Genomic DNA, 57,671 nt, shown 5'->3' with positions numbered 1-57,671 from the left:
GCTCCTGTTTTAACAGCGTTAACGGCTAGTATGTCGCGAAAGACATTATTAATGTGGATTATGGTTATTTTCATTATTGGTAATGGCATTGCGGCGGTAGCAACAAGCTTCACTGTATTAATTATTGCAAGAATTGTATCTGCGTTTGCACATGGTGTGTTTATGTCAATTGGATCTACAATTGCAGCTGCAATCGTACCAGAGAATAAACGTGCTAGCGCAATTGCGATTATGTTTACTGGATTAACAGTTGCGACTATTACTGGTGTGCCAATTGGAACATTTATCGGTCAACAATTTGGCTGGAGAGCGTCATTTATGGCGATTGTTGTAATTGGAATTATTGCTTTCATCGCAAACAGTATACTCGTCCCATCTAATTTAAAAAATGGTGTACCTGTATCGTTTCGTGATCAATTTAAATTAATTAAAAATGGAAGACTATTACTTGTTTTCATTATTACTGCACTTGGATACGGCGGTACATTCGTAACATTTACGTATTTATCTCCGTTATTACAAGAAGTAACAGGATTTGAAGCAAGTACTGTTACTATCATTTTATTAGTGTATGGAATCGCAATTGCGATAGGGAATATGGTCGGCGGAAAATTATCGAATCATAATCCGATTCGAGCGCTATTTTACATGTTCTTGATTCAAGCGATTATATTATTTGTTTTAACATTTACAGCGCCATTTAAAGTAGCTGGATTAATCACAATTATTTTCATGGGACTATTCGCATTTATGAATGTTCCGGGGCTACAAGTATATGTAGTTATATTGGCAGAGCGCTTTGTTCCGAGTGCGGTTGATGTTGCTTCAGCAATTAATATTGCCGCATTTAACGGAGGGATCGCTTTAGGTTCTTATATAGGTGGCCTTGTAACGAATTCATTAGGATTAATCCATACTGCTTGGGTAGGTGGCCTTATGGTAGTAGCCGCTGTTATTTTAACAGCGTGGAGCATGACATTAGAAAAAAGAGATCAAGTAAAATAAAAGGAGAGAAAATAAAATGAAAAACTTACAAAGTAAAGCAGTATTAAATAACGGTGTAGAAATGCCTTGGTTCGGTTTAGGTGTATTTAAAGTAGAAGAAGGACCAGAACTTGTAGAAGCTGTAAAATCAGCAATTAAAGCAGGATACCGCAGCATCGATACAGCTGCAATTTACGGAAATGAAAAAGCTGTAGGTGAAGGAATTCGTGCAGGTATTGAAGCGACTGGTATTGCAAGAGAAGAATTATTTATTACTTCAAAAGTATGGAACGCAGATCAAGGGTATGAAACAACAATCGCTGCATACGAAGAGAGTCTAAAAAAATTAGGACTAGATTATTTAGATTTATATCTTGTTCACTGGCCTTCAGAAGGAAAATATAAAGATACATGGAGAGCGCTAGAAACACTTTATAAAGAAAAGCGCGTACGTGCAATTGGTGTAAGTAACTTCCAAATCCATCACTTACAAGATGTAATGAAAGATGCAGAAATTAAACCAATGATTAACCAAGTAGAATACCACCCTCGTTTAACACAAAAAGAACTACAAGCTTTCTGTAAAGAACAAGGTATTCAAATGGAAGCATGGTCACCACTAATGCAAGGTCAATTATTAGATAACGAAACATTACAAGAGATTGCTGAGAAACACGGTAAAACAACAGCTCAAGTTATTTTACGTTGGGATCTTCAAAATGGAGTAATCACAATTCCAAAATCAACGAAAGAACACCGTATTATTGCAAACGCTGATGTATTTAACTTTGAATTAACGAAAGAAGATATGGAAAAAATCGATGCGTTAAATCAAAATCATCGCGTTGGTCCAGATCCTGATAACTTCGATTTCTAAGATTAAGGTAAGAAAAAAGAGTGCTTAAAAGCACTCTTTTTTTGTGCATAAAAATAGTTTCTAAATAAATACTACTTAGTATTAAGTTTGTTATTAAGGGGCTGTAAACATGAATATAAAGCAATCGTTCAAACTTTTAGCTATGTTTTTAAGTGTTTTATTTGTGTTATTCCCACTTCAAAAAGTATTCGCAGAAGTGATGGACCATACAAAGTATCAAATGGATTGGAGTTATAGTAAGTCCAAGAAGAAGCCAATTCGAACAGAGCTTATTAAAACGGCAGATGGCAAAATTGCTTTTTGCTTAAATGTAGATTTGAAATCTCCAAGCGGTCAAGATTTACCGGAAATGGGGAAAGTGGATATTAATGTGTACCGTGTACTATTGAATGGATATCCACAAAAGAGTCCACAAGAATTAGGGGTATCTGATTGGAGAGAGGCGCATTACGCAACGCAGCTTGCAGTGTGGAATGCGTTAAAACAAATCGATATTAATGATTTAGACTTCCGTAATAAAAATGTAGAAAAGGTAACGAAAGATATCGTTGCAAAAGCAAGTGCTAGTGAAGAACTACAAGAAATTACGATGAGTGTAACTCCTACAGAAGAACAAGAAGCAGTCTTAAAAAATGATTTCTTTGAAACAGGCTTATATACAGTAGAAACAAATGCAAAAAGCGGAACGTATAAAGTGCAAGCAACAGGTGCACCAGCGGGCGTGAAATTTGCAAATGAAAAAGGCGAAACAAAAACAGAATTTAATGTAGGAGAAAAGTTCCGCATTTTAATTCCGAAACAAACACCAGCTGGTGGATTTAGCTTTAAAGTATCAGGAAATTTAACGAAATTACAAGGGATTGCGCATAAAGGTACACCGACTATTCAAAATGCAGTAGTATTACTTGAGCGTAGTGAAGAAAAAACAAGTCCAGAGTTAGCGGTAAGTTGGAAAAAGGCTGAGGCTCCAAATAAACCAAATAAGCCATATACTCCAAATGAACCGCATAAACCGAATCAAAAGAGATAATGAAAAAGCATTGGTATATGCCAATGCTTTTTCATATGAATTCTTTAAAGATATATCAAGATAATAATTAATCGAGTGAAACACTATTTTAACGTTTGAAGAAGTATTTAAAAATAATAAAATATTGAAAAATCTAAACGTTACAATAAATGGATTTTATTCACGAAATTGTAACATTATTCTAATTAGAGAGGCTATCAAACAAAGTGTAAAGCGTGTACAATTCAGTTGGAAAAACTACCTATAGATGGTCATATATGAAGAAAATGTAAAAAATCTATTGTTGTTCACATTTTTAGATGTATAGATGACAATACTGAAAAATATCTTTTACTATTCTCTTTTTTATGTAGCAAGAGAACTCATCACAAATAGAGAGAAGTGAGGAGGGGATATTACATAAAAATTGTACAATGTAAGAAAGCGAATACATGGAGGGAAATGCGGTAGTAATAGATACAGGTGCGCGAGGTGTTAGTCTATTCATTAAATGTTTTTATAAAGATAATAGGATTTTTTATTAAATGGATATATAGGATGGTTTGTCTAAAAAAAGGACAGGGGACACAGATTATGTCAAAGAAGAAAAAGAGTAGGGTATTAGTAGCAGGTATATGTATATCTACATTATTATCACCAGTAGCTTTCGAAGCATCAAAAGGATATGCGGCGCCTTTGGAAGAGAATAAAGGTGGGAAATTAGAAGAGAATAAATTTGAGCAGAGAGTATTTCAGTTGCCGGGGAAAGGTAGCGTAGAAGAAGAAAATAATCGTTTAAGAGTTACTTGGAAACTTTCCGCTAATGAACCGACTGGAATTTATGCAGAGCCAAATGAAGAGATTACAATTGACATAAAAGGAACGCAGTCTATCCAAGCTTTTATTGGAACGAGATCTTATGATGAAAAGGACCCAGAGGAGTTTGATTTAAAACCAGGAAAAAATGTTATTTCATCTTCAAGAGGCGGTATTTTATATTTTTATAATATGAATAACGAAGGAGAAGTAACAGCTTCCGTTACAAATGGTGGTAGTCACTTTCCTTTATTTATTTTAGGTAAGCATACGAAAAAAGATTGGGATGAAATGTTAAAAAAATATAAGGATCCTTATGCAGTTGAATTAAAAGGTGAGAGAAGCTTAATTACTACTACTTACGATTCTGTGCAGAAATATATGAAGAATACGGATCCAACAGATTTAATGAAATTGCATGATAAGATTATCCGTTTAGAAAACGCAGTGGCAGGATTATCTGAGGACAGTGTTGGGGTTGCAAAATCTCCAACTCATTATGTTCAGTTTGTTGAAAAACGGAAGCCTGCTAAAGGGGACTTTATGTTTGCGAAACATTATCATACAGGATATATTCCAACTGCAATGAATAGAGTTTTAGATATAGAGGTACTTGAGAAGGATGGATGGGGACCGTGGCATGAAGTTGGTCATTTACATCAGCAAGAACCGTGGAAGTGGTCTAAAGTAAGGGAAGTAACAGTAAATATTTACTCATTAGCTGTTCAAAAGGCGTTAGGGAATCAATTAGAAATGGATGAGCACTATAAAAACTCATTTGAGTATTTAGAGAAGCCTAAAGCAGAAAGATTCATTGATGACATTAATCCTCTTACAATGTTTTGGCAATTAAATGTAGTGTATGGAGAACATTTTTATCCTAGGTTACATCAAGCTTATCGTTTGTTACCTCAGAGTGAAATGCCTCATTCTGATGAAGAGAAAAAGCAGCTATTTATTTATATGACATCAAAAGTGGCAGGGCAAAATTTAATTCCTTTCTTTGAGGAGTGGGGATTAACACCAAATGATGATATTAGAGAGAAAATAGAAAAATCAAAGTTACCTAAATTAGAAAAGGAAATCTGGAAAGCTACAGATAGTAATGATATTCGTGAGAAGCAAGTTGAACTGTATAAGGTTCCGTATGGTGAACCTGCTAATGAAGTACAAAATCTTTTAGTTGGTACAGATTCTGACGAGAATGAAGCAAGTAAGCTTGTTCGAAATTTAGGTGAGAATGTAAAAGTAACAGGAAAGATTGTATGGCCTAAATTAGAGAATGGGAAACAGGAAGTGTTAGTAGAAATTGGGGATGAGAAAGGAAATAAAAATTCAATTCCTGTCCAAGTTAACGGATTTTATGATGACAGTATAGTTTTTCAAGGACTTTCAGATGATGTAATGTCGACAGTGACACTTCACCACAATAAGAAGAAATTAAATGTAAACTTTACTAATAATGAAATACATTACCGTTTTGAAAAAGAAGAATATATGGGCTTAACGCTATATGATCGAAATGGGATTGAAAAGAAACGTGTATCAGCAGAAGGACAAGAAACGGGAAAAAGATTTGCGATGGAACTAAATGAATTGGATTTTGAATATGGTGATGTAATAAAAGTATTCCACGCAGAACCAAGCCGTTTGAAGTGGTTTAAAAATAACGAACTTGTAGATCAAGGAAAAGTTAAAAATAAAAAAGAGAAATTATTCCAAATAACTGAGCAAGGGTTCGAATTAAAAGATAGTTTACAAGAAGTGACGGCGAAACTGCAAAAAGTAGTAGTCGGAATGGATGTAGACAAACTAGATCCGAAAGAATTCGTACAAGTAAAAGATGGAGAAGTGGTTGGTTTTGTAGAAAAACCAAATACATCAAAAATTGGAGAACAAAAAGTAAAAATAGAGACGAAGGATGCTTTTGGAAATAAGAAGATAACAGAAGTGCCGCTTGAAGTAATTTATGGAGATAGTTTAGTATTTCATGCTAATGATAATGCAATACGTTCGGTTGTAACATTGCAACATGATAAAAAGGAACTGCACGCAACGTTTACAGGTAATCCTGTTCATTATCGTTATGTAAATGAAGAGTATATGGGGATTACGCTATATGATCAAAATGGGAACACAAAAAAGCGTGTAACAGCGGAAGGACAAGAAACTTCAAAGAAATTTGCGGAGCAAGTGAGTGGAATGCAGTTTGAATATGGTGATGTAGTAAAAGTATTCCATGCAGAACCGGACCGCTTGAAATGGTATCAAAATAATAGCCTTGCTGGCCAAGGTAAGGCGAAAGTAGAAAAAGAATTATTCTTCAAGGTAACTGAAAAAGGCTTTGAAAGAATGGAAACTTTACAAGAGGTAAAGGCAGTACCACAGAAGGTAGTAATCGGAACAGATGTAGAGAAAATAAATGCAAAAAACTTTGTTGAAGTAAAAGATGGAGAAGTAGTTGGATTTGTAGAAAAACCAAATACAACAAAAATCGGTGAACAAAAAGTAAAAGTAGAAACGAAAGATCGATTTGGAAATAAGAAAGTGACAGAAGTTCCTCTAACAGTAACATATGGAGATAGCCTACTTGTATATGGGCTGAGCTATAGAGATGGTGACTTGAAATCAATTGTAACTTTGCATCATGATACGAAAAAACTGAGTGCGACAGATACAAAGAACCTAATTCATGATTACTTTAAAGATGAAAAGTATTTTGAATTCACATTGTACGATAAAGAAGGAAGAGTGAAGAAAAATATAGCAGTAAAAGGTTTAGAGAATACGCAAGAATTTGCTAAGGAAGTAAATGGAATTGCATTTGAGTATGGAGATGTAGTGAAAGTATATCATGCGGAATCTTCTCGTTTACATTGGTATCAAAAAGATGTATATGTGGGCGAAGGAAAAAGTAAAGAGATAAAGGAATTAGTCTTCAAAATAACTGAAAATGGATTTGAAAGATTAGACGGTGAGCAAACAGTAAAAGCAAATCCGCAGCAAGTAGTAATCGGAACAAATAGCGAAACGCTAGACGCGAAGAACTTTGTTGAAGTACAGGGTGGAGAAGTAGTAGGTTTTGTAGGGGAAATAGATACGACAAAAATTGGTCAGCAAAAAGTGAAAGTAGAAACGAAAGATCGATTTGGAAATAAGAAGGTGACGGAAGTTCCTGTAGAAGTGACATATGGGGATAGTCTAGTCTATCAAGGTGTGTCCGATGTTACACGTTCAATTGTTACGTTAAACCACGCTGAAAAGAAATTACATGCAACATTTACAAATGAGGAGATTCATTATCGCTTTGTAAATGAGCAGTATATAGGCCTTACGATTTATGATCAAAATGGAAATAAGAAAAAGCATGTAACGGCAGAAGGACAAGAGACTTCAAAGAATTTTGCTGGGCAAGTAAATGGAACGGCATTTGAGTATGGAGATGTGCTGAAAGTATACCATGCGGAACCGAGTCGTTTGAATTGGTACAAAAAGAATGAGTTAGTTAAAAAAGAGGATGCGATGAAGGGGCAAGAAATTTCCTTTAAGATTACTCCAAATGGTTTAGAACAAGTGTAACAATAAAAAAATCTCGTAAAACATAATGTTTTACGAGATTTTTTTATTATTCAGCTTCAGATACTACTGTGAAGCGTTCGTTTACGTGTTTTGGATTTTCAATTTCATCAAGTGCTGCAACTGCGAAGTCTTCATAACTTACGTAGCTATCACCTTTTGAGTTTACAAGCAGGTTGTCTTTACCAGCTGTATAAGAACCAGTGCGTTTTCCTAATGCGAATAGTGCAGAAGGGCTGATGAATGTCCAAGTGATATCATTTGTTTGTTGTAAGATTTCTAAGTTTTTACCTTGGTTTTGAGCTGTTGCAAGGTATTCGCCTGGGAAACCTGGTGTCTCAAATACACGTGTTGTTTTCTCTTCGTCTACAAATAAGCTTCCAGCGCCACCAACTACAAGTAATTTTGTGTTAGGTGCACCTTTCATCGCTTCAATTAGTACGTTTCCTGCATCTACGTGAAGGTGTTCTTGTCCTGTTGGAGCACCGAATGCATTTACAACTACATCGAATGCTTGCAAGTCGTTAGATGTAAGAGAAAATACGTCTTTTTCTAAAACTTTTACGTTTTCTTCTGTAATTTTTGCAGCGTTTCTTACGATTGCAGTTACTTCATGTCCGCGATCCAATGCTTCTTTTAAAATACGACTTCCTGCTTTACCAGTTGCTCCGATAATTCCGATTTTCATAATAAATCCCTCCAAAGTGTTTTGTTAAAGTGTATATCTGAAAGTAAATGAATTTGTTGTAATTAGGTTTGTTACAACCTGTTGTAATCATTATAGTTACAGGTTGGTATTTTTGTCAATAGGGTTGTTTGTGAATTTATTTTTTGTTTTAGTATGCACAGTTAGAGGGAGGGTAGTCAGTCATAAGGACATTGTTCCTGTGAACCTGGCTAATATTTGGAAATTGCAAATTGTCGAAAAATGTTGATTTTTGAATGTTTTTTAAATATAATTCGTTTTATGGAGAAAAGGAGGGGTTAATTGTATGAATATTTTAGAGCAATTTATTTCATCAACAAATACAATTCTTTGGTCATATATTCTTATTGCGATGTTAATTGGTTTAGGTCTTTATTTTTCTATTAAATTGAAATTCGTACAAATTACTCATTTAGGGGAAATGGTTCGACTAATGAGTGATGGATTAACTGGAAAGACGCGTAAAAAAGGTAGTGTATCTTCTTTCCAAGCGTTTTGTATGAGTTCAGCAGCTCGTATTGGTATCGGTAACTTAGCTGGTGTAGCATTAGCTATATCTATGGGAGGACCTGGAGCTGTATTTTGGATGTGGGTTATTGCGATTATCGGGGCTTCTTCAAGTTTCGTAGAAAGTACGCTTGCCCAAATTTATAAAGTAAAAGATGGCAGTGGCTTCCGTGGTGGTCCTGCTTATTATATGGAAAAAGGTTTAAATAAACGTTGGATGGGAATTTGGTTTTCTATCCTTATTACAGTTAGTTACGGTTTAATTTTTAACTCAGTACAAGCGAATACAGTAACATTAGCGTTTGAAAATGCATTTGGTTTAGAGCGTTATATTGTTGGTATTGTATTAGCTGCATTAGTTGCGGTTATTATTTTTGGTGGTGTAAAAAGTATTGCACGTATGTCGGAAATGATTGTTCCGCCAATGGCGCTTGTTTATATTGCGGTAGCTATTTTTGTTGTCATTAAAAACTTCTATTTAATACCAGATGTGTTTACGGAAATCTTTAAAGGTGCATTCGGTTTAGATTCAGCTGTAGGTGGCGGTATCGGTGCTGCGATGAAATATGGTATTCAGCGCGGATTATTTGCGAACGAAGCAGGTATGGGTAGTGCGCCGAACGCGGCAGCAACAGCTGATGTAACGCATCCAGCAAAACAAGGTTTTATTCAAACGATCGGCGTTTTAGTAGATACATTCTTAGTATGTACATCAACAGCATTTATCGTACTATGTTCTGGTGCATATAAAGCAACAAATTTAGAAGGTATTGAATTAACGCAAAATGCATTAAGCTCACAAATCGGCCCATGGGCAAGTAGCTTCTTAGCGATTATTATTTTCTTATTTGCATTTAGTTCTCTTTTAGGAAACTACTATTATGGTGAAACAAATATTGAATTTATTAAGCAAAGCAAAACGTGGTTAACAATTTACCGTATTGCGGTAGTTGGAATGGTATTATTCGGTTCTGTTGCGACGCTTCAAGTTGTATGGAATATGGCAGACTTATTTATGGGTCTAATGGTAATCACGAACTTAATTGCGATTACACTTCTTGGCCGATTTGCGTACGCGGCATTAACAGACTATGTAAGACAAAAGAAACAAGGGAAAGATCCAGTCTTCAGTGCAGATTCTATTCCTGGTTTAACGAATACAGAGTGCTGGGATAAGCCAGTGGTAACAGATAAAGAAAAAGCAGTGTAATTGAAAAGGCGAGCATCGAGGTAAATTCGATGCTCGCCTTTTTTGTTGTAGTAAATGATGAAAAGGGTGAGGGGTAATTATTAATATAACTTTTTTGTTTGTTTCTCTCGTTATTTGTGGGGAACGTACTGTTTTAAAAGTATGGTTGGTCGAATAGGATAAGTTATTAAGTATTGGATAAATGCATGTAATGGCTATATTTTCATGTGAAAAAACACGTATGTTAAAAGAGTTAACGTACTCATGTTATAAAACCTAACATAAAGTTCTTGATTACTAAAAGTTTTTAGAATATAATTTTCTTATTGTTAGGAAGAGGGGGCAATGCAATTATGGATTTTTTAGCTAAGGTAATTGGGGATATAAATAATATCCTTTGGTCATATATCATTATTGCGATGTTAATTGGGTTAGGGCTCTATTTTTCATTTCGTGTGAAATTTGTCCAAGTTCGTTACTTCGGTGAAATGATTCGTTTGCTTGGGGATGGGGCAAGCTCGAAAACGAGGAAAGCGCAAAAAGAGAAGAGCGGCGTATCATCATTCCAAGCGTTTTGCATGAGTACAGCTTCTCGTGTAGGTACTGGTAACTTAGCTGGTGTAGCTATTGCGATCTCAGCAGGTGGTCCAGGAGCAGTATTTTGGATGTGGTTAATCGCGGTAATTGGGGGTGCTTCTGCATTTGTAGAGAGCACATTAGCGCAAATTTATAAAGTAAAAGATGGGAATGCATTCCGTGGGGGCCCAGCGTATTATATGGAAAAGGGTTTAAAGAAACGCTGGTTAGGTGTTGTGTTCTCTGTTCTAATAACAGTAAGTTTCGGATTGATTTTTAACGCTGTACAGTCTAATACTGTAGCGGCTGCCTTTGATGGGGCGTTCAAAACAGATAGTAGATTAGTAGGTCTTGTTATGGCTGGTTTACTTGCAGTTATTATTTTCGGTGGAGTAAAACGAATTGCTCGCGCGGTTGAAATGATTGTTCCAGTAATGGCAATTATTTATGTAGCAGTGGCATTATTCGTTGTTGTAACAAACATTACGGCAATTCCATATGTATTTAAAGAAATTTTCTTACATGCTTTCGGAATTAAAGAAGTAGTAGGCGGAGGATTAGGAGCTGCGATTTTATTAGGGGTAAAACGTGGGTTATTCTCAAATGAAGCAGGTATGGGTAGTGCGCCGAACGCAGCAGCGACTGCAAACGTAACGCACCCAGTTAAACAAGGTTTCATTCAAACTTTAGGGGTATTTACTGATACATTATTAATTTGTAGTTGTACAGCATTTATTATTCTTTTATCAGATGTGCATAATGCAGCTGATTTAAACGGAATTCAATTAACGCAGCAGGCGTTAAGTCAACATATCGGTCCATGGGCTTCTATATTTGTAGCAGTGGCAATCTTCTTGTTTGCGTTCAGTTCATTAGTAGGTAACTACTACTATGGTGAAACAAATATTGAATTCTTAAATGGAAGTAAAGTGTTATTAAATGCATACCGCATTGCTGTACTTGGTATGGTTATGCTAGGATCTGTAGCGACAATTCAAATCGTTTGGGATTTAGCAGATTTATTTATGGGAATTATGGCTGTTATTAACTTAGTAGCAATTGTATTCCTTTCTAAGTATGCTTTCGCAGCGTTATCAGATTATATTAAGCAAAAGAAACAAGGGAAAGATCCAGTCTTTTATGCGGAGTCTATTCCAGGTTTGAACAATACAGAGTGTTGGGGTGAGTCAGCGGTAGCTGATAAAGAAAAAGCGGTATAATGAAAAGGGCATCAAGTGAAACTTGATGCTCTTTTTTGTTTTATTCAACTATTTGCAGATAGTAAAAGACGAACATTCATAGACGTTTTATAATAAAATGTAATTTTTTAAAGAAAAGTGCGGATATGATTTGTGATTTGTGTTAGAATGGAAAATGCCTTTGAAATAAGAGGTTTTATGATCTTTCCTATCCGATTGAAGATTTTGGAGGAGAAATGGAAAGTTCGGATTATTTCTTGTTTTGAATGGTCAGACGTTCAACGTTAATGAAGAGTTAAATGGAGGATTTTATTAATGAAGTTTGTTATGTTCCTTGTAGGATTACTCGTTGTATTTGTACTCGGTTTTCTTATAAGTGCCGATCGAAAGAAGATTAAGTATAAACCAATCGCAATTATGCTTATTATTCAGCTAGCATTATCTTATTTCTTATTAAATACGCAAGTTGGTTATATTTTAGTAAAAGGAATTTCAGATGGATTTGGCGCACTTCTTGGATATGCGGAAGCTGGAATCGTTTTCGTATTTGGTGGTCTTGTTAATAAAGGAGAGGTTTCATTCTTCTTAACAGCGTTATTACCAATCGTATTCTTTGCGGTTTTAATCGGAATTCTGCAACACTTTAAAATTTTACCGATATTTATTCGTGCTATTGGTACGTTGTTAAGTAAAGTAAATGGTCTAGGAAAACTAGAATCATATAACGCAGTAGCAGCTGCCATTGTTGGACAAGCAGAAGTATTTATTACAGTAAAAGATCAATTAAGTAAAATCCCAAAACATCGTTTATATACATTATGTGCATCTTCTATGTCGACAGTGTCGATGTCAATCGTTGGTTCTTATATGAAAATGATCGAACCGAAATATGTAGTAACAGCACTTGTATTAAATTTATTTAGTGGTTTCATTATCATTCATATTATTAACCCGTACGATATTACAGAAGAAGAAGATACACTGAAATTAGAAAATAAGAAAAAACAATCATTCTTTGAAATGCTGAGCGAGTACATTATGCTTGGTTTCACGATTGCGATTACAGTAGCAGCTATGTTACTTGGTTTCGTAGCATTAATTACAGCAATCAATAGCTTGTTTGACTCAATGTTCGGTATTACATTCCAAGCTATTTTAGGATATATTTTCTCACCATTAGCATTCGTAATGGGTATCCCGCAAGCAGAAATGGTAACAGCGGGACAAATTATGGCAACAAAATTAGTATCAAACGAGTTTGTTGCGATGCTTGATCTTGGAAAAGTAGCTGGTGATTTATCGGCTCGTACAGTTGGTATTCTTTCTGTATTCCTTGTATCATTTGCGAACTTCTCATCTATCGGAATTATTGCAGGTGCAACAAAAGGTATCGATGAAAATCAATCAAATGTTGTATCATCATTCGGTCTACGCCTTGTGTACGGTGCGACATTAGTAAGTATTCTATCAGCGATTATCGTTGGTGTTATGTTATAAAAAAAGGATGGCTCTAGCTCATAGCTAGGGCTATTTTCATGGTAAATTTACATGAAAAAACCAATTAATTAGGAATATATTAACATATAAAAATCTTTTAAAATTTATATTGCATTTCGTCTAGATAACGCTTACAATTTGATTTGTAGGTGGTATCAATTTCAGACTTTCAAGTATGGTAGGAGAGAAGAAGCTACCTTTTATAAATTGCAATTTATGTAAACGCTTACTGATTTTAGATGACAGTTGAATAGTTTTAGGGGTTTTAAATTTTTTTAACAACAATGGTCAGACGTCATTCGTTATACGTTATACGACCAATAACTTGTGGGAGAAGTGGAGGATTCACATATGAAGTTCGTAATGTTTCTAGTCGGTTTACTTGTAGTGTTTGTACTAGGTTTCCTTATTAGTTCAGATCGTAAGAAAATTAAATATAAACCAATTGCACTTATGCTTGTTATTCAATTGGTACTTGCGTATTTCTTACTAAATACAAAGGTCGGATTTGTATTAGTAAAAGGGATCGCAGATGGATTTGGCGCTATTTTAAAATTTGCGGAAGCTGGGGTTAATTTCGTATTTGGTGGTCTAGCAAACGATGGACAAGCACCATTCTTCTTAACAGTATTATTACCGATTATTTTCTTAGCAGTATTAATCGGGATTCTGCAACATATTAAAGTTTTACCGATTATCATTCGTGCAGTCGGTTTCCTATTAAGTAAAGTTAACGGTTTAGGAAAACTAGAATCATATAATGCGGTAGCAGCTGCAATCGTTGGTCAAGGGGAAGTATTCATTACAGTAAAAGATCAACTAAGCAAATTACCGAAAAATCGTTTATACACACTTTGTGCATCTTCAATGTCTACAGTATCGATGTCAATTGTCGGTTCTTATATGAAAATGATTGATCCAAAATATGTAGTAACAGCACTTGTATTAAACTTATTCAGTGGATTCATTATCGTTCATATCATTAATCCATATGAAGTAAAAGAAGAAGACGATATTTTAGAATTACAAGAAGACAAGAAACAAACATTCTTTGAAATGTTAGGCGAATATATTATGCTTGGTTTCTCAATCGCTGTAACAGTAGCGGCGATGTTAATCGGTTTCGTGGCATTAATTACAGCAATTAATGGTGTATTCGATTCAATTTTCGGAATCACATTCCAAAGCATTTTAGGATATATCTTCTCACCATTAGCATTCGTAATGGGTATTCCAACATCAGAGATGTTACAAGCAGGACAAATTATGGCAACAAAATTAGTAACGAATGAATTCGTTGCAATGCTTGATCTTGGTAAAGTAGCTGGTGATTTATCAGCTCGTACAGTAGGTATTTTATCTATCTTCCTTGTATCATTTGCGAACTTCTCATCTATCGGAATTATCGCAGGTGCAACGAAGAGTATCGATGGCAAACAAGCAAACGTTGTATCATCATTCGGTTTAAAACTTGTATACGGTGCAACATTAGTAAGTATATTATCAGCGATTATCGTTGGGGTTATGCTTTAATAAATTAAGAAAAGCAATGAGCGTAGGCTCATTGCTTTTTTTGTTTAACTTGCTTTATCCAAGTCTCTTTTAAAACGTGGTTTCTCTAAATAAGTTCCCAGTCTCCACACATATTCCACTGGCCCCATTCGGTATTTCTGGAGCCAATAGGTGCTAACGAATAATTGAATTGTATAAATTCCGATGGTTAAAAGAATACCGAAGAAATAGCCGATTTTCCCGTATAAGCCAAATCCATATGCGTAAAAAATGGTTGTTGCGATAATAGATTGCGCTAAGTAATTACTAACGGACATTTTCCCCATGCTCGCCATGTATGTTAGTAGACGGGTTGCTTTTTTGTAATGGAATAATAAAATGATTGTGCTTCCGTAAAAGAAGGTCATAGTTACTGGTGTAAGACCATCTTGTAACATAATTAAAACCGGGTGTTTTATGAACATAGCTAAGATTTTAATTGTAAAAGAGAAGAGACCGGTGGCAAACCATATTTTTTTGACAGCAGGTATATGTTTACTGACCTCAAATAGCCAGCCTTTTTTCCCTACATACATTCCGAGTAGGAACAGTGGAGACATAAAAATTATTGCGAAAACTGATATGAAAAATAATCCGAATGCACCGTCAATTCCCATGTAATCAAAAGGATTTTCAGTCAATCTAAAGTTGACGTGATCCATATAGCTTCCAGTTTGATGGACTTTATGTTCTTTTTCAGTATAAGGTGCGAAATCATTTATATTTGTAGATGGATCAGTTTGATAAGACATAAGTGTAATAAGTGCGAGTAGAATAATCGCCCAAATAAGCAAAGTTTTCGGTTTTCGATTGATGAATATCATTAAAAAAATCCCGATTATTCCGTATGCAAATAAAATATCTCCCTCCCAAACAAAAGTGCCGTGAATGTAGCCGAGTAGTAAAAGAATGATAATACGTCTTATGTATGTGGGGAAGAATTTTTTTCCTTTTGCGATAATACTTTTTTGTAACAAAATAATGCTAAGCCCAAATAGAAAAGAAAATAGGGATATAAAGTTATGTGTGCCGAAAAATTGAATAAACCAATTAGCACCTTTATCAAGATCGCCAAATAGATAAGTTGGTTTTTCACTGGTGAAGAACCCAAATTGAATTAATGTCATATTGACTAGTAAAATGCCAAACAAAGCGAAACCACGAATTGCATCAACAGCTTCTACACGTTGATTCATTTTTCCTCTCCTCGTATATTCGTTTTTATATTGAAAATAATACCATTTTATATCTGGCACTATGTCAAATATGAGGAAATTTAAGGAGATTTTAAGATAGAGAGCAAACAAAAAAATCACCTTAATACATGTATTAAGGTGATTGAAATATTACTCAGCTGGAGGCGTAAATGTACGTTTCTCTAATTCAGCATCTAGCATAAACAGTGCGTTTGAATCGCTTGTAATACGTTTTAATTTTTGAATGATGCTATCGAATGAAGCTTCTTCTTCAACTTGTTCGTCAACGAACCATTTTAAGAATGTAATTGTTGCATGTTCACGCTCGTCCCAAGCGATATCAGATAAGTTGTAAATACGTTTCGTTACTTCACGCTCGTGCTCAAGTGCGACTTCAAAAGCGTTTAATACAGATTCGTATTCGTTATTCGGATTATCAAATCCAGTAATAATAGCGCGCTCTCCGCGGTCATTAATATAGTTGTAAAGCTTCATTGCGTGGAAACGTTCTTCTTCAGCTTGTACAAGGAAAAAGTTAGCGAATCCATCATAGCTCTCAGCTGTACAGTAAGCAGCCATTGCCATATAAGCATGGGCAGAGTAAAATTCAAAGTTCATTTGTTCATTTAATGCGTCGTGCAATTTTTTTGATAACATAAAATCCCCCTTAGTATTGTGACAAGAATATTATACCATAATTGATAATATTCTCATTTAGATACTTCGAACCTTTTTGAAAGCTTTGCGACGTGTGCGTCCATAATGTCTTGTAAGTCTAAATCATATTTTTGCGAAAGAATAATAAGGTTAGATAGTACATCGCCAAGTTCTTCTTTTAGTTCTTGTTTTAGCTCTTCTTCTGTTTTCGCATCTTCATCAGGGCGATCGCGGCCAATTTCAATAGCACGAACGACTCGTGAAACTTCCCCAACTTCCTCGGTTAAGAAATTTAAGCGAATAAAGGCATTATACTGTGACCAGCTTCGTTTTTCGTAAAATTCCTCAACCCATCTTTGAAATGCAACGATATCCATTTCTTCCTCATCTCCTCAATATGTTGTACAATGTCAATTGTATCATAACAATATATAGTTTCGGGGTGTAGGAATGAGAAAGATTTGTGTGTTTGCAGGTTCTAATTTAGGGGAGAGACCAGAATTCAAAGAGCAGGCAATTCAGTTAGGTAAAATGTTTGTTGAGAACGAGTATGAGCTTGTATACGGTGGTTCATGCGTTGGATTAATGGGAGAAGTAGCAAACGAAGTTCTTCGTTTAGGTGGACGTGTAACAGGTGTTATGCCGCGCGGTCTATTTCGAGGAGAAATTGTGCATACAGGATTAACAGAATTAATTGAAGTAGAGACGATGCATGAACGTAAAGCAAAAATGGCAGAGCTTGCGGATGCTTTTATCGCGCTTCCAGGCGGATACGGAACGTTTGAAGAACTATTTGAAGTTGTATGTTGGTCACAAATTGGTATACATAATAAGCCGGTTGGTTTATTAAACATAAAAGGTTTTTACGGACCAATTTTGCAAATGGTTGAACGTGCAGCAGAAGAAGGATTTATGAATTCATCAAATAAAGAATTGATCGTTTCAGCTGAGACAGCAGATAAACTAATTCATGCAATCCAAAATTATGAGCGTCCTGTTTTGGGAACGAAGTGGAAGCAACTATCATAGCAAATACGGAAACACATGTCGTTTTAATTTAAGATGGCATGTGTTTTTAATTTGGTTAAATATGTTAATTTTTAGATGTAATGTTTTGGGGAAAGGAGAGATAGATGGAGGAGTTCGTATATTTACGTCCGGTTTTTAAAAGTATTTTAGCAGCGTCTATTCTTGTTATGCTAATTGTTTTGAGACAGAAGAAAGAGTTGATTAATGAATTTTCGCTTTGGTTTATCTCGGTATTGTGTATCGGTGTTTCAGCGATAACGTTGTTTATGTCCGGATTTATCGTTGATGAGTATAATCTAGGTGGAGATCCACAATCGTTTTGTATGTTTATTGCGATTGGTTGTATTAGTGGTCTGAATTTCATTATTTATTACAGAAGGCAATAAAAGAGGCATTCCATATTACTTTGGAATGCCTTTATCATTTTGATTGCTTTGTTTTTTATACAGGTACCAGCCACCCCAGCCGCCACCAATTGCTACGACAACGAGGAAAGCATTCGACACGTATATTGAAAATATTAGCTATAAGTAAGAGAATCCCAACTGTTATTAACGCAAAAAATGCTCTAATTAAGTAGTCTTTCAACTGAACCACTCCCGTCATTTAAGTAGTAAATGATGAATTTGGAAAAGCTAAAGGGTGTTTCCTATATTTTAACATAGATGAGATTGTAATATATTGATAAAAGTAGGGGAGAGGGGCGCTGATATTGTCGTGATTTGTCGGCAAATTGATATCCTTTGTCAAATCGTTGATATATTGCGGGTAATGATCGATATAATGAAAAAATCGTTGATATATTGCGAGTTATGATCGATATATTTGAAAAATCGTTGATATAATTTCGTATACCGTTAAGTGCGACCATTACATAAAAAAGCGACTCTAAACGAGCCGCTTCCGCTTTTAATGATATCCAGCTCCAGCGGCTAGAACAGTCGGTTGTTTCACTCCTTCATTCGAGGCAAAAAGCGCCTCGTAATCAGGAGTTCCAACACCCTCCTGTTCTGAACGAGCCGCTTCCGCTTTAAAGTCTATTATTGATTCAAGAACGCACGTAGCATCCAAGCGTGTTTTTCTAGTTCTGTGTAGATGCCTAGTAGTAGGTCAGATGTCATTTCATCGTCAGAGTCTTGAGCGATTTCCATGCCTTTTTTCAGTTCGACTAGCATCATTTCGTAGTCTTTCATGATTGCTTCGACCATCCCTTCTGCAGTTTCTCCGTATGCTGCTTCTTGAATAGAAGATAGTTCTAAGTATTCTTTCATTGTTGCTACTGGTTTGCCACCAATTGCTAAAATACGTTCTGCAATTTCATCGATGTGAGTAGCTGATTCTGTGTAAAGTTCTTCGAATTTCTCGTGTAATGTGAAGAATTGAGGTCCTTTTACGTACCAATGGAAGTTGTGAAGTTTTGTGAATAAAACGCTCCAGTCTGCTACTTGTTTGTTTAATACTTCGATTACTTGTTTGTTCATTATGATCAATCTCCTTTTGAGTTGTTATGTGATATCAATTACTAATTTATAATCATTATAATCTAGTAATCTCTATAAATCAACCCTTTTGCTGGAATTAATTTGAACAAATTATGAACTGTTGTAAATAAAAGGCCCTATTACGGTGAAGTAATAGGGCCTTTGTTTGAGATATGGCTCTTGTTCTAAACGAGCCGCTTGTGCTTTTAGTGATATCCAGCTCCGGTGACTAGACCAGTCGGTCATTTCGCTCTCTCGCTCGAAGCAAAAAGCGCTTCAAGGTCGAGAGCTTGAAGTGTCCTGCGATTCTGAACGAGCCACTTCCGCTTTTATTTGTTAAACGGCCTTTTGTTTTTCTTCTACATCCTGCCCATCCCAGCACTCTGTATTTTTTAAGCCAGGGATAGAGTTTGCAACGAAGACAGGATCTTTTCCTTGTTTCTTTTGCTTCAAATAGTCTACTAATGCAGCGTAAGCAAATTTGCTAAGGAATGAGATGGCAATTAAGTTTGTGAATACCATTAGTCCCATGAATAAATCAGCTAAACTCCAAACTGTTTTAAGAGCAGCGATTGATCCGAAGAATACCATTCCGACAACTGCAACACGATAAATCATTAACCATGTTTTACTTTCTTTAATGAATGCGATATTTGTTTCACCATAATAGTAGTTTCCTAGAAGTGAACTGAAAGCGAATAGGAAAATAATAATCGCTAAGAAAGTGCTTGCCCACGGTCCAATTTGTGAACTTAATGCGTTTTGTGTTAATTCGATACCTTCTAAATTTGATCCTTTGTAAAGTCCAGAACATAATACGATAAATGCTGTTGATGTACATACTAAGAATGTATCTACGAAAACGCCTAATGCTTGAACAAGCCCTTGTTTTACAGGGTGAGATACATCAGATGTTGCGGCTGCATTAGGAGAGCTACCCATTCCTGCTTCCGTAGCGAATAAACCGCGCTGAATTCCGAACTTGATTGCTGCTCCAATACCACCAGCGATGGCTTGGTCTAAACCGAATGCACCGTTAAAGATTTCCATGAAAATGCTTGGTAACATACTGAAGTTGTTAATAACGACAAAAATAGCCACGCCGATATAAACGATTGCCATTGGCGGAACAATCATTTCTGTAATACGTGAAATGCTCTTAATGCCACCAAAAATAATAACTGCAACTAATAAGGCTAATAGAGCTCCTACGATTGTTCGCTCTAGTCCAAAAGCATTTTCAAACGCTATTGTTACTGTATTTGCTTGCACTGAATTGAAAATTAATCCGTACGCAACTGTAATAAGAAGTGAAAACCAGACGCCCATCCAGCGTTTGTTTAACCCTTTTTCCATGTAATATGCTGGTCCACCACGGAACCTACTTCCATCTTTTACTTTATAAATTTGCGCAAGTGTACATTCTACAAAACTAGTAGCTGCTCCGATAATTGCGATAAACCACATCCAAAATATTGCGCCAGGTCCACCCATTGAAATTGCTAATGCTACACCAGCTAAGTTTCCGATACCGATACGTGCTGCTGCACTTAAGCAAAATGCTTGGAATGGTGAGATGCTATCTTTCTTTTTTTCTTTTCGATTAAACCCTTTACTAATTAAGCTGACCATCTCACTGAAATGAGTAATTTGGACAAATTTTAATTTAAAAGAGAAGTAAAGACCGAAGCCGATTAGCATTGCAATAAGAATATATGACCATAAAATATTATTCGTTACCTCAAGGAATCTGCTAAAGATATCAACCATATAATACACTTCCTTTTTTTCGTAATAAGAAAATTATATGCAAAAAATATACGAGAATCAATTTTTCTAAAAAATTATGTTACTTAAATCATTTTTGTGTTATGATTATGTTACATCGTAATATTTTTAGAATTATTTACATTTTAAAAAACTAAATTTAAAGCGAGAAGGTGGGGATAATTTGAAAGAAGATTCTTTATGGAAAGTAAGTCTTGAGAGTTTGAAAATGAGAAGTAATATATTTTTTATCATTACATCTTTAAGTATCTTTTTAGGGTCCACTTATTATTACAATAAAAGATTTCCAAATCACAAATATCCTGAGTGGTTAGAATTTCTAAAGTTGATTGGATGAATAAAAGACAGAAAAACAGAAAATTAAAATAAACAAGTTATGGAGGAGCTAAAAATGAATATTAGAGAAAGTGAACTTCCAGGTATTGGTTATAAGTTTCAAATCGTTACGAAAGGTAACGAAAAGATGGTAATTGTCATTCATGATGATGGTCGTAGAGAAATGTATCATTTTGATTCAGATCATGAAGAAAGCATCTCAAGTATTTCACTACGTGACTCAGAGGCGAGACAAATCGCTGCAATATTAGGTGGAATGGTATATAAGCCTAGGGCGTTAGAAAATGTTGAGATGGTTTTTGAAGGTTTAGCGATTGAGTGGTTCAAAGTGGAGAATACAGCTCCAGCAATCGGAAAAACAATTGGCGATCTTGAAATAAGAAAAACATATAGCGTAACAATAATCGCGGTTATGAAGAAGAACATGAAGAAGCTATTTAATCCAGGACCAGAAACAGTAATTGAAGAAGGAGATATGCTTGTAGTTTCAGGTGAGAGAGAAGAAATTAAAAAAATCATTAATGAATTACTTTCAAATAGGGGGGACTGATTAGATGGATACGTTAATTTTTGAAGTTGGTACAGCTTTAGTTTTAGTGGCAATTGCAGCAGTAATTGCTGGAAAATTTAAATTCTCAGTAATTCCTTTTCTAATCGTTCTTGGAATGTTAGTAGGACCGCATGCACCGACAATAGGTGTTATCGATCTCAAATTTATTGAAAGTGCAAGTGTAATTTCCTTCCTTGGACGGATTGGGGTTCTATTCCTTCTATTCTATCTAGGATTAGAATTTTCAATGAAAAAACTAATTAAATCTGGACGCTCTATTGCGATTGGCGGAACGATTTATATTTTAATTAACTTTTCACTTGGTTTGTTATACGGATTTATAATGGGATTCCCATTACTAGAAATCTTAATTATTGCGGGTATTATTACGATTTCTTCTAGCGCTATCGTTGCTAAAGTGTTAGTGGACTTAAGAAGAACTGGTAATAATGAAACCGAATTAATTTTAGGAATTATTATGTTTGAAGATATATTCCTTGCTGTATATTTATCAGTTGTTTCTGGTTTAGTACTTGGAGATCACGCTTCCTTCTTAGGTGCTCTTACTTCAATTGGAATTGCTTTAGGATATATGCTTCTATTCTTTATAGTAGCTAGAAAGGCTACGCCGTTATTAAATAAATTGCTCAATATTAGCTCAGATGAAATCTTTATTATTGTAGTATTTGCTTCATTATTCTTCATTGCTGGTTTTTCAGAAACAATTCACGTTGCAGAAGCAATTGGAGCACTTCTTCTAGGATTAGTTTTCTCTGAGACAGAGCATAGTGACCGAATTGAACATCTTGTTGTTCCATTTAGAGACTTTTTCGGAGCTATTTTCTTCTTCAGCTTCGGGTTAAGTATTGATCCGTTCTCATTAGGCGGAGCGATATGGTTAACGTTAGGTGCTGTCCTTCTTACGATAATCGGTAACTTTGTAGCAGGAATGATTGCAGGAAGACAAGCTGGATTATCTCATAAAGCATCAACAAATATCGGATTAACAATCGTTTCAAGAGGAGAGTTCTCCATCATTATGGCTAATATCGGTATCGCTGGTGGTTTAATGTCAGTACTGAAACCATTCTCAGCACTATACGTGCTTATACTATCCATTTTAGGCCCACTTTTGACAAAAGAGTCGAAGAATGTATATAAATTCTTAAATAAAATCTTTAAGTGGGATACGAAGACTAACTAAACTAAATTTTAAAAAATAAAAGTACAAGATATTTCCTGCTTGTACTTTCATTTTTGTAATGAAAACAGTAAAGAGAGGTACATGATGTTAGGAGAGTTGATCCATTCGGTTTTAGTTTTTTTAGAAGGACTTGGTTATTGGGGAATTATGCTTGGATTAATGCTAGAGGTTATTCCAAGTGAAATCGTATTGTCTTATGCAGGTTATTTAGTATCAACAGGAAGCATTACATTTTGGGGCGCTGTCGCGTTCGGTACAATTGGTGGTGTAATTGCACAACTATTCATTTATTGGATTGGTCGATATGGAGGAAGACCTGTTCTTGAGCGATATGGAAAATATATTTTAATTCAGAAGAAACATATTGATTATGCTGAAGATTGGTTTAATCGTTATGGAACTGGCGTTATCTTTACCGCACGTTTTATTCCGGTTGTGCGTCATGCTATTTCGATACCAGCGGGTATTGCGAAAATGTCACATGCTAAGTTTATTACGCTAACTACATTAGCTGTTATTCCGTGGTCAATTGTGTTTGTATATTTAGGTTTTAAATTAGGAACAGAGTGGGAAAGTATTAATAAAGTTGCGGGGCCATATGTGAAATACTTTGCACTTGCTGCTATTGTTTGTGCAATTGGTTATTTTGTATTAAAAAAAATGATGAAAAAAAAGTGATTACAGAAAAGGAATTTATGTCGACGTAGATTCCTTTTTTATTGGCATTTTTTCAAGGATGAAAGAATACGTTTAATATTTACCATATTGTGGCATACATATAGAAAAAGGGTGCTTGGAAAGGGGAATAAAGAGAAATGGAACTCCAGTTTCAAAATGTATATCAACAGGTAGAGAATTGGTATGTGTTGGATTCGGAGCTTCCTTGGGATGTCAAAAAGTTGAGAGAGGATTTGTTTTCTCTTATTGGAGTATGTAAAACGCCCGTTATTTTTTGTGATACGTGTGATGCAAATGATGTGCTTCTATCATTAGGGGAAGAGGAAGAAGAGTTCCTATTCCCAGTAGGTGGTTTTTATCATAAAGAAAAGCAATTAATTTTCGTTTGTATGTGGGAAGAGTATGATCAAGTTCTCAAAACGCTACTGCATGAATTCCGCCATGCGATGCAGCATAAGAGAGATATATTATATGTGGGAAGTGAACGGTACGAAGAGCGGTGGATTGAAAAAGATGCGAGGAAGTTCGCGGAGAGGAAATTGGATGAATATAAGAGTAGAAAGTTAATGTAAAGCATAGTGGAGAAATAGCGCTGTGCTTTTTGTACTTATTAAAAATAAGTATTTGACTTTTATTAAGTTTAGTTCTAAACTAATGATATGAAACAAGCGAGGTGATGAAATGAAAACAGAAGATAGACTAGGGCTACTATTATGGTTTCGTTTGTCACGCTTTTATAATAAGAGTATTCGTGAGACGAATCAGCATTTGAAAAAATGGAATATATCTGCCGCCCAGTTTGATGTGTTAGCTCAAGTTGGAGGACATAATCGTTTAACGCAGCAAGAACTTGGAAATAAGCTATTTGTTACGAAAGGAAATGTAACGCAGCTTTTAAATAAAATGGAGCAGCTTGAGTGGATTTTGCGTGAACAAGAGGGTACTACGAAATATATTTCTTTAACAGAAAAGGGAAGAGCTTTATATGAGGAAATCGTCCCACCTCAAGAAACGTTCCAAGCAGAGAAGTTTCATAATTTAAATATAGAGGAACAAAAGCAGTTATTAACACTATTAAAAAAGTTACAGTAAGAAAAAATTTTAAAATAAATCTCGAATTCGAGATAGTATGAGGTGAAGGATATGTTTAGAAAAGTTGATCATAAAAATATGGGCAGAGCAAATCATGGTTGGTTAAATACACATTTTCATTTTTCTTTTGCCAATTACTACAATCCAAATAACATGAACTTCGGAGCGTTACGTGTTATTAATGATGATCTAGTAGCGGCGCAAACTGGTTTTGATATGCATCCGCACCGTGATATGGAGATTATTTCTTACGTTGTAGATGGTGCTTTAACACATGAAGACAGCATGGGAAATCGCGGAACAATTGAGCGTGGACATGTTCAATATATGAGTGCTGGCACGGGTGTATTTCATAGCGAGCATAATTTAGGCGATGAAACGCTGCGTTTATTACAAATTTGGATTTTACCAGACCGCGCAGATCATAAACCAAACTATGGTGAGTTTAAATTTGATTGGAGCAAGCGTGAAGATGAATGGTTCCATATGGTATCTTCAGTAGAAGGAAATGCACCAATTCAAATTCACCAAGATGCGAATTTATATTCTTTATCATTAGAGGCTGGAAAAGAAATTCATTTTCCAGTGAAAGAAGGCCGTCAATTGTACCTTGTACAAATTGAAGGAAGCAGTGTAATAAATGGTGAAACGTTTGTTATGCGGGATGCAGCAGAATCTGTAGAAGAAGATATTCACATTCAAGCGAAAGAGCAATCACACTATTTAGCAATTGAATTGAAAAAACAATAAAAGGTTTATAGAAAAGAGGACATCCGATAGATGTCCTCTTTTTTTGATTGGAATTGTCTGAAAAATGTTTCTCAAATTTTTGGTAGAGGTATCGGCTGGGAAAATAAGAATTGTATAAAAGTGTCAAAAATCTTTATGGGAATGGGGAATGTTATAGTGAAAAAGCAAGTCATTTCATCAGCATTAGCGTTAACTGTTATCGCCGGGGGATTTGGAGCGTTTGGGGCAACGACAACGAAAGCGGAAGAACAAAAAATTCAATATCATCAAGAATTTAAAACACCTGCATACATAGGTGAAGAATGGAAAGCACCGGAAGGACTAGATAAAAAAGAGACAGTCTTTCAATACTTAGAGAGTAAGAAAGATATGTTTAAATTAGCAGGAAATATTGAAAAGCATTTTAATATCGTTGGGGAAGAAAAAGACGCTGAATCTGATACGACACATGTGAAGCTAGTTGAGAAACATAATAACATTCCTGTGTACGGTTCTGATCAAACTGTTACACTTGATAAAGAGAATAATGTAAAAGCATTCTTCGGACAAGTTATTCCGAATTTAGATGATAAAAATATTCCTGCAGCTGCAAGCATTACTGCGGAACAAGCAGAAACAATTGCAAAGGCAGATATTGAGAAAGAAATTGGTAAAGTAAAGAGTTATGATGGTGTGAAAAAAGATTTATTTGTATATGAAAAAAACGGTAATTACTACCTTGCATACTTAGTTAAGGCATCGATTTCAAAACCAGCTCCAGGGTATTGGCATTATTTTGTTGATGCAACGAATGGAAATGTTATTGAGAAATATAACGCTGTAGATAACATTACTGGATTTGGTTACGGAGTATTAGGTGCTAGACAATCATTTGAAATTGCTCAAGATACGAAAACAGGACAATTCAACTTGTTTGATGGTAAACGAGGACAAGGTGTTCATACATTTGATGCAGAAAATATGGACGAGAACTGGTTTAATTTATTCTCACAATGGCTTGGATATACAGGAGAAGAAGTTGAAAGTAAATCTAAGTTCTTCGAAGATAAAGCTGCAGTTGATGCGCATGTAAATGCAGGAAAAGTATATGATTACTACAAAAAGACATTTAATCGTAACTCTTTCGATGATAAAGGTGCGAAGCTTATTTCAACTGTTCACGTAGGGGAGAGCTGGAATAACGCAGCTTGGAATGGTGTGCAAATGATGTATGGTGATGGCGATGGAAAAACATTCATTCCATTATCTGCTGGACTTGATGTTATCGGTCACGAATTAACGCATGCTGTAACTGAACATACAGCAAACCTTGTTTACAAAAATGAGTCAGGGGCGTTAAATGAATCGTTATCTGATATTATGGGTGTTATGGTTGAGAAGAAGAGCTGGGATTTAGGTGCTGATATTTATACACCTGATAAACCTGGTGATGCACTTCGCTCTCTTAAAGACCCAGCGTCTATTCCAAATCCATTAAAACCAAGTGAAGGTTACCCAGATCACTATAGTAAACGTTATACTGGAACAGCTGATAATGGCGGTGTTCATATTAACAGCAGTATTAACAATAAAGCTGCATATTTAGTATCTGAAGGCGGAGATCATTACGGCGTGAAAGTAACTGGAGTGGGCCGTGAAGCGACAGAAAAAATTTACTACCGTGCTCTTACGAAATATTTAACTGCAAACTCTGACTTCAAAATGATGCGTCAAGCTGCTCTTCAGTCAGCTGAAGATTTATATGGAAAAAACTCTAAAGCTGTACAAGCTGTAACGAAAGCTTATGATGCAGTAGGTGTAAAATAATAAGAGAAAAGACCTGACATCCTAGTCAGGTCTTTTCTTTATCCCGCTATCCGCAAATGATGAAATTTCCACTTTATTTAGTCGCGAATGCCTAATGCGATTTTCGCCATACGTGACATACGTTCTTTCGACCACGGTGGATTCCAAACGACATTTACTTCTATTTCATTAACTTCAGGTACGTTTGTTGATAATACTTTTTTAACGTCTGATACGATTTGCCCAGCCATTGGACAACCGATAGAAGTCATAGTCATCGTAATGACAGCATTATTATTTTCATCTGCTGTAACATCATAAACTAATCCAAGATTAACGATATCAACACCTAGTTCAGGGTCAATAACAGCCTCTAAATTGGCAAGTAATTTATTTTCAAATGCTTCTTGTGACATAAGCAGCCCCTCCTACACTTTAATGATATCGATTCTCATTATAACGGAAATGAGCATAATGTGCAGGAAATGAGCTCAAAAAAATATCCCTCTTTCAAAGAAGGGATATTTTTTGAACATCTATTCTGTTTTAAAATGAGATACGAGTTGATCTAACTCTTCAACTGTTTGTTTCATTTTTCCAGCAGTTACTGCCATTTCATTCATAACGATAACTTTTTTTTCAGCAGATTGTGCCGTTGCGGCAGTTTCGCTCGATACTTCAGTAGAGATAGAAGCGATGTTATTAAGTGAAGCGTTCATTTCTTCAGCACTTGCAGCCATTTCTTCAGCAGTTGCTGATATATCTTGCATTTGAGTAGATACTTTATTTACTTGTTCTACAATTGTTGAGAAAGAAGTACCAGCTTCACGAATAACATTAATGCCTTCAAATGCTTCAGAACGGCCTTGAGACATCATAGAGCTAGCAGTTTCTGTATCATTTTGAATTTGATGTAGTAATTGATTAATGTCTGTTGCAGCTGTTTTAGATTGTTCAGCAAGTTTTCGAACTTCGTCAGCTACGACAGCAAATCCTTTTCCTTGCTCGCCAGCACGAGCTGCCTCAATAGAAGCATTTAAAGCAAGTAAGTTTGTTTGCTCAGCAATATTAGAAATAGATTGTACAGCAGTATCAATATATTTCGTATGAGTGATTAGACGTTCAACCACTTCTGACGTAGCATTTACAGCTTCGTGTATCGTTGTCATTTGTGAAACAGATTTTTGGATAACGGTACTTCCATCGCTAGCATGTTCAGATGTGGCAACAGCAAGTTCCGCTACAGATGAAGCAGATTCAGCAATGCGCTGAACACTTACTGCCATATCATCCATTGCAGTTGAACTTTCTTCCATACTAGAAGTTTGTGATTGAATACTTGCATTTAAGTTGGACATCGAGCTTTGGACTCTTAATGTCGCCTCACGTGATGTATTCGTTTTTTCTAGCATATTTTCAGAAGCGGTTTGTACTTCCACTGATGTTTTTTGAACACGATTAATAATATGTTGTAGGTTTTCTAACATTTTATTAAATGATGCTGCGATGGCACCGATTTCATCGTTGCTATTTACTTGTAGACGTGCTGTTAAGTCACCTTCTTGAGAGGCTAATTCTTTTAGTTTCGTGTCAATTTGTTGAATTGGTTTCACAAGTTTACCAGAGAACCACCATGCAAGAATAATTGCAACGACAATACAAATAACAAGTGATAGAAATACTGCATATTCAATTCCTAGTGAAGATTGATCAATTTTTTCAATAGATTGTTCACGTAATTTAGCTTGTTCATTACTGTAATTTGTGAAATCACCAATTACTTTATAGACAGTGCCATTTTCTGAAGAAGCTACTTGTAAAGCTTCTTCCCATTTTTGTTCTTTTGCAAGAGTAAATACTTTTTCTTCAACGAACTTTCTCCAAGTAGACCCTAATTCCATTGTGCTTTTCACGGACGAAGAAACATTTGGATTAGAAAGAAGTTTATCTTTTGAATCCTCAAGACGTTTACTCATCTCATTAAACTTGTCTAATTCGACTTGATCATGTTGTAGTAAATAACCTCTTAAAGCAGAGAGCTGTACTTGATAAGCGTCTCCACGCTCTTTCAATTCTGTTGCCAGTGGAGAAATTTCTTTTTGTAATGTTTCAGCTTTACGAGATTGGTCGATAGCAAAAAATAAAATAAATGCTAAGGCGATACCAAATAAAGCGCAAATCGTTCCCATCATGAACATAAGTTTTTTTCTGATACTTACAAAATTCATATGATAAAAAGCCTCCTTTGTGAAATCTTAGTATTAGAATTAATAAATGTAAAAAATTGAAAGAAAGCTTTACTCCAGTTGGAATAAAGCTTTCTTATTTCCTTTAGGAATTATAGCAGACGGAATGAGAGATAGAAAGAGATATTTTAAAGTGAAAAAAGAGAGACTGTAAAACTTGCTTTCCTATACCTTTGAGTTCGTGTCATTTTCACTTTAAGCGTTTGTTTTGAAATGAGAAACGAGAACTTCAAGTTCTTGTACGATTGTTTTCATTTCAGATGATTTGTTAGCCACGATACTCATTTTGTTTACTTGATCACCAGCCGAATGTGCTGTTTGTGATGTTTCTGCAGCAACTTCGTTTGAAATGGAAGCGATATTATTTAAAGCTGCATTCATTTCTTCAGAGCTTGCAGCCATCTCTTCAGCAGTTGCAGACATTTCTTGCATTTGCGTAGAGACTTTGTTAATGTGGTTAACAATTTCTGAGAATGAAGATCCGGCGGTACGAATAACCGTAATTCCTTCAGAAGCTTCTGCTTGACCTTGTGTCATCATGTCATTTGCTATTTTTGTATCAGCTTGAATTTGATGAAGTAAATGGTTAATGTCAGTTGCGGCTAGTTGAGATTGTTCAGCAAGTTTTCGAACTTCATCGGCAACAACAGCGAATCCTTTGCCGTGTTCACCAGCACGAGCTGCTTCAATAGAAGCGTTTAAAGCGAGTAAATTTGTTTGGTCGGCGATATTCGAAATAGATTGAAGTGCAGTATCTATATGATTTGTATGTGTAATGAGTCGCTCAACTACTTGTGATGTAGCGTTAACAGCTTCGTTAATTGTATGCATTTGTGTAATAGATTTCTCAATGACTTTATTCCCATCATCTGCTTTTTCTGACGTTGTGACAGCTAAACTAGTAACAGAAGAGGCGGACTCAGCGATACGCTGAACACTCGTTGCCATGTCATCCATTGCGGTTGAACTTTCTTCAATGCTAGAAACTTGTGAACGAATATTGTGTTCAAGAGCATTCATAGTTTCTTGGGTCCTTGCCGTATTTTCCATAGAAGCGGTTGTTTCGATAAATACATTTTCGGAAGCTTCTTTTACACTTGTTGATGTTTGTTGAACTTGTTTTATTATATGCTGTAAGTTAGTGAGCATTTGATTAAAGGAATTTGCAATGTCACCAATTTCATCTTTACTCGTTACGTGTAATCTAGCCGTTAAATCTCCATCTTGAGAAGCTAATTCTTTTAACTTCTCATCAATTTTTCGAATTGGTTTAACGAGTTTACCAGAGAACCACCATGCTAATAAAATAGACGTTAATGTACATGTAATGAGTGAGAAGAAAATAATATATTGAATAAGTGATGAAGAAGACTCGACATCAGCAATTAATGCGTCACGTTTCTCATTTTCTTCATTTGTATATTTATTAAAACGACCTAAAAGATCATTTACATAATCTGTTTGTGATAAAGCAATTTTGGATGCTTCGTCCCATTTTCCTTCACGCGCAAGAGGGAGTACCTCATTATCTATGACGCTACGCCATTTTCCTCCCATTAAAATGGCTTCTTTCATTCCTTCTGGGAGCTTTTTGTCACTTGTTACTTTCTCTCTAGTATCAGCTAATTTTTTCCCTTCTCGGTTGAACTTATCTAATCCTTTTTGATCATGTGATAGCAAATATTCTTGTAAACCAGCAACTTGTGCTTGGAACCAATCGCCACGTTCTTTTAAAATCGTCGCTCTTTTCGATACATCATTTTTTAACGTTTCGATTTCACTTGCTTGATTCATGGCGAATGAAAGAATAACAATAAGAGCAATGCTAAATAAAGAAGAAATGCTTAAGAGTGTGAACAGTAGTTTTTTTCGAATACTAACATATTTCATCGTTACCCCTACCCTCATTTAAACTATTTATTATGATTTATAGATATTTAAAACAAAATTAATAAAAACATTATTATGAAGTTATTAATCTGTTCAATAAAAATTATAGCAGATAATGGAAGGGGTCAGATTGGTATTAGAAAAAGTTCTTAAAATGTATACATTTGCATATCATAAAATTCATAAATAAATATTAGAAATGCTATTGAAATTTGAAATGACATCATGTATACTTCTAATTAGTTGATAACGATTATCAGTATCAACTAAAAACATTACTCTTCGTTATGTTGGTCATACCCCTTTTTGACGACGTAAGTCAGAGACGAAATGTTGAAATATCTTGTGTCCTATTCTACAGAATTATGGTAATCTCCAACCTCAACTTATATGCGTGAGCATGCAAAAAGGATCCTATCCGTGAAGGGATCCTTTTTTGCATGCTGTCGCAATTATTGTATATAGACCAGGGATACGTTCTTCGATTCCTTCTGGTGCAGTAGAAGGGAAGACCCATCTTTGATGAGATCCATGTTCTTCAACTAGTTTTTCAATTTTAAAACGTTCTTCCGCAAGTGTTGTAATGATTTCTCCTAGCGTCCAGCGACGGATGGTTGTTTTAGGTAGCGATTCTTTCTGTGCTTCTGTAAGAAGGATGCTATAAGCAACATCATCTTCAATTAATTCTTCATCGAAATAATTTCCATTGGCCTGAAATGATGGGTGGTCGACTCCTAATAATTTCGTGTAAACAGGATGATAGTCACGAAGGATAAGCATTCCATCTCGCTTAAGTAAAGTAGCAATTTTTTGAAAGAGTGGTTTTAAATCTAGAAAGTAATGGAGTACACCAAGTTCCAGCAATACGATATCAAATGATTCAGAGAGCTGCACATTTAATACATCAGAAACGACATACTGGATAGAGACACCTGCTGCGTCCGCAAGTTCATTTGCATATTTTGCATTACTTGCTGAAATATCAACAACTGTTACGTTAGAGCCTAAAAGGGCAAGTGCGACAGCTTTATTTCCTTTTGAGCCGAGTAAGTTAATAATACGTTTTCCTTTTGGAGATTGTATGTAAGGTAAATAATGTGCTACTTCGCGTGTGGGATCTTCCATGATTTTTTTCGCATAATCCTCCGGTGCCCCATGGCGATTCGTCCAAGCTTCATAAGCAGCTGTATTCCAGCTTTTTTCATTTATAGTGCTTAGTTGTTTTTGGTTCAATGTTATCACTCCTTTTGTGAACGTATAGGTATTCGGCGGGAGGATGGGATTTCCTGTTTTTTTGATTTAAAGTTTGATTTTTCTGTTAGTTAGTCGTAAAATACGTGTTATACGTAAAAGCGTTGAAAAGGAAAAGTAGAATGGAAATATTCTTTCCAGAGAGCTTCGGTAGCTGAGAAGAAGCAAGAATATTCATTTGAACAATGGCCTTTGAGCTTCGTCCTGAACTTATCAAATGATAATAGTAGGCGGCGACGAGAGTTGGTACTCGTTATCCAAACCACAGTATAAGAGCATAGAGCTCCGTACTTGTTAAGGCTAATTATGTGAGTAATTGGCGAAATAAGGTGGTACCGCGACTGTTTATACAGCCCCGCCCTTATCTTTTTTAAGATAGGGGTGGGGCTTTTTATATTTTAAAGGAGGAATGTAAGATGAGTATTTTTATTGGGGGCGCTTGGCCGTATGCGAATGGTTCATTACATCTTGGTCATATTGCGAGTTTATTACCTGGAGATATTTTAGCACGTTATTACCGGTCAAAAGGTGAGAGTGTGCTGTATGTTTCAGGAAGTGATTGTAATGGAACACCGATTGCAATTAGGGCAAAACAAGAAGGTGTGACGGCGAAGGAAATTGCTGATCAGTATCATGAAGAGTTCCAGCGATGTTTTCGTAGCCTTGGTTTTACTTATGATTGCTATACACGTACAGATAGTGAGCACCATCATGAAACGGTTCAAAATGTTTTTTTACGTTTATTAGAAGAAGGACATATTTATAAAAAAATAGTGGAACAAGCGTATTGTGAAACGTGTACGCAGTTTTTACCGGATCGTTATGTAGAAGGAATATGTCCACATTGCCATGAAGCAGCAAGAGGAGATCAATGCGATGCGTGTTCTGCTATTTTAGATCCACTCGATTTGTTAGAAAAGAAATGTAAGTTATGTGGTAGTACACCATCTGTACAGGAAACAGAGCATTTCTATTTCGCATTGCATACATTTCAGGAGCAAATTAAAAGGGCTGTAGAAATTGCCAAGCAAACAGGGACATGGCGCGACAATGCGATTCAACTAACAGAGAGATATGTAAAGGAAGGATTACTAGATAGGGCCGTATCACGTGATTTACCAATTGGAGTACCAATTCCAGTAGAAGGGTATGAAGATAAGAAAATTTACGTATGGATTGAAGCAGTGACAGGCTATTATTCAGCGAGTAAACATTGGGCTGAAGAAACAGGGAAAGATGATCAAGAGTTTTGGGATAGCGAAGCGAAAACATATTATGTGCACGGAAAGGATAATATTCCGTTTCATTCCGTCATTTGGCCAGCGGTATTACTTGGAATAGGGGAGGAAGCAATCCCGCGTCATATCGTTTCGAATGAATATTTAACAGTTGAAAAAAGAAAATTATCTACAAGTAAAAACTGGGCAGTATGGGTGCCTGACATATTAGAACGCTATGATCCAGATTCTATTCGTTACTTTTTAACCGTCAACGCACCAGAAAATCGCGATACTGATTTTTCATGGCGGGAATTTATTTACAGTCATAATAGTGAATTATTAGGTGCATACGGGAACTTTGTGAACCGGACATTAAAGTTTATCGAAAAATATTATGGTGGTATCGTGCCGAAGGGAAGCATTGAGGTAGAGCTGAAAGATAAAGTAGAAGGATTATATAAGCGTGTAGGAGAGGCGATTGAGCAAACTAAATTTAAGGTGGCGCTAGAAACAATATTTGATGCAGTACGTTTTGCAAATAAATACTTTGATGAAAAGCAGCCTTGGAAACAAAGAGAAGATGATCCAGTTTCATGTGAAGAAACGATTTATAACTGTGTGTATCTTATCGCTAATTTTGCAAATCTCCTTGAACCGTTTTTACCATTTTCAAGTGAAAGAGTTCGAAACACATTGTCGATTGTGAAACGAAATTGGGAACCGCAAAATACGTTGCCAAGTAGAATTGATAGCGTACAGCCATTATTTGAGCGAATCGATGTAAAACAAATTGAGCATGAGATAGAGAAGCTGTATGGAGCGGTAAAATGAGATAGAGAAAAAGACCTTTCAAGTAAATGAAAGGTCTTTTGTTATGCAGTATGATTCTCTTTCTTATCTTTCAAAAAGAAAAGTACAGCAAGGATTACAAGAATAATAGCTGCAATATCATACGTTATTTTAAATGTAGTATTAAAGTTTAAGTACTCTACGAAAGGAGTTTTCACTGCTCCTGCATATATACAAACGGGAATGAGAAGTAAATCGTAAAATTTCTTTTCTTTCATATATCTTATTAGGAAGAAGATACACATAATAGCAAAAAATACGATGCTTAAAATAGTCATTTATACCTCCAGATAAATTTACTTATTTTAATTGCAGTTATATCTTTTATATAAATTCTGTATTTTTTCAAGCGCTATACACGCGATTTTGTTTCCTTTCTTTCCTAGCCGTAAGCAGCTGAGGAGTGAAGATCCCAACTAATATGAAAATAATTCCAATCCACTGCATGAACGTTACGACTTCATGTACAAGTGTAATAGAAGCAATAATAGCAGTTGGTAATTCAGCTGCACCTAATATTGTACCAAGCCCTGTTCCAACCTTTGGTACACCGATTGAAAAACAAATGACAGGTACAACAACGCCGAATAATCCGAGGAAGAAAGCATATTTCCATAGACCGGCTTGCAAAGCACCGTCTGTTAAAAAGGTTGGCGGAAAGAATAGGCATACGATAAGAGTAGCGCTTGTTGTCATAAGGAAGCTTTTCGTATAAGGCGGAACATCCGTAGCGACGCGCCCGCTTGCAAAAACATAGAATGAAAAAGAGACAGCAGCTAATAGTCCAAAGATAATCCCTTTCGTAGAAAAACTTTGTCCGAGGCCTTCAAATACACCACCTGCAAACAATGTACCAGCAAATAAAATAAGGATAGATATAATCTTATCGCGGCTTGGAAATGTTCGATTTGCAATTGCTTCGATAATGACACCAATCCAAGTGAACTGAAAGAGTAGGACGACAGCGATAGATGCGGGTAGTTCTTCTACAGAAATAGCGTAGAAAATCCCGGTCATACTCATTGTTGTTCCGACGGTTAGTAAGGAAAAGAATTGTTTTTTTGTTACTTTATGACGTGAAAAGAAAAGAACGAGTAGAAATAGTCCAATCCATCCGAAGACATATTGTCCCCCTAATAGTTGATGTGCTGAAAATCCATTTATGAATCCGAGTTTGAAAATAGTTGAAAGTATGCCATAGCTGCAAGCACCGAATAAAACGAGCAATGAATATTTAAACTTCTCCATAAAAAATCCTCCTTTTAAGTAATAAAAAACGCCCGCTATCCAAATAAGGATAACGGGCGAACGAAACAGAGTCATATACTCTACAAAATTCCGCCACTCATACGAAGTATGAATTTGGGGTATGAAATTGTAGTAGGTTTTTACATTGCTTTTGGGAATACAATAGAACATTTTACACCTTGAGGCGTGTTTTGTATCCCGTAAGGAAACTGATGTTTATCTAATATTTGTTTCACGATATATAATCCAAGACCACTACCTTGTACTAAACCGTGTTTATCAGGGTTTGCGCGATAGAAAGGCTCAAATAAATGAGCAAGTTTATCTTCATCAATTTGTGAACCTGTATTTAATACTTCTAATGCGTAACCATTTGGTTTTTCATAAAGCTTTATATATACGTGCTGATGGTCAATTGTATAATGAATTGCATTTGAAATAATGTTAAAAATAGCAGTTTGAATAAACTTAGGATCAGCTAAAATTTGTACGTCGTGTTTAATATTAGATTGTACATTTAATTGTTTTACAGATACAAAGTAATCTACTTTCTTCATAACATCCTCAATAATATTAGATAAAGAAATGACTTCTAAATTCGGTTTAAATTGAGGGTTTTGTATTTTGGATAATTCCGACATTTTTTCCGTTAATATGTTAATGTCTTGCATCATCTCGTAGGAACGTTTCAAATACTTATCTCTATCTTTATAAGCTCCAATTCCGTGAATCATGCCATCTAGTTGTCCCATAACGGCTGCGATTGGTGTTTTTAATTCATGGGATACCATAGACATAAATTCTTTACGAGATTGTTCTAATTGTTGTTCCTTCTTGAGCTCATTTCTTAAATCTTGATTGCTTGCATGTAAATTCTTCACAATATTTGGTACTTGTGAAGCAGCTACTTGCAAATTAAAATCTGTTTGATCTGTATTTTTGTTAAGTAGCTTTTTATCTGAGAAATCAAGATTCATAATATCTTTTAAAGCATCGCTCATATATTGAAAAGGTTTGGCAATTAGTTTTGTATAAATTAAAGATCCGAGTAGTGATAATGCAAGCATTGTCGCGCCAATATGTGGAGCTAATTGCTGCAACGCATCTGCTAACTTTGGATTATCATTTGTATCATTTGTTTTACTTGCTGCATTTTGTGTATGTAAGGCATCATTATTAGCGGCTTTCTTTTCTGCTTCTGTAGGCGGATTAGAAGTGCTATTTTTCCCCGAAAGATTTTGTGTATGTTCTTTTGCCTTTACAGTTTGGCTAGGCTGCAAAAGGTGATTGATAGCTGTAGAAAGAGATTTATAATCTATAATAGAAGATTGGAAATTAGAAATGCTCCCCTCTGACACAGCTTTATTTTGCTTCGTTTTACTTTCGTCGTTTTGCTTATCTGAATTCGCCTGTTCTGTAGTCGGCGTTCCATTTTCTTTCGCAAAACGTTCTTTATCGTAGTTTGAAGCTAGAAAGTAAATAATTTGATAAAGACAAAGTGATAAAAGAATACAAAATAATAAGGTTTTGATGAAAATATTTTTGGTGATGTTGTCTTTGCTACGATTCGATTTTGTAGCCAATGCCTTTCACCGTTTTAATATAAGGAATTCCTAATTTTTTTCTTAAGTTTTTAATATGTGTATCTATAACTCTTACATCACCATAATGTTCATAGCCCCATACCTTATTCAACAAATCACTTCTTGATAATACTTTTCCTCGATTTTGCAGTAAAGTATAAATAATTTCAAATTCTTTTGTTGTCAATTCAATTTGATTACCATGAACATAAGCTGCATATGCTGTAGAGTTTAACATCAATTCATGGAATTGTAGTATAGTTGCAGCTTCTGCTTCCTTCGTTGCTGCCCTTCTTAATACAGCCTCTACACGCTTAATAAATACAGTATAATGGAACGGTTTCGTAATATAGTCATCAATACCTAACTCAAATCCTTTAATTTCACTTTCTTCATTATGTAAGCCTGTTAACATAATGATTGGTACATCAGATTGTCCTCGCATAATTTTACAAATACTATAGCCATCTATATCTGGTAACATTACATCGAGGAGGACAAGATCGTATGAATTTTTTTGGAAAAGAAGAATACCTTCTGTTCCAGCACCAACTACATCAACTGTAAAGTTTTGTGCCATTAGAAATTCACGAATAAGTTCTTGTATATCTGGGTTGTCTTCAATCACCAGTATATGCGTCATAGTAACACCTCCTAAATAACGCTTTTTACTGCAATATTCGAATTCATCATTTTTCGAGTGACTCAGATTGTTTATACATATAATAAGCCCCCGCTATAAAATAATCATGAAGGTAGCAAGGGGAATAGTTTAGTGTTACTGAATAGTTCAGAATTACAGTAGTTCTATTATAGTATGTATTATAAAATTTATAAAACATTATAACTGTATAATTTTAATATCTACGTTTATCAATGTTTAAATATTAGCTAATCAAATCTATTCCTATTATATATGTAAATACAGTTGTTTTGCTACTGTAAATGAATAAATAAAATAAGCCAAGACATAAAATTCTTGGCTACACATAAATCTTGTTTTTAGGCTATTTTACAGTGACAGTAGCTTGCTGCTGAACGCGCTCAAATAACCAGTGTATATCATTGTTATACATACGAATACAACCAAGTGTTGTCCATTTGCCGATTGCTTGATTATTGTTAGTTCCGTGAATCGCATAAGTTGTTCCGTAAGTTCCTGCCATATTTAATCCGAGCCAACGGTCACCAAGTGGATTACGTGGATCGCCGCCTTTAATTTTGCCTGTATAATAAGGGCGATTTTTAATTTTATTTACGATTTGAAAAGTGCCTTTAGGTGTAGGTGTTGCAGCTTTTCCAGTAGCGACAGTAAAACTTTTTATAAATTTTCCATCCTGATAATAATCCATTTTATTTAACTGAGTGTCTACGATTAATTGATCTTTCGTTGTAGCTGCCTCTGCGCTAGAGAATGGAAGAGTTAAAAATCCTAATGATAATAGTGCGCTTAATAATAATTTTTTCATTGTTATTCTCCTTTTACTATCGTAAGAGTCTTACATACAATGAAGTTGTAATCCTCGTAATGCTTTATTTACATTTTCATCTAATGTTTCAAAGAATGTAGTAATTTTGCTGTTGTGTTTGTTGTTGTTATCAATAAGTAATCTTTCATTTAATAAAAGCTCACCACGTAGTCCAAAACTTTGAACTTGAATATTTAGCTCATCTTCATTTTCAGAGATGATTGGTAAGAAATAATGAAAAGCTTTTGTTGGAATGATGTAGCTTTTGCCAATCATGCTTTCTTGATTTGAATTAATCCATTTTTTCGTGACAATTTTAATATTCTTTTTTGAAACGATAAAAGATAGTGTTGTAGATTTTGTTAAACTTACGTCAAATTCACTTGTTTCACATATTTGTAAATTAAAAACGGTTTCATTTTGATGAGATTCAACATTTGTATTAATAAAATCGTGCATTTTATATGCTTCCATTTCGTATTCACCCTTTTTTCAATTTCGAAAAACGACTTATATTTATTCAAATTAATGCTTAGTCATATATTGGTTAAATTTTTCAACAAATTCCGATATAATCTTACAATACATATATGAAGCTAATATGAAGTTAGTATGAGTTTGTGATGGTTTTTTATTGAGAACAAAATAAGAGAGGTTTTTAGTGCTAAAAAATGGATAAAATCTGCATGTTATTAATGCGCCTTTTCGCTATTTCGACTTGAAAAATGATTTTTACTATTTAATAAAGAACGAAAATCACTAGTGTGACCCTTACAAAAATGTAATAAAAATGTAAGCTATTGTGATAGTTATTTCGACAATTTTTTTATACAATAATAGTAAGAAGTTGTACGTGATTGAAAGGAGAGATGACATGGAATGGATTCATGAATTATTTCAGCAATACGGGTACTATGTTGTACTTGTCGGCTTGCTGTTAGAATATATTGCACTTCCGTTTCCGGGAGAGCCAACGTTAGCATATGCGGGATTTTTAGCACATAAGGGTGATTTAAGTTTACCGATTTTAATTATTCTATCCTTTATTGGGACAAGTGTAGGAATGACGATTCAATACTTTTTAGGAAATAAATTAGGTATGCCTTTCATTCAAAAGTATGGGAAATACGTATTTTTAACGCAAAGAAAAATTGACTTAACGAGAATGTGGTTTGATAAGTATGGGTACTTCTTAATTTTTATTGGTTTCTTTATTCCTGGTGTACGTCATTTCACAGGATACTTTGCAGGAATTATTAATTTACCATTCCGTCGTTTTGCCATTACAATTTATTCAGGTGCTCTATTTTGGGTATCATTCTTCTTAATCGGTGGTTACTGGTTAGGTGGAAACTTACATGATATCTTTGGAGTGCTAGAAGGTCATATCGGTAAAATCATTTTTGGAGTTATTGTGATTGTAGCGGTTACGTTAGGTATTCGTTTCCGTAAGCAGTTAAAACGAGTATTACTACAAAACGCAAGTTAATATGAAATCCATTCTATGTCAGAATTTAGGAAGTCAGTGCAAAAGCACTGACTTTTTTATTTTTAAGACTATGTTTAATGCACATTTTACATTCTTTATAGGAATTTGATACAGGATAAGAAATAAGTATCTTGTCAATTATTATAGTCGTAATGACAATTATAATTGACAAAGATAAGGATATTATTTACAATTTTAATTAAATAAATGAAAAAGAGGGAAGACATGAAGCTTCAAAATCGAGTGAGGGAATTGCGAGCAAAGCATCGTTTATCACAAGGGGATTTAGGGAAAGCGATTGGATCATCACGGCAAACGATTAGTTTAATTGAGCGCGGGGATTATGCACCATCTATCGTATTGTCGTTAAAAATCGCACAAATTTTCAATGTACCGGTGGAGGAAATATTTACGTTAGTAGAGGGGGAAGAGGACGATGAAGAGTAAGAGTAAGCGAAAAAAACAATTTGATTCTGTGGGGAAAATAGCATTAAGTATGATGGGTGGCTTTTTAACGTCTTATATAGCTTTAAATTTACTCTCGGATGAACCGAGAAAATTATCATCCAATACATTTATAGGTATATGTACTATTTTTGGAATTTTAATGATGTACTATACTTGGAAGAATACACGTATGTTAGCAGAGGCACGCGATGAAGAAGAGAGCGTACAAGGCAGAAAATTAGGCATTATAAGTATATATTTACGTGTAGGCGATATAGTTACGCAGGCATGGTTTGTATATGCAGTTATTACATGTAGACGTGCACTGTTGCAGGATACAAATGTTTCATTTGCGGTGTGGAATTTAGTAGCTTCTATTGTTTGTTTAACTACTGTAGTAATTATCGGACTCATAACAAAAAATCGTTATAATAAGCTATATCCTGAACAAGGTGTAACGTATATGGAATCTATGAAAATGTGGACGAAAAACGCAGATGAAGGATTAAAGCACATTGTGCATGAGGCTGGATATAAAGCGTATGAATTTACGAATACAATATTGGCATATGTATGGTGGGCTGCCGTTATATATACAGCTGCTAGTGATATCGATTGTGTATTAATTGGCTTAATCTCATTTATTTGGATATTGCATCTCGGGAAGTTCATGTACGAAATGCAAAGAAAAATGATTTATTAAGGGGAGAAAAAGGTGGATATTTTAAGAAGGCCAGCTGGCTCAATGACAGTGGCGCTAATTCTGTCCATTTTATACGGAGTAATCCGAACTGGGAAATTAGAAGTAATTTTGAACTTATGGGCAATAGTTGGAATTTCATTGTTAGTGTTAGCCATTCATGAGCTAGGACATGTAGTATTTGGTGTAATAGGTGGTTTGACATTTAAATTTATGACAGTAGGACCCATTACTATTCAAAAAGAAAAGGGAAAATTACGCATTCGAGAAAATAAATTGTGGGCGTACTTTGGAGGTGTTGCAACACTAGTACCACCTTCTATAGAGACACCGAATCTTTCGAAAAAGTGGGCGTGGCTCACTTTAGGTGGACCGATTACGAGTTTACTATTTGGTATTACTTCCGGTTACATATATATGGTGAGTTATTATCAATATCTTTTATATTTTTCCTTTTTCCATTTTGCAATCTTTGCGGTTACAATTGTGCCGATAAAAGGAATGCTTATGAGTGATGGGATGCAATTTCTTATTTTAATTAAAGATGATGAAAGAGCTAGAAATCACTTATATGAGATTCAAATATCGAGTGAGTTATTTAGTTATAAAAGACCGAAAGATTGGGATGAAAGGTTAGTAGAATTGAGTGAGGAGAAAATAAAAGAGAATAAAGGGATAAGAGAGATAATGAGTAGACTTATGCTCGTCTTTTTTGCTCGTGCAGATCAAGAGGGAATGGAAAGAGCGATACCGTATATAGAACGAATTGTTCAACTACCTGTAACGAAAGAAAATAAGTTTTTCGTTAGTAGTTTTCATAGTTGGTACCTTTTATATAAAGCCCTTTATCAGATGGATAGTCTTTCTTTGCAAGAAGCAAAGGAACATGCAAAGGCTATTACAAAAATGGACCTAAGTGGATATTACCGTACACAAGGAATTATTAGATATGTAGAAGGTAATATGGAAGCGTCCCGTACTTATATGAAGAAAGCCGATCAAGAATTAAAGAGCGCCGAGAAGAGTGAGATGGGATATTTACAAGTAGAAAGAGAATGGTTTGAGCAGCTGAAAGAGAGGGTATCTTACGATGGGTGAGGTATCCTCTTTTTTATATGTCATCTTATGCCGTTCCATAAACAGCCTAGGGCGAGTAAAATGAGATAAGAAGAGCAAAGCTTGGAGGAAGTAAATATGGAAATTTTATCAATTATTTTAATAGTCTTGCTCATTTATGTTGTTTTTAAAGTAGCATATGTAGCATTAAAGATACTCGCGATCCTATTAATTATCTTTTTAATCGTAGAGTTCGGCAGTAAGTTGCTTGGGGGATAGGGTATGTTGTGAGTTTTGAGTGTCGAAGGTTGTCGGTAAATCGATATCTTGTGTCGAAGCGTCGATATAATGAAAAAATCGTTGATATAAGTGGAGAAACGATCGATATATTTGAAAAATCGTTGATATATTTTAGTGAATACGAAGTGGGGTATGTGGAAAAGAAGTTGCCGTGAGAGTAACTTCTTTTTATCGTGATGCGGGGATATGCAAACCAACATAAAAAAGCTGGAAGAGTATCTTCCAGCTTAAGAGTTACTTTCAATTTGGCGACCGCTATCTTCTTCATTGTCTTGTAAAAGGTTGAATACGTCTGCTAGGCAGAATGCAATGAACCAAGTCCATAGACCGTGGAAGAAAGCTGAGCTTAATTGAAGTGGTAATGTATAGTTTGTCATTGAGTAGGAAATACATCCACCAACGATTCCGATCATTGTTAATAACATTGTTTTTTGAGCGTTTTCTTCTGGATTGAAGAGGAAGTAAATGTATCCGCCTAAAATTGAAGCGCTTACAAGTGTTTCGATTCCATTAAAGATGATATTCTCTCCAAGCTGAGTGTTTGTCCAGAAGCAGATTGTTCCGCCGATAATAGCAAACAGGACAGCTATTGTATATCGTATATATTGATTCATATGTTCATCTCCCTATGTAATAAGATGATTTGGAAGTCAAAAAGGTAGGTATAGTATATTGAAGTGAGTTTTAATTGTACGTATCTTTTTATAAAAAGATCATTGAAGAGTAACTAAGATGATCGGTTGTTTAAACCGTTACGTGTATGGTGTCTGAAATATACCCGACTGCTCGTTTCTTTTTGCTTGTAAAATAAGAGAAACTTCCAAGTCTATATACTCTTTTTTTGTGAGTCTGCTTTCATTATAACACATTTAGGGACATAATAATAGAATTATCTGATTTTGTAATAAGTGTAAAAAATAAAAAGCGCAAGGAAATACCATTAACGGTGCAGTTTAGTGGAAGAAGGATTTTAATTTATTATGATGAAATATGTAATCAAGGTGAGATCTAAGAATGAGGCTTGAATACTATAAAAAATGTTTTATAGCATGAATGTAAGGGAGGAGAGCTAACTTGGAGTTCACAACAGAAAGATTAATAATTAGACCTTTTAAGAGTACTGATTTACAGGATGTATTTGCTATTTATAATAGTGATGATACATGTAAGTTCCTATTACATAATAAGTGGACTCATGAAGACATGCAGAAAAGATTTAATAAGAAGTTAGCAAATAATGTACTTACTAAAGAAACAATATTAAGTTTGGCAGTTATATACAAAACTAAAGTAGTTGGTGATTTATCCGTATGGTACACAAATATGAAAGACACTGTTGAGATTGGTTATAGTTTTTCAAATGAAGTAGCTGGGAGAGGTTTGGCGACAGAAGCAGTAAGTAGTTTGGTATTGAAATTATTTAATGAATGTAATGTACATCGTATACAGGCTAATCTTGATGCACGTAATACAGCTTCACAAAAATTGTGTGAACGAATAGGTATGAGAAAGGAAGCCCATTTCATACAAGATTTTTGGAATAAAGATGAATGGACAGATAGTATTGTATATGGAATGCTATCCTCCGATTTGTAGTAATAAACTTAGTGATTTTATTATGCTAAAAGGTACGTTAGTTGAATAACAAAGGGCATAACATATTATATATGACTAATATGTTATGCCCTTTAATTTATTAACCTTTTTATATGCGTTTGAAACGGCCGACAATTTCAACTGTTTCAGTAATGTTCATAAATGCTTTGTTATCCACTTGACGGATAATACGTTTCATTTCGCCTAACTCATAGCGAGTCACGACAGTGTAAATCATTTTTTTCTTATGGTTTGTATAGCCGCCGACAGCGTCTACCATTGTCACCCCGCGTATGCCGTGATGTAGTAGTGCGCTTTTTATTTCCTCGCCTTTTTCTGTAATAGTCATTATCGTTAATTTAATATGTTTCGTATGCACAGCGTCGATAACTTTGCTGACTACAAATCGACTAATTAACGTATAAAGTGTAATATCCCATCCGAAAATAAAACCTGCTGCTACAAGTAAGATTAAGTTGAATACAAATATGATTGCTCCAATTGAAACATCTCGATATTTCGCTACAATCAATCCAACAACATCAAAACCACCTGTTGAAGAAGCAAATCGGAATATAATTCCTGAAGCTGCTCCGCAGATAACACCACCGAATACAGAAGAAAGTAAAATATCGTCTGAAACTTGGTGTACCGGGATAATGTTCATCGCTAACGATGACACAGCTACAAAGTAAGCTGTTAAAAAGGTTGTCTTCTTGCCTAAGTAAAAGTGACTTAAAATAAGAAGAGGAATGTTTAGTAAAAAGATAAGTGCACCGATATTGTAGTGCATTAAATAACCGATAATCATCCCTACACCAGCGAATCCACCGCTAATCATATTATGCGGGATAAAAAACATATTCATAGAAATTGCATACAAAATAGAAGCTATAAAAATAACAACCAACTGTATCATAAATTCTAAGTGAAATGTTTTAGCTGCTGGGAAGGATAAAAAGGCGGTGTCGGGAACGTAATCGGCGTCTCCTAGTTGACCCATAGTATGTTTCATCTCCATATTCATTTTTGATTACAAGAAGAGAATAAAGGTTTTTTCAAAAACTGGCAATAGTTTTATTATAATGCAAAAATTTTATAAATTTCTAATAAATCAAGCCTATTCATTGATGTGTGTGAATATGCTAAAGAAAGCGAATACAACGTTTCTTAATTATTGTTTTCTTGAGAAAATATGCAAAATACTTTTTTTGAAAATAAAAGGAAATAGAGAATATTTGCCCGATGTGCTAAAATGACCTTATTAAGGATGTGAAGCGATGGAATTTTTATTGCAGGATGCAATTCTATATATATCGTTTGTAACGACGGCACTTTGTTTATTAGAAGTTTTCTTCCTTGCTAATGTTTCTCGCTTTGTGCGTCAACAAGCATCAAGCGGTAGACAAAGAGCTTTTGCGTTAGTTGATACATGTGAAGATAGTGCGGGAAATGTACCGCTATTTTCTATTTTTTATAAATATGGAATGATTCGTTCTGTACGTAGACAAGAATCAAGTGAAGAGAATGACGAGGTCGGTCCGTATACGCCAATGTTTCGCTAAATAATTACGAAACATTGGAGGAATGAACATGTTAAAATCATACCGAGCTGTGCTCGTTAGTTTATCATTATTATTTGTTTTTGTTTTATCTGGTTGCAGTAATGCAGCCCCAATTGATGCACATAGTACGGGAATTTGGGATCATTATTTTGTATATCCAATCTCGTTTATGATTCAATTTGTTGCTCATCATATACCTGGAGCTAGCTTTGGGATTGCTATCATTATTATGACGCTCGTTATTCGTTCAGCAATGATTCCATTAGCTGTTTCGCAATATCGCAGCCAAGCGAAAATGAAGAAAATGCAACCTGAATTGCAGAAGCTAAAGAAAAAGTACGGTGATGTAAGCAAAGACCTTGAAAAACAAAAGCAGTATCAAAAAGAAATGTCAGAACTAATGAAATCAGGCGGTTGGAATCCACTTGCTGGTTGCTGGCCAATTTTTATACAAATGCCGATTTTCTCTGCTTTGTATTATGCGATTAGCAGAACTGAAGAGATTCGCACATCTTCGTTTTTATGGGTGAACCTAGGACATGCAGATCCATATCATATATTACCGATTATTGCAGCGTTAACGACATTTATTCAGATGAAAGTTTTCCAATCGAATATTACACCTGGAGAACAAGTACAGATGCTAAAGATGCAGCAAATTATGATGCCGGCAATGATTCTATTTATGGGGTTTGCGGCGCCATCAGGACTTGTGTTGTACTGGATAACAGGTAACTTATTTACAATGACACAAACAATTGTATTAAGAAAAATAATGGAACGTGAAGAGTTACAATTACAAAAAGCATAGAGAAACACCGCTCATTACGAGCGGTGTTTTTTTGTTAAATCGTTAAGGAAATGTTAAGAAACCGACATTACTATAGGCATTGTATACGAAAGTGTACATGCATTAGAAATATGAAGGAGGAAATTTCCTATGAAGAAGAAAACAGTTGGTTATTTAGCGATTGCAGGTGCTTTATCATTCGGAATCATTGGAGGAGTCGGCATTCCGGCATTCGCGGCAACGAATACTCCAGCAGTGGATCAGCCTGCAAAAACGGCGAAAAAGGATTTGGATGACGCTACAAAACAAAAAGTAAAAACAATTATGGACGATACAAAGAAACAGTTAGAGGAACTAGGTGTAAAGCTTCCAGAGAAAGAGAAGCGTAAAGACATGTTTGCAGGATTAGATGAACAGGCGAAAGAAAAAGCGAAGTCCATTTTAGAGCAAGAGAAGTCTGGTAAATTAACACGAGAACAGGCAAAAGAAGAATTAACAAAATTAGGCGTGAAGTTCCCGGAAAAGGGTAAGCACAAAGAAATGTTTGCGGGATTAGATGAACAGGCGAAAGAAAAAGCGAAGTCCATTTTAGAGCAAGAGAAATCTGGAAAATTAACGCATGAGCAAGCAAAAGAGGAATTAACAAAGCTAGGCGTGAAAATGCCGGAGAAAGGTAAACATGGAGACATGTTTGCTAACTTAGATGAACAGACAAAAGAGAAAGCGAAGTCCATTTTAGAGCAAAAGAAATCCGGAAAATTAACGCATGAGCAAGCAAAAGAAGAATTAACAAAATTAGGTGTGAAACTTCCAGAGAAAGAGAAGCATGAAGACATCTTTGCTGGATTAGATGAAGCAACAAAAACAAAAGCAAAAGCGATTTTAGACAACGAAAAGAAACAATTAGAGGCATTGAATGTTGATTTACCGCACCATAAGTTTTTTATGAAAAAAGAAGATAAATAATTGATTTATGTATCTTTCGTGTGGGCAACCGGAAGGTACGTGCGAGGACCGATTTCTGTCAGCAGAAATCGGTCCCTTTTAATGATTCAATAAAATTCTTTTCATTGTTAGTATGTATCCGAAGATGCAGTAGAAGATTGCAAAACCGATAAACACTTCCGTATATTGATATTTACCCAATACGTAGAAGGAAACAGCTGGTATAATAGCTACCGCTAAAATGCTATAACCAGGATACTTGTGCCGATGCATGATAGCGAATAGAATAGAGAGAAACGTAGCAATGATACAAAAGACAGCAATCATTATTAGTACACCTCCTAAATGGATTATACCATTTTTAGGGAATTAGAGAAGTTTTGTATGTTCTGTTATAATATAAGAAGAGAAATATTTCCTATGTTATATAAAAAAATATATTGATTTTTTCTAACAATTCAATATAATGAACAATAACTACAAAATTCGACATCAAGAAGTGATGATGAGGACATGATCAATTTTTTACGATTTTCAGAGAGGGAAGCCTTTGGCTGTGAGCTTCCTAATACGGAAAAATGGATTACCACCTCTGAACTGCAGCAGTGAACGAGCATCTAGTAATTGCTTGCCGGCAAAAACCGTTATTTAGACTTGAGAAATTGGTGAAGTGTGTTACTTTACGAATTGAAACAAGGGTGGAACCACGAATACAACACTCGTCCCTTTTTTAGGGAGGAGTGTTTTTTTATTTCATTTTTGCATCACACTAGGATTGGAAGGAGGATACGCAGCATGCATCATGATGAGAAGAACAAAATTGGTTTAACAGTAGCACTTTCTATCGTAGTAGGAACGATTATTGGATCTGGTGTGTTTATGAAACCAGGGAGCGTATTAGATTACTCGGGGAGTTCTAATATGGCCATTCTTGCTTGGGTAATTGGTGGTCTGTTGACGCTAGCAAGTGGTTTAACAGTAGCTGAAATTGGAGCGCAAATCCCGAAAAATGGTGGGTTGTATACGTATTTAGAGGAGATTTACGGAAGTTTTTGGGGATATTTATCAGGTTGGATGCAAACAATTGTTTATGGACCTGCTATTATCGGAACATTAGGTTTATACTTTAGTTCTTTAATGATTAATTTTTTCTATTTAGATAAAGTGTGGAATTTACCAATCGCAATTGGAACGGTTGTGTTCCTTGGCGTTGTAAATAGTATGGGAACAAAATACGGAGGTATCGTTCAAACAATCACGACAATTGGGAAGATGATTCCGATTGTGTTAATTGTTGTGCTAGGTTTCTGGAAAGGGAATAGCGATATCTTTAACGTAGTTGTGCCGATATCGGAAAATCAAAGTATCGGTATGGCAATTTTAGCAACGTTATTTGCTTATGACGGCTGGATTTTACTTGCTTCGATTGGTGGAGAAATGAAGAATCCAACAAAGTTATTACCGAAAGCAATGACAGTAGGGATTTTAATCGTAACGGCTGCTTACGTATTAATTAACTTGGCGTTATTAAATGTATTACCAGCAGCGAAAATTGTAGACCTTGGAGAAAATGCAACAGCGACAGCTGCAGGCATGTTACTTGGAGAATATGGTGGGAAAATTATTAGTATCGGTATTATCGTTTCTATTTTCGGTTGTTTAAATGGAAAGATTTTAACATTCCCACGTATTCCAATGTCTATGGCAGAGCGTGGACAACTTCCATTTTCTAAGTTTATTGCAAAGGAAAGTCCGAGATTTAAAACACCAGCAAATGCGATTACTGTTGAAATCATTTTAGGAATTATTTTAATGATTATTAGTGATCCAAATAAGCTATCTGAGATTTCCGTATTCATTATTTATATTTTCTACGTAATGACGTTTATTGGTGTCTTCATCTTAAGAAAACGTAATAAGAATAAAGAGCGTGCATATAGTGTACCGTTATTCCCAATCGTACCAATCGTAGCGATTTTAGGTTCGTTCTTTGTAATCGGTAGTGCGATTATTAACGATCCAGTAAGTTGTTTCTTATCAATTGGAATTGTCTTTACTGGACTGCCGGTGTATTGGTATTTAAATAAGAAGAAAGAAACAGAATGATGGAAGGGTAGGCGTATAATACGCCTACCTTTTTTACTGTAAAAAAATTATACTTGCGTCCACTTTCTATTTTGGTTACTATAATCGTAGTAACCAAAATAGAAAGCGTGGGGAAAGACTTGAATTTTCGTGTTTATATTTTAGCTATCGCGGCTTTCGTAGTCGGAACGGTTGAGTTAATTATAGGAGGAACGCTCGATTTAGTTGCCAATGATTTAGGAGTATCTATTAGCGCAGCTGGTCAGCTTATAACAATATTTTCGGTAGTATTTGCTTTGTCAGGTCCAGTTTTATTAGCTGTGACAGGGAAGTTTGAAAGAAAAACATTGTATGTTGGAGCATTATCGATTTTCTTAATCGGAAATATTATTTCCGCGTTTAGTGTGAATTACGGAATGCTAATGTTCTCAAGGGTTATTTGTGCGGCGAGTGGTTCATTAATTATTGCACTATCTGTAACACTTGCGTCTAGTGTAGTAGAACCGCATTTTCGTGCGCGTGCAATTGGAATCATTTTTATGGGAATTAGTGGATCACTTGTACTTGGAGTACCGCTCGGTCTTGTACTCGGAAATGCATACGGATGGCGTGCACCATTTGTATTAATTTCTGTGTTAACAGTTATGGCAATAGCTTGTATTTCATTGTTTTTAACGAAAGTACCACCGACATCGGTATTATCAATAAAAGAACAACTTGCTACTTTAAAAGATAAAAAAATTGTAAGTGCACAGTTAACATCATTTTTGTTTTTAACGGGGCATTTAACATTGTATGCATATTTAACACCGTTTTTAAAAGATGTCATGCATGTTGAAGCAAACTGGATTAGTGTGTTTTACTTTATTTTCGGAATCGCAGCAGTAATCGGCGGCGGATTCGGTGGTTGGCTTGCTGATAAATGGGGATCGAAGAAAAGTATTATTTCTATCATTATCGTATTTGCGTGTGCAATCTTCATACTGCCATTAATGACATTCTCATTCCCGCTCTTCATCATTATGATGGGACTTTGGAGTATGCTGAGCTGGGCGATTTCACCAGCACAGCAAAATTATTTAATTGAAATTGCACCGGAATCAGCTGGTATTCAGCAAGGTTTAAATAACTCTGCGCTTCATTTAGGAATTGCACTTGGTTCAACAGTAGGCGGAGTTGTTATTGAAAAATCATCTGTTATATATAATGCTTGGGTAGGCGGTGGCTTTATTATATTAGCACTGCTTTGCGCGATTTTCTCGATTATGAGAGGACGCTCTACTCAGTTCGTGAAAGAAGAATCTATCGTTTGATAGGTTCTTTTTTATTTGTAAAAAATTGCAGGTTTTAGTAGGTAAATGGAGAAAAGGGTATATAGCGAGGTGAGGTATATGTATACGAATTTTTCAATTATTGGTCTTCTAATTTCAATGCTTCCGTTGTTTCTTATTATTCTTGCACTTAGATGGGTTCGTTTCATCTATCAAAATTCAGAGAAGCAAGTAGAGCAAAATGAAAAAATCATTGAGCTGTTGATAGAGATAAAGGAACAAAACGAAAAGGAGTCTAAGTGAAAAATTAGACTCCTTTTTATTATTTAATTAGTACCTCAATTTCATCAACAAACTCTTAATTTCCTCATCTTCCATAAAGAGATCGTGGTGCTTCTGGGTGATCTTTGCAAGTGCAACGTCGTGATAGAAAAATTCTGTAAAGAACTTTACGAAAGGTTGTGACATTGTTTTCATCGCTTGCCATGACTCTTGTTCTACGCCAGCAAATAAAATTTCACGATCGTCAACGATAAGTAGCAAGTAGCGCTCTAATGCATTAGGTTCTTCAGCTGGGATTAGAAAATGCATGTTTTCTAAGTCTGTTTCTACTTCTCCAACAATAAGAGATTCAATTTGAACACCTTGTTTTGCTTTTTGTTCTAGTAAAGGGAGATATTCTAAAAGAGTATCATTCCAAGCTGAAATACGGATTGATTCTTGTGCACTTTCAATGAGTTCTTTACTTTGAACTCGAATAGAAGATTGCATTTTTAAGCTCCACACACGGTCATCTGTAAATGATTTTTTTGATATGTTTGTTTCTAGTTCTTTAATATTTGATTGGAATTCTGTCGTTAATTTTTCAATTGCTAGTTTTAGTGGTAATGCTGTATACAATTTTTTCTTTTCTGAAACAGAATCCATTACCATTCCTTTATCGATTAGGCGTGCTAGTACTTCATATATTTTTGCTTTTGGAACACCTGAATGCTTCACAATTGTTGTAGCATCTAATGGTTCATTGCTTGATACGACAACTTCATAAGCTTGGCTTTCATATTGTGAGAAACCGAATTTTTGTAACATAGTTCCCTCCGAACGAATGAGATTATATTTTAAGGATAATGAACTATTTGTTTTTGCACAAGTGGTAGTCCGTTTTCTAATTGTATTAAGGTGAGAATTAATTTCAATTTTTTAATTTTATCTATTATACTTAATATAGTGATTAATATAATTACATTACAACGAGAAGGGTAATTAACTGTTACGATTTATTTAACCAATTATAACCAAAGTTAATTAAATATATCAGTAAGCCCTGCTAGTCAAGTGATTGGCTAGTAGTGAGGGTTAACTGCGGGCAATCCCTAAAGCTGATTGAACTACAACGTGGCCAGAAATGGTGAGCGTGAATGTTGCGAAAGCAGAAAAAATCAATCAGATGGTGCAAGGTTAAATCCTAAACACTAGAACAATGGGTCTTCCGCCTCGAATCATCTAAGTCAAAATGGATAAGATGAACGTTCAACGACTATCTCGTATAACTGACGAGAGTACATCACAAGCCTATGGTGGTGGAAAAATCCTCTATCTTTAAGTAGATAAACATATAGTCTGCGCTCATGTGAAAACATGAGAAGTTCATAAGAGAACTGGCTAAGGAATTGCGCCCTTAGTTGAACAAGATACATTTAATTGAATCTATCAAACTTTATTGAAAATTCCGAACGTACGTGCTATGTTAGGTTCAATGAGGTGAGAATAATAATGAAATTTTCACGAGTTAGTCAAGTATCAGAATTAACAGGTTTGCATCCGAGTAGTCTTACGAGAATACTGGTGGAACACGCTACGATTCAGAAGAACAAAACTTTCATTAAAGGAGTTACATTCTGATGATATTGGCGAAGAAAGTTAGACTGATTCCAACGCCTGAACAAGAAAAAGTGCTTAGAAACCATGCTGGTGCTGCAAGATTCGCTTATAACTATTGTAAAAGAATGAGTGATAGATATTATAAGCTATTTGGAAAATCTGTTTCACAGTTAGCTTTACAGAAACGATTTACAAAGATCAAGAAGCGAAAAAGATATGAGTGGTTACAAGACATTAATGCACAAGTTCCTAAACAGGCTTCAAAAGATTTTGATACGGCGAGAAAAAATTCGTTCAAAAAGTACAAAAATGGTTCTCACACTTCTTATAAATCCAAAAAAGATTTAATCCAAGGATTTTATGCCAATTATGAAAGACTGGTTATAGGAAAGAAATTGGTTCATATTCAGTCCATTGGAGAAGTGAAAACAAGCCAACAACTACCAAGAAACAAAAAACCATCCAATCCAAGAGTTACCTTTGATGGTCGTCACTGGTGGATGAGTGTAGGATTCCAAGAAGACTTTGAATTACAAGAACTAACGAACGAGTCGATTGGTGTGGATGTTGGATTAAAAGAGCTTTTTGTAGCTTCTAATGGTATGAAAGAACGAAATATAAACAAAGATGCTAAGGTTAAAAAACTTTTGAAAAGGAAAAGGTCAGCACAAAGAGATATGTCTAGGAGATTTAAAAAAGGTGTAAAAATTCAATCTGTCGGATATGAAAAAGCGAAAGCGGAGCACCTGCGGTTATCTAGGAAAATTACGAATATTCGAAATAACCATATCCATCAAGCAACAGCTAAATTGGTGAAAACCAAACCAATGAGGATTGTTGTGGAAGACTTATCTATCTCAAACCTGTTAAAAAACAAAAAACTATCGAAAGCATTTTCCTTTCAAAAATTAAACTTCTTCTTTCAATGTTTATCATACAAGTGCGAGAAACATGGCATTGCGTATGTAAAAGCTGATAAATGGTTCGCTTCAAGCAAGATTTGTTCATGTTGCGGAGTTAAATACGACCATTCAGTTCAACCAGAAGGACAGTGGAGTTTAAAAATACGTGAGTGGTGTTGTGTTTCATGCAATAGCTATCACGATAGGGATGTAAATGCTGCGACAAATTTATCAAGGTGGGTAAAATAAATGCTTGATAATAGGAGGTAACGATACTGCCTCGTGTGGAGTGTTATACCCCTCGTCCCTTCGGGGTTGCGAGAACACGATGAAGCACTAACTCGTGTAAATTTGATTGAATTGTATAGATTTAGTTAAGTTTATCGTATCGGGATGCTGGGGGGAAGATGTTAAGAAGTTTACGTTTAAAAATTGCGGTAGTGTTTTCAGTTCTTATTTCTATGATGTTCGTAATATTGGGTACAGCTGTGTATCAATTACAGAAAGAAAAGGAAGTGCGCTCCTTAGACGAGTATTCTCAAAATGCGATGGATCTTGTGACAGAGCAACTTACGACATTTGTTCAAAGAACGGATGAAGATATGGGGTATTACGCGAACAGTGAGATGATTCGTAATATGCTTCAAGGTGGGGTTACTCCGGAAGAGGAAGCGTTTTTAACGAAAGAGTTTGCGGAGTATAAAAAGAATCATCCTGGTATTTTAGATTTATATATTGGTACGAAAGATAAAAAAACATTAAGTGCCAATCTTGCTGAAGGTGGGCAAGTGCCAGAAGGATACGATCCAACGACAAGACCATGGTATAAAGATTCAGAGGCTGATGTAAAAAAGGTCCATTGGGGACAACCTTCTTATGAAATTGCAACAGGCAAGTTAAGTGTAGGTGTTTCTAAAGCAATTACAGCTCAAGATGGGTCTGTATTAGGCGTTGTTGCGATGGATGTATCGCTTGGGACGATTCAGAAGTTGCTTCACAATATTCAATACAATAATGACGGAGAAATGTTTATTATAAATGATAAAAATATGGCTCTTGTTTATCCAGAAAAGATAGGGAAAGATGTTTCTAAAGAGCCGCTTATAAAGAGCTTAAATAAAGAGGGAACAAAATATGCGGTCACTACAATAAAAGGTGAAGATGTAGTTGTTTATAGTCAATCATTTGATACGATGAAATGGACAATAGGAATCTTTTATCCGAAAGAAACGATCGATGGGCTATTAAATAGTACGAGAAATACAGTTATTATAATGGCATGTATTAGTTTATTAGTTGGAATCGTAGCTTCCTACTTATTCTCAAGAAGATTAGCAAGACCACTGCAACTATTAAAGAATCACGTTCAAAAAGTAGCAGAAGGCGATTTAACGCTGCGAATGAAAGTGACAAGTAAAGATGAAGTTGGAGAGTTGACGAAGCACTTTAATGATATGGTTGAACAAATGAATGAAATGGTAAGTAAAATTAAAAACAGCGTATCAACGGTGCAACAATCAACGAATAGTTTACATTATTTAACGAACGAAACAGTAGCGGCTAGTAGAGAAGTTTCAGGAGCGATGGATGATGTGAGCGGAGGAGCTTCTACTCTTGCGAATAGTGTGGATGAAGTTTCAGCTCAGCTCGAGAATATGGCGGAGTCAGTGGAACAAATGAATAGCTCCGTTGGTGAAATAAAAGGAGTGGCTGGCAAAGCGGAAGAGGCGTCTAAGCAAGGATTAAATACAATGAGGAATTTAATCCGTACGAGGGGACAATCTTCTTCGATTGTTGTTCATACAGAAGAAGCATCGGATAAGTTAGAACAAAGGGTTGGATCGATTCAAAATGTTGTTGAGCTTATAAAAGGCATTTCGGATCAAACAAATTTACTTGCTTTAAATGCTTCGATTGAAGCTGCCCGTGCAGGTGAGCAAGGTAAGGGATTTGCGGTTGTTGCTGAAGAGGTTCGGAAATTAGCGGAACAATCAAAAGAGGCTACCGGAGAAATCACAACGATGATTGGTGATGTGCAAGTAGAAGTAAAAAGAGTTGTAGAAGTTGTAAGTAAATTGAAAGACATTGCAGATGTGCAAAATAAAGTGACGACAGAGGCAGAAATGGAGTTCCGTACAATTATGTCAGTTGTAAATACGATTAGTACTTCAGTTGAAAAAATTGTAGAAGAGGTACATAACATAGGTTACGAGCAAGGAGAAATTACAGCGGTAATGCACACAATTGCTGGTACGAGTCAAGAAAGTGCAGCTGTTTCTGAAGAGGTACATGCTGCAACGGAATCACAGGTGAATCATTTAGAAAAGGTAGCTCACACGATGGAAAGTTTGACAGAACATATGAGAGATTTAGAAAGATTAGTCGAGCAGTTTAAAGTGGAAGAGTAACATATTAGTAAAATGATGAGGATTTCGGTAAAATAGACAATGGATATATAAGAAACGATTATAGGAGGAAGACTACTATGGCAATTGTTGATGTATCGATTATTCCAGTAGGAACAGGTAATCCAAGTGTTAGTGAATATGTAGCAGAAGTACAAAAGGTGCTAGAGAAAAATGCGGATCGCGTGAAGTATCAATTAACACCGATGAATACAATTATTGAAGGAGATCTTCCTGTCATTCTAGAAGTAATACAACAAATGCATGAAGTTCCATATACGAAAGGTGCACAGCGTGTTGCAACAACTATTCGTATTGATGATCGTCGTGATAAAGTAAGCACAATGGAGAAAAAATTAAACTCTGTTCGATCAAAATTATAAGAAAAAGCAGCGATCTTCGCTGCTTTTTTCATATAGGAGGTAAATAAAATGAGTGAAAAGTTTAACGAGCAGTTTGATGGTTTACTGGAGAAATATACTGAGCTGTTACTTGGAGAGAGCAATGAAGAGAGAAAAGAACAGGTACAGAAGTGGGCACTGTATTCTTACATAGCTAAGACGATGCCAGCTTTAGTAAAGCATTGGAATGAAACTTATCCAGATGCGAAAGAAGAGATGGTACAGTTAATTACAGATATTAAAAGGCTGAATGAAGAGAAGCGAAATGAGCAATAAAAAAACTTGAGGTAAATATAATCGCAAGTTTTCTGTATTAATATCCTTATATAATTTACATGGAATATAAAGGATTTTATAGGCATGTCGAATATTTTCGAAATGCCTATTTTATACCTATTAAACTCCATTTTTCTAAATGTCGAAAAATATTTCAGGTATATTTATAAGCAGAAATATAGGTTTTTAAATGTTTTTATAGTATTTTATAAATTATCTAAATAATTATTTGTATCCAATAATTTTAAACAATGATATAATTTTGAAGAGGGGTAAAAAACAGATAAATTACAGTCATAGGGGTGAATTACATGGAACAATTAATGCGAAATTCGTTTCTTTTCTTATCTAAAAATAAAGCGCTAACAAAACTGGCTAAAAAGTACGGTTTACGCTTTGGTGCAGGTCGCTTCGTCGCAGGGGAGACGATTGAATTAGCGACAGCTGCCATTCAACAATTAAATAAGCAAGGTCTTTGTGTAACAATCGATTATTTAGGTGAATTCGTTGATAATGAAGCGGAAGCAAATGAAATGGCTAACCAATCGATTGAAGCGATCCGTGCAATTGGAAGAGAAGGTCTTGATTCGCAGCTTTCTTTAAAGATGACTTCTATGGGATTAGATATCTCTGATGAAATCGTAATGAACAATATGCGCCGTATTTTAGAAGCTGCAAAAGAAAATGGTGTGTTCGTTACAATTGATATGGAAGATTATACACGCTGCGGTAAAACAATTGATATCTTTAAACAATTAAAATCTGAGTACGAT

Annotated in this window: 57 protein-coding genes, 1 pseudogene and 2 other annotated features (2 of these 60 only partly in view); of the genes and pseudogenes, 36 read left to right on the top strand and 22 right to left on the bottom strand. The window is 35.3% G+C overall.

Going from position 1 to position 57,671, the window contains the following annotated elements:
• The 4 genes from ACTL4X_RS25605 to ACTL4X_RS25590 form a co-directional block, all read left to right on the top strand.
• On the top strand, positions 1–1,005 hold the 3' portion of the coding sequence (locus tag ACTL4X_RS25605; protein WP_002026553.1) for an MFS transporter. It extends 159 nt beyond the left edge of the window; only the last 1,005 of its 1,164 coding nucleotides appear in the window; the start codon falls outside the window, past its left edge; its stop codon occupies positions 1,003–1,005.
• Between the two features lie 16 nt (positions 1,006–1,021).
• The gene (locus ACTL4X_RS25600; protein ID WP_000793532.1) at positions 1,022–1,861 is read left to right on the top strand and encodes an aldo/keto reductase; all 840 of its coding nucleotides are present in this window, start codon (positions 1,022–1,024) and stop codon (positions 1,859–1,861) included.
• A 109-nt stretch (positions 1,862–1,970) separates the two neighbouring features.
• The gene (locus ACTL4X_RS25595; RefSeq protein WP_001022544.1) at positions 1,971–2,891 is read left to right on the top strand and encodes a thioester domain-containing protein; all 921 of its coding nucleotides are present in this window, start codon (positions 1,971–1,973) and stop codon (positions 2,889–2,891) included.
• Between the two features lie 573 nt (positions 2,892–3,464).
• A complete protein-coding gene (locus ACTL4X_RS25590; protein ID WP_151639572.1) occupies positions 3,465–7,265 on the top strand; it encodes a putative mucin/carbohydrate-binding domain-containing protein in 3,801 nt (1,266 codons plus the stop codon).
• Between the two features lie 46 nt (positions 7,266–7,311).
• Here the strand turns inward: ACTL4X_RS25590 and ACTL4X_RS25585 are convergent, their stop codons facing one another.
• Entirely contained in the window at positions 7,312–7,950 is a 639-nt protein-coding gene (locus tag ACTL4X_RS25585) for an NAD(P)-dependent oxidoreductase (protein ID WP_033696583.1), read from the bottom strand.
• 304 nt (positions 7,951–8,254) lie between these two features.
• Between ACTL4X_RS25585 and ACTL4X_RS25580 the strand changes: the two genes are divergently transcribed.
• The 4 genes from ACTL4X_RS25580 to ACTL4X_RS25565 all read left to right on the top strand — a co-directional run bounded on the left by ACTL4X_RS25580 (position 8,255) and on the right by ACTL4X_RS25565 (position 14,469).
• Positions 8,255–9,685, top strand: coding sequence for an alanine/glycine:cation symporter family protein (locus tag ACTL4X_RS25580; protein ID WP_001022930.1), 1,431 nt, complete (start codon positions 8,255–8,257; stop codon positions 9,683–9,685).
• 332 nt (positions 9,686–10,017) lie between these two features.
• Positions 10,018–11,460, top strand: coding sequence for an alanine/glycine:cation symporter family protein (locus ACTL4X_RS25575; RefSeq protein ID WP_000346373.1), 1,443 nt, complete (start codon positions 10,018–10,020; stop codon positions 11,458–11,460).
• Positions 11,461–11,754: 294 nt separating this feature from the next.
• The gene (locus ACTL4X_RS25570; protein WP_000673839.1) at positions 11,755–12,936 is read left to right on the top strand and encodes a NupC/NupG family nucleoside CNT transporter; all 1,182 of its coding nucleotides are present in this window, start codon (positions 11,755–11,757) and stop codon (positions 12,934–12,936) included.
• Positions 12,937–13,287: 351 nt separating this feature from the next.
• Positions 13,288–14,469, top strand: coding sequence for a NupC/NupG family nucleoside CNT transporter (locus ACTL4X_RS25565; RefSeq protein WP_000673874.1), 1,182 nt, complete (start codon positions 13,288–13,290; stop codon positions 14,467–14,469).
• Between the two features lie 44 nt (positions 14,470–14,513).
• Here ACTL4X_RS25565 and ACTL4X_RS25560 read toward each other — a convergent pair whose 3' ends face one another.
• The 3 genes from ACTL4X_RS25560 to ACTL4X_RS25550 form a co-directional block, all read right to left on the bottom strand.
• Positions 14,514–15,683 (bottom strand): DUF418 domain-containing protein, encoded by a 1,170-nt coding sequence (locus tag ACTL4X_RS25560; protein ID WP_001076348.1) that lies wholly within the window; start codon positions 15,681–15,683, stop codon positions 14,514–14,516.
• A 150-nt stretch (positions 15,684–15,833) separates the two neighbouring features.
• Positions 15,834–16,340, bottom strand: coding sequence for a ferritin (locus ACTL4X_RS25555; protein WP_000949403.1), 507 nt, complete (start codon positions 16,338–16,340; stop codon positions 15,834–15,836).
• Between the two features lie 53 nt (positions 16,341–16,393).
• A complete protein-coding gene (locus ACTL4X_RS25550; protein ID WP_000355744.1) occupies positions 16,394–16,717 on the bottom strand; it encodes a MazG nucleotide pyrophosphohydrolase domain-containing protein in 324 nt (107 codons plus the stop codon).
• Positions 16,718–16,805: 88 nt separating this feature from the next.
• Here ACTL4X_RS25550 and ACTL4X_RS25545 point away from each other — a divergent pair, with 88 nt between their 5' ends.
• Together ACTL4X_RS25545 and ACTL4X_RS25540 are read left to right on the top strand one after the other, a co-directional pair.
• Positions 16,806–17,369 carry a TIGR00730 family Rossman fold protein gene (locus tag ACTL4X_RS25545; RefSeq protein ID WP_002026558.1) on the top strand — a complete coding sequence of 188 codons (564 nt, stop codon included), beginning with the start codon at positions 16,806–16,808 and terminating at the stop codon, positions 17,367–17,369.
• Positions 17,370–17,473: 104 nt separating this feature from the next.
• Positions 17,474–17,755, top strand: coding sequence for a hypothetical protein (locus ACTL4X_RS25540; protein WP_000390910.1), 282 nt, complete (start codon positions 17,474–17,476; stop codon positions 17,753–17,755).
• Between the two features lie 15 nt (positions 17,756–17,770).
• On the opposite strand, the pseudogene ACTL4X_RS25535 reads toward ACTL4X_RS25540, so the two are convergent.
• The 4 genes and pseudogenes from ACTL4X_RS25535 to ACTL4X_RS25520 all read right to left on the bottom strand — a co-directional run bounded on the left by ACTL4X_RS25535 (position 17,771) and on the right by ACTL4X_RS25520 (position 20,620).
• A pseudogene (locus ACTL4X_RS25535) lies at positions 17,771–17,957 on the bottom strand (hypothetical protein).
• A 321-nt stretch (positions 17,958–18,278) separates the two neighbouring features.
• Entirely contained in the window at positions 18,279–18,440 is a 162-nt protein-coding gene (locus tag ACTL4X_RS25530; protein ID WP_015406518.1) for a hypothetical protein, read from the bottom strand.
• A complete protein-coding gene (locus tag ACTL4X_RS25525) occupies positions 18,410–18,850 on the bottom strand; it encodes a Dps family protein (protein WP_001041895.1) in 441 nt (146 codons plus the stop codon). Before ACTL4X_RS25525 ends, ACTL4X_RS25530 begins: the two co-directional genes overlap by 31 nt.
• Positions 18,851–19,186: 336 nt before the next feature.
• Entirely contained in the window at positions 19,187–20,620 is a 1,434-nt protein-coding gene (locus tag ACTL4X_RS25520) for an alanine/glycine:cation symporter family protein (RefSeq protein WP_000227591.1), read from the bottom strand.
• A gap of 409 nt (positions 20,621–21,029) precedes the next feature.
• On the opposite strand from ACTL4X_RS25520, the gene ACTL4X_RS25515 reads away from it, so the two are divergent.
• From ACTL4X_RS25515 to ACTL4X_RS25485, 7 genes are all read left to right on the top strand, one after another.
• Positions 21,030–21,524, top strand: coding sequence for a cation:proton antiporter regulatory subunit (locus ACTL4X_RS25515; protein WP_001026075.1), 495 nt, complete (start codon positions 21,030–21,032; stop codon positions 21,522–21,524).
• 4 nt (positions 21,525–21,528) lie between these two features.
• Positions 21,529–22,728, top strand: coding sequence for a cation:proton antiporter (locus ACTL4X_RS25510; protein ID WP_000380223.1), 1,200 nt, complete (start codon positions 21,529–21,531; stop codon positions 22,726–22,728).
• An 84-nt stretch (positions 22,729–22,812) separates the two neighbouring features.
• Entirely contained in the window at positions 22,813–23,406 is a 594-nt protein-coding gene (locus ACTL4X_RS25505) for a DedA family protein (RefSeq protein ID WP_000900214.1), read from the top strand.
• A gap of 137 nt (positions 23,407–23,543) precedes the next feature.
• Positions 23,544–23,978, top strand: coding sequence for a DUF3920 family protein (locus ACTL4X_RS25500; protein WP_000422806.1), 435 nt, complete (start codon positions 23,544–23,546; stop codon positions 23,976–23,978).
• A gap of 109 nt (positions 23,979–24,087) precedes the next feature.
• Positions 24,088–24,498, top strand: a complete 411-nt coding sequence (locus ACTL4X_RS25495) for a MarR family winged helix-turn-helix transcriptional regulator (RefSeq protein ID WP_000845467.1) — start codon at positions 24,088–24,090, stop codon at positions 24,496–24,498.
• Between the two features lie 51 nt (positions 24,499–24,549).
• Positions 24,550–25,248 (top strand): pirin family protein, encoded by a 699-nt coding sequence (locus ACTL4X_RS25490; RefSeq protein ID WP_000488927.1) that lies wholly within the window; start codon positions 24,550–24,552, stop codon positions 25,246–25,248.
• Between the two features lie 156 nt (positions 25,249–25,404).
• Positions 25,405–27,054, top strand: a complete 1,650-nt coding sequence (locus ACTL4X_RS25485; protein ID WP_033666654.1) for a M4 family metallopeptidase — start codon at positions 25,405–25,407, stop codon at positions 27,052–27,054.
• Positions 27,055–27,131: 77 nt separating this feature from the next.
• Here the strand turns inward: ACTL4X_RS25485 and ACTL4X_RS25480 are convergent, their stop codons facing one another.
• From ACTL4X_RS25480 to ACTL4X_RS25465, 4 genes are all read right to left on the bottom strand, one after another.
• Positions 27,132–27,449, bottom strand: a complete 318-nt coding sequence (locus ACTL4X_RS25480) for a metal-sulfur cluster assembly factor (protein ID WP_000076422.1) — start codon at positions 27,447–27,449, stop codon at positions 27,132–27,134.
• A 120-nt stretch (positions 27,450–27,569) separates the two neighbouring features.
• Positions 27,570–29,261, bottom strand: coding sequence for a methyl-accepting chemotaxis protein (locus ACTL4X_RS25475; protein ID WP_001012202.1), 1,692 nt, complete (start codon positions 29,259–29,261; stop codon positions 27,570–27,572).
• Positions 29,262–29,474: 213 nt separating this feature from the next.
• Positions 29,475–31,169 carry a methyl-accepting chemotaxis protein gene (locus ACTL4X_RS25470; RefSeq protein WP_000878444.1) on the bottom strand — a complete coding sequence of 565 codons (1,695 nt, stop codon included), beginning with the start codon at positions 31,167–31,169 and terminating at the stop codon, positions 29,475–29,477.
• A 414-nt stretch (positions 31,170–31,583) separates the two neighbouring features.
• Entirely contained in the window at positions 31,584–32,402 is an 819-nt protein-coding gene (locus tag ACTL4X_RS25465) for a class I SAM-dependent methyltransferase (RefSeq protein WP_033696591.1), read from the bottom strand.
• Between the two features lie 113 nt (positions 32,403–32,515).
• Positions 32,516–32,786: a binding site (T-box leader), on the top strand.
• Positions 32,787–32,836: 50 nt separating this feature from the next.
• Between ACTL4X_RS25465 and metG the strand changes: the two genes are divergently transcribed.
• On the top strand, positions 32,837–34,471 hold the full coding sequence (gene metG, locus ACTL4X_RS25460) for a methionine--tRNA ligase (RefSeq protein ID WP_033696592.1): 1,635 nt from the start codon (positions 32,837–32,839) through the stop codon (positions 34,469–34,471).
• Between the two features lie 41 nt (positions 34,472–34,512).
• Here metG and ACTL4X_RS25455 read toward each other — a convergent pair whose 3' ends face one another.
• The 6 genes from ACTL4X_RS25455 to ACTL4X_RS25430 all read right to left on the bottom strand — a co-directional run bounded on the left by ACTL4X_RS25455 (position 34,513) and on the right by ACTL4X_RS25430 (position 39,263).
• Positions 34,513–34,767 (bottom strand): hypothetical protein, encoded by a 255-nt coding sequence (locus tag ACTL4X_RS25455; protein ID WP_000154129.1) that lies wholly within the window; start codon positions 34,765–34,767, stop codon positions 34,513–34,515.
• A gap of 67 nt (positions 34,768–34,834) precedes the next feature.
• Positions 34,835–35,737 (bottom strand): EamA family transporter, encoded by a 903-nt coding sequence (locus ACTL4X_RS25450; protein WP_033696594.1) that lies wholly within the window; start codon positions 35,735–35,737, stop codon positions 34,835–34,837.
• A gap of 140 nt (positions 35,738–35,877) precedes the next feature.
• Complete coding sequence (locus ACTL4X_RS25445; protein WP_000201965.1) at positions 35,878–37,320, bottom strand: sensor histidine kinase; 1,443 nt, start codon at positions 37,318–37,320, stop codon at positions 35,878–35,880.
• On the bottom strand, positions 37,298–37,963 hold the full coding sequence (locus ACTL4X_RS25440; RefSeq protein ID WP_000148833.1) for a response regulator transcription factor: 666 nt from the start codon (positions 37,961–37,963) through the stop codon (positions 37,298–37,300). Before ACTL4X_RS25440 ends, ACTL4X_RS25445 begins: the two co-directional genes overlap by 23 nt.
• 364 nt (positions 37,964–38,327) lie before the next feature.
• Complete coding sequence (locus ACTL4X_RS25435; protein ID WP_000735063.1) at positions 38,328–38,789, bottom strand: L,D-transpeptidase; 462 nt, start codon at positions 38,787–38,789, stop codon at positions 38,328–38,330.
• 30 nt (positions 38,790–38,819) lie between these two features.
• A complete protein-coding gene (locus ACTL4X_RS25430; protein WP_000388769.1) occupies positions 38,820–39,263 on the bottom strand; it encodes a DUF3978 family protein in 444 nt (147 codons plus the stop codon).
• A 400-nt stretch (positions 39,264–39,663) separates the two neighbouring features.
• Here ACTL4X_RS25430 and ACTL4X_RS25425 point away from each other — a divergent pair, with 400 nt between their 5' ends.
• The 5 genes from ACTL4X_RS25425 (at position 39,664) to ACTL4X_RS25405 (ending at position 42,760) form a co-directional block, all read left to right on the top strand.
• Entirely contained in the window at positions 39,664–40,278 is a 615-nt protein-coding gene (locus ACTL4X_RS25425) for a DedA family protein (RefSeq protein WP_000454754.1), read from the top strand.
• A gap of 225 nt (positions 40,279–40,503) precedes the next feature.
• Positions 40,504–40,725 (top strand): helix-turn-helix transcriptional regulator, encoded by a 222-nt coding sequence (locus ACTL4X_RS25420; protein ID WP_000776168.1) that lies wholly within the window; start codon positions 40,504–40,506, stop codon positions 40,723–40,725.
• Positions 40,715–41,428 carry a DUF3169 family protein gene (locus tag ACTL4X_RS25415; RefSeq protein WP_033696596.1) on the top strand — a complete coding sequence of 238 codons (714 nt, stop codon included), beginning with the start codon at positions 40,715–40,717 and terminating at the stop codon, positions 41,426–41,428. Before ACTL4X_RS25420 ends, ACTL4X_RS25415 begins: the two co-directional genes overlap by 11 nt.
• A 42-nt stretch (positions 41,429–41,470) precedes the next feature.
• Positions 41,471–42,523, top strand: coding sequence for a hypothetical protein (locus ACTL4X_RS25410; RefSeq protein WP_002182986.1), 1,053 nt, complete (start codon positions 41,471–41,473; stop codon positions 42,521–42,523).
• A 96-nt stretch (positions 42,524–42,619) separates the two neighbouring features.
• The gene (locus ACTL4X_RS25405) at positions 42,620–42,760 is read left to right on the top strand and encodes a DUF3985 family protein (protein WP_000404758.1); all 141 of its coding nucleotides are present in this window, start codon (positions 42,620–42,622) and stop codon (positions 42,758–42,760) included.
• 248 nt (positions 42,761–43,008) lie between these two features.
• On the opposite strand, the gene ACTL4X_RS25400 is transcribed toward ACTL4X_RS25405, so the two are convergent.
• Entirely contained in the window at positions 43,009–43,395 is a 387-nt protein-coding gene (locus ACTL4X_RS25400; RefSeq protein WP_001077773.1) for a DUF3938 domain-containing protein, read from the bottom strand.
• Between the two features lie 460 nt (positions 43,396–43,855).
• On the opposite strand from ACTL4X_RS25400, the gene ACTL4X_RS25395 reads away from it, so the two are divergent.
• Complete coding sequence (locus ACTL4X_RS25395; protein WP_000397307.1) at positions 43,856–44,377, top strand: GNAT family N-acetyltransferase; 522 nt, start codon at positions 43,856–43,858, stop codon at positions 44,375–44,377.
• A gap of 109 nt (positions 44,378–44,486) precedes the next feature.
• Here ACTL4X_RS25395 and ACTL4X_RS25390 read toward each other — a convergent pair whose 3' ends face one another.
• Positions 44,487–45,380, bottom strand: coding sequence for a YitT family protein (locus ACTL4X_RS25390; protein WP_000530044.1), 894 nt, complete (start codon positions 45,378–45,380; stop codon positions 44,487–44,489).
• Positions 45,381–45,657: 277 nt separating this feature from the next.
• Between ACTL4X_RS25390 and ACTL4X_RS25385 the strand changes: the two genes are divergently transcribed.
• The 3 genes from ACTL4X_RS25385 (at position 45,658) to ACTL4X_RS25375 (ending at position 47,698) form a co-directional block, all read left to right on the top strand.
• On the top strand, positions 45,658–45,942 hold the full coding sequence (locus ACTL4X_RS25385; RefSeq protein ID WP_000394930.1) for a hypothetical protein: 285 nt from the start codon (positions 45,658–45,660) through the stop codon (positions 45,940–45,942).
• Positions 45,943–45,970: 28 nt separating this feature from the next.
• Entirely contained in the window at positions 45,971–46,753 is a 783-nt protein-coding gene (yidC, locus tag ACTL4X_RS25380) for a membrane protein insertase YidC (RefSeq protein WP_000920522.1), read from the top strand.
• Positions 46,754–46,882: 129 nt separating this feature from the next.
• A complete protein-coding gene (locus ACTL4X_RS25375) occupies positions 46,883–47,698 on the top strand; it encodes a hypothetical protein (protein ID WP_000730850.1) in 816 nt (271 codons plus the stop codon).
• Positions 47,699–47,776: 78 nt separating this feature from the next.
• Here ACTL4X_RS25375 and ACTL4X_RS25370 read toward each other — a convergent pair whose 3' ends face one another.
• Positions 47,777–48,004, bottom strand: coding sequence for a hypothetical protein (locus ACTL4X_RS25370; RefSeq protein ID WP_000562231.1), 228 nt, complete (start codon positions 48,002–48,004; stop codon positions 47,777–47,779).
• Positions 48,005–48,170: 166 nt separating this feature from the next.
• Positions 48,171–48,407 (top strand) — a binding site (T-box leader).
• Between the two features lie 65 nt (positions 48,408–48,472).
• Here ACTL4X_RS25370 and ACTL4X_RS25365 point away from each other — a divergent pair.
• The 3 genes from ACTL4X_RS25365 (at position 48,473) to ACTL4X_RS25355 (ending at position 51,336) form a co-directional block, all read left to right on the top strand.
• Complete coding sequence (locus tag ACTL4X_RS25365) at positions 48,473–49,783, top strand: APC family permease (RefSeq protein WP_000546311.1); 1,311 nt, start codon at positions 48,473–48,475, stop codon at positions 49,781–49,783.
• A gap of 107 nt (positions 49,784–49,890) precedes the next feature.
• On the top strand, positions 49,891–51,075 hold the full coding sequence (locus ACTL4X_RS25360; RefSeq protein ID WP_139310339.1) for an MFS transporter: 1,185 nt from the start codon (positions 49,891–49,893) through the stop codon (positions 51,073–51,075).
• Between the two features lie 78 nt (positions 51,076–51,153).
• Positions 51,154–51,336, top strand: coding sequence for a hypothetical protein (locus ACTL4X_RS25355; RefSeq protein WP_006918814.1), 183 nt, complete (start codon positions 51,154–51,156; stop codon positions 51,334–51,336).
• Between the two features lie 27 nt (positions 51,337–51,363).
• On the opposite strand, the gene ACTL4X_RS25350 is transcribed toward ACTL4X_RS25355, so the two are convergent.
• Positions 51,364–52,122, bottom strand: a complete 759-nt coding sequence (locus ACTL4X_RS25350; protein WP_000939481.1) for a TrmB family transcriptional regulator — start codon at positions 52,120–52,122, stop codon at positions 51,364–51,366.
• 684 nt (positions 52,123–52,806) lie between these two features.
• Between ACTL4X_RS25350 and ACTL4X_RS25345 the strand changes: the two genes are divergently transcribed.
• The 6 genes from ACTL4X_RS25345 to ACTL4X_RS25320 all read left to right on the top strand — a co-directional run.
• The gene (locus ACTL4X_RS25345) at positions 52,807–52,935 is read left to right on the top strand and encodes a hypothetical protein (RefSeq protein WP_254909516.1); all 129 of its coding nucleotides are present in this window, start codon (positions 52,807–52,809) and stop codon (positions 52,933–52,935) included.
• Complete coding sequence (locus ACTL4X_RS25340) at positions 52,935–54,065, top strand: RNA-guided endonuclease InsQ/TnpB family protein (RefSeq protein WP_086401294.1); 1,131 nt, start codon at positions 52,935–52,937, stop codon at positions 54,063–54,065. Before ACTL4X_RS25345 ends, ACTL4X_RS25340 begins: the two co-directional genes overlap by 1 nt.
• Before the next feature lie 158 nt (positions 54,066–54,223).
• Positions 54,224–56,224, top strand: coding sequence for a methyl-accepting chemotaxis protein (locus tag ACTL4X_RS25335; protein WP_048538392.1), 2,001 nt, complete (start codon positions 54,224–54,226; stop codon positions 56,222–56,224).
• Between the two features lie 77 nt (positions 56,225–56,301).
• On the top strand, positions 56,302–56,604 hold the full coding sequence (locus ACTL4X_RS25330) for an MTH1187 family thiamine-binding protein (protein ID WP_001018860.1): 303 nt from the start codon (positions 56,302–56,304) through the stop codon (positions 56,602–56,604).
• Positions 56,605–56,652: 48 nt separating this feature from the next.
• Positions 56,653–56,898 carry a YusU family protein gene (locus tag ACTL4X_RS25325; protein WP_001290594.1) on the top strand — a complete coding sequence of 82 codons (246 nt, stop codon included), beginning with the start codon at positions 56,653–56,655 and terminating at the stop codon, positions 56,896–56,898.
• A 311-nt stretch (positions 56,899–57,209) separates the two neighbouring features.
• A protein-coding gene (locus ACTL4X_RS25320) for a proline dehydrogenase family protein (protein ID WP_000436783.1) crosses the window boundary here: on the top strand, positions 57,210–57,671 show its 5' portion. 456 nt of this gene lie beyond the right edge of the window; 462 of the gene's 918 nt are visible here — the first part of the coding sequence; the start codon lies at positions 57,210–57,212; the stop codon falls past the right edge of the window.

Source organism: Bacillus sp. RE35 (genome assembly GCF_052146655.1).
GTDB classification, from domain to species: Bacteria; Bacillota; Bacilli; order Bacillales; family Bacillaceae_G; genus Bacillus_A; species Bacillus_A cereus.
This window is presented reverse-complemented; position numbering and strand designations above follow the sequence as displayed.

What these genes read in the sequence shown, in the direction of transcription:
- ACTL4X_RS25600 (WP_000793532.1), top strand. Translation starts at nt 1,022, where the DNA reads ATGAAAAACTTACAAAGTAAAGCAGTATTAAATAACGGTGTAGAAATG.
- ACTL4X_RS25595 (WP_001022544.1), top strand. Translation starts at nt 1,971, where the DNA reads ATGAATATAAAGCAATCGTTCAAACTTTTAGCTATGTTTTTAAGTGTT.
- ACTL4X_RS25590 (WP_151639572.1), top strand. Translation starts at nt 3,465, where the DNA reads ATGTCAAAGAAGAAAAAGAGTAGGGTATTAGTAGCAGGTATATGTATA.
- ACTL4X_RS25585 (WP_033696583.1), bottom strand. Translation starts at nt 7,950, where the DNA reads ATGAAAATCGGAATTATCGGAGCAACTGGTAAAGCAGGAAGTCGTATT.
- ACTL4X_RS25580 (WP_001022930.1), top strand. Translation starts at nt 8,255, where the DNA reads ATGAATATTTTAGAGCAATTTATTTCATCAACAAATACAATTCTTTGG.
- ACTL4X_RS25575 (WP_000346373.1), top strand. Translation starts at nt 10,018, where the DNA reads ATGGATTTTTTAGCTAAGGTAATTGGGGATATAAATAATATCCTTTGG.
- ACTL4X_RS25570 (WP_000673839.1), top strand. Translation starts at nt 11,755, where the DNA reads ATGAAGTTTGTTATGTTCCTTGTAGGATTACTCGTTGTATTTGTACTC.
- ACTL4X_RS25565 (WP_000673874.1), top strand. Translation starts at nt 13,288, where the DNA reads ATGAAGTTCGTAATGTTTCTAGTCGGTTTACTTGTAGTGTTTGTACTA.
- ACTL4X_RS25560 (WP_001076348.1), bottom strand. Translation starts at nt 15,683, where the DNA reads ATGAATCAACGTGTAGAAGCTGTTGATGCAATTCGTGGTTTCGCTTTG.
- ACTL4X_RS25555 (WP_000949403.1), bottom strand. Translation starts at nt 16,340, where the DNA reads ATGTTATCAAAAAAATTGCACGACGCATTAAATGAACAAATGAACTTT.
- ACTL4X_RS25550 (WP_000355744.1), bottom strand. Translation starts at nt 16,717, where the DNA reads ATGGATATCGTTGCATTTCAAAGATGGGTTGAGGAATTTTACGAAAAA.
- ACTL4X_RS25540 (WP_000390910.1), top strand. Translation starts at nt 17,474, where the DNA reads ATGGAGGAGTTCGTATATTTACGTCCGGTTTTTAAAAGTATTTTAGCA.
- ACTL4X_RS25525 (WP_001041895.1), bottom strand. Translation starts at nt 18,850, where the DNA reads ATGAACAAACAAGTAATCGAAGTATTAAACAAACAAGTAGCAGACTGG.
- ACTL4X_RS25520 (WP_000227591.1), bottom strand. Translation starts at nt 20,620, where the DNA reads ATGGTTGATATCTTTAGCAGATTCCTTGAGGTAACGAATAATATTTTA.
- ACTL4X_RS25515 (WP_001026075.1), top strand. Translation starts at nt 21,030, where the DNA reads ATGAATATTAGAGAAAGTGAACTTCCAGGTATTGGTTATAAGTTTCAA.
- ACTL4X_RS25510 (WP_000380223.1), top strand. Translation starts at nt 21,529, where the DNA reads ATGGATACGTTAATTTTTGAAGTTGGTACAGCTTTAGTTTTAGTGGCA.
- ACTL4X_RS25505 (WP_000900214.1), top strand. Translation starts at nt 22,813, where the DNA reads ATGTTAGGAGAGTTGATCCATTCGGTTTTAGTTTTTTTAGAAGGACTT.
- ACTL4X_RS25500 (WP_000422806.1), top strand. Translation starts at nt 23,544, where the DNA reads ATGGAACTCCAGTTTCAAAATGTATATCAACAGGTAGAGAATTGGTAT.
- ACTL4X_RS25495 (WP_000845467.1), top strand. Translation starts at nt 24,088, where the DNA reads ATGAAAACAGAAGATAGACTAGGGCTACTATTATGGTTTCGTTTGTCA.
- ACTL4X_RS25490 (WP_000488927.1), top strand. Translation starts at nt 24,550, where the DNA reads ATGTTTAGAAAAGTTGATCATAAAAATATGGGCAGAGCAAATCATGGT.
- ACTL4X_RS25480 (WP_000076422.1), bottom strand. Translation starts at nt 27,449, where the DNA reads ATGTCACAAGAAGCATTTGAAAATAAATTACTTGCCAATTTAGAGGCT.
- ACTL4X_RS25475 (WP_001012202.1), bottom strand. Translation starts at nt 29,261, where the DNA reads ATGAATTTTGTAAGTATCAGAAAAAAACTTATGTTCATGATGGGAACG.
- ACTL4X_RS25470 (WP_000878444.1), bottom strand. Translation starts at nt 31,169, where the DNA reads ATGAAATATGTTAGTATTCGAAAAAAACTACTGTTCACACTCTTAAGC.
- metG (WP_033696592.1), top strand. Translation starts at nt 32,837, where the DNA reads ATGAGTATTTTTATTGGGGGCGCTTGGCCGTATGCGAATGGTTCATTA.
- ACTL4X_RS25455 (WP_000154129.1), bottom strand. Translation starts at nt 34,767, where the DNA reads ATGACTATTTTAAGCATCGTATTTTTTGCTATTATGTGTATCTTCTTC.
- ACTL4X_RS25450 (WP_033696594.1), bottom strand. Translation starts at nt 35,737, where the DNA reads ATGGAGAAGTTTAAATATTCATTGCTCGTTTTATTCGGTGCTTGCAGC.
- ACTL4X_RS25440 (WP_000148833.1), bottom strand. Translation starts at nt 37,963, where the DNA reads ATGACGCATATACTGGTGATTGAAGACAACCCAGATATACAAGAACTT.
- ACTL4X_RS25435 (WP_000735063.1), bottom strand. Translation starts at nt 38,789, where the DNA reads ATGAAAAAATTATTATTAAGCGCACTATTATCATTAGGATTTTTAACT.
- ACTL4X_RS25430 (WP_000388769.1), bottom strand. Translation starts at nt 39,263, where the DNA reads ATGGAAGCATATAAAATGCACGATTTTATTAATACAAATGTTGAATCT.
- ACTL4X_RS25425 (WP_000454754.1), top strand. Translation starts at nt 39,664, where the DNA reads ATGGAATGGATTCATGAATTATTTCAGCAATACGGGTACTATGTTGTA.
- ACTL4X_RS25420 (WP_000776168.1), top strand. Translation starts at nt 40,504, where the DNA reads ATGAAGCTTCAAAATCGAGTGAGGGAATTGCGAGCAAAGCATCGTTTA.
- ACTL4X_RS25415 (WP_033696596.1), top strand. Translation starts at nt 40,715, where the DNA reads ATGAAGAGTAAGAGTAAGCGAAAAAAACAATTTGATTCTGTGGGGAAA.
- ACTL4X_RS25410 (WP_002182986.1), top strand. Translation starts at nt 41,471, where the DNA reads ATGACAGTGGCGCTAATTCTGTCCATTTTATACGGAGTAATCCGAACT.
- ACTL4X_RS25405 (WP_000404758.1), top strand. Translation starts at nt 42,620, where the DNA reads ATGGAAATTTTATCAATTATTTTAATAGTCTTGCTCATTTATGTTGTT.
- ACTL4X_RS25400 (WP_001077773.1), bottom strand. Translation starts at nt 43,395, where the DNA reads ATGAATCAATATATACGATATACAATAGCTGTCCTGTTTGCTATTATC.
- ACTL4X_RS25390 (WP_000530044.1), bottom strand. Translation starts at nt 45,380, where the DNA reads ATGGGTCAACTAGGAGACGCCGATTACGTTCCCGACACCGCCTTTTTA.
- ACTL4X_RS25385 (WP_000394930.1), top strand. Translation starts at nt 45,658, where the DNA reads ATGGAATTTTTATTGCAGGATGCAATTCTATATATATCGTTTGTAACG.
- yidC (WP_000920522.1), top strand. Translation starts at nt 45,971, where the DNA reads ATGTTAAAATCATACCGAGCTGTGCTCGTTAGTTTATCATTATTATTT.
- ACTL4X_RS25375 (WP_000730850.1), top strand. Translation starts at nt 46,883, where the DNA reads ATGAAGAAGAAAACAGTTGGTTATTTAGCGATTGCAGGTGCTTTATCA.
- ACTL4X_RS25370 (WP_000562231.1), bottom strand. Translation starts at nt 48,004, where the DNA reads ATGATTGCTGTCTTTTGTATCATTGCTACGTTTCTCTCTATTCTATTC.
- ACTL4X_RS25365 (WP_000546311.1), top strand. Translation starts at nt 48,473, where the DNA reads ATGCATCATGATGAGAAGAACAAAATTGGTTTAACAGTAGCACTTTCT.
- ACTL4X_RS25355 (WP_006918814.1), top strand. Translation starts at nt 51,154, where the DNA reads ATGTATACGAATTTTTCAATTATTGGTCTTCTAATTTCAATGCTTCCG.
- ACTL4X_RS25350 (WP_000939481.1), bottom strand. Translation starts at nt 52,122, where the DNA reads ATGTTACAAAAATTCGGTTTCTCACAATATGAAAGCCAAGCTTATGAA.
- ACTL4X_RS25345 (WP_254909516.1), top strand. Translation starts at nt 52,807, where the DNA reads ATGAAATTTTCACGAGTTAGTCAAGTATCAGAATTAACAGGTTTGCAT.
- ACTL4X_RS25340 (WP_086401294.1), top strand. Translation starts at nt 52,935, where the DNA reads ATGATATTGGCGAAGAAAGTTAGACTGATTCCAACGCCTGAACAAGAA.
- ACTL4X_RS25335 (WP_048538392.1), top strand. Translation starts at nt 54,224, where the DNA reads ATGTTAAGAAGTTTACGTTTAAAAATTGCGGTAGTGTTTTCAGTTCTT.
- ACTL4X_RS25330 (WP_001018860.1), top strand. Translation starts at nt 56,302, where the DNA reads ATGGCAATTGTTGATGTATCGATTATTCCAGTAGGAACAGGTAATCCA.
- ACTL4X_RS25325 (WP_001290594.1), top strand. Translation starts at nt 56,653, where the DNA reads ATGAGTGAAAAGTTTAACGAGCAGTTTGATGGTTTACTGGAGAAATAT.